Genomic DNA, 57,671 nt, shown 5'->3' on the forward strand with positions numbered 1-57,671 from the left:
GCAAAGCATCTTTTAGTGCTGAAGGTTCTGGATACAAATCAGGATCAGAATACAAAGACATCGTCGTTTCGGTCCCTGTATTCGCGGTCATAATAATAATAGTGTTTTTAAAATCTATATCGCGACCTTCACCATCTTTAATTGAGCCTTTATCGAATACCTGATAAAAAATATCTTGAACTCCAGGGTGCGCTTTTTCCATTTCATCCAAGAGAATCACACTATAAGGTTTGCGTCTGACGGCTTCAGTAAGTACGCCACCTTCGCCATACCCAACATAACCTGGAGGCGAGCCTAATAATAAGGAAACTTTGTGCTCTTCTTTAAACTCGGACATATTGATAGTTGTGACATTCTCTTCACTGCCGTACACTTTCTCTGCAATAGCTAAAGCAGATTCAGTTTTACCCACTCCACTTGGTCCCGTGAGAAGAAATACACCATTTGGTCGTGTCTCATCCGTGAGCTGTGCACTGGCAGTTTTTATCACTTCAGACATGACTTCCAAAGCGTGATCCTGTCCGACAACTCGTTTACACAAACTCTCTTTCAAACTCAGTACAGCTTGGATTTCATCATCCTGAAGTTTGCCCAGTGGTATCCCGGTCCAATCTGAAATTACTTCTGCAATAAGCGCTTCATTGACATGCGAAAATACTAATGGCTGCGAGTTAGCGGAGAGGCTACTTTCGAGCTCTTGTAACTTATCCCTAGCAGTCTCAGAACCCTCCTTGATTATTTGAGCTCTAAGTGACTTAGCTTCACTTACCCACTCTTTTTCTTTCTCCCACAGCATCTCTAGTTCAACTATTTCACTAGATAGAACATCAATCTCTTTTCTGACCTCTTGCAACTGCATATCAAGAGGTGCACCTAGCTGACTTTCTTGGCTTAGGTGCTCATACTCAGCTTGCTTGGCTTTTAGTTTATTCCTTTTCGCATCTAGACCTCCCGGTGTAGACGATTGACTTAACGCGACTCGCGAGCAGGCTGTGTCTAAAACAGACACAGCCTTATCTGGCAGTTGTCGGCCATTAATGTATCGAGCTGAGAGTTGAACGGCAGCATTGAGAGCCTGGCTAGTGATGTGGACGTCATGGTGTTGTGCCATTACGTCAAGTAAACCACGTAACATCTCGATCGCTAGCTCCGGCGCTGGCTCGTCGACCTTCACTACTTGAAAGCGTCTGGTAAGAGCCGCGTCTTTTTCAAAATACTTTTTATATTCTGCCCAAGTTGTTGCTGCGATCGTTCTGAGTTCACCTCTAGCTAACGCTGGCTTTAGAATATTCGCTGCATCACCTTGTCCTGCTTGTCCCCCACCACCAATCAGACCATGTGCTTCATCGATAAACAAAATAATGGGTTGTGGTGCGTCGTTAACTTCTTTCACAAGGTTTTTAAGTCTGTTTTCAAACTCACCTTTCATGCCAGCACCAGCTTGCAATAACGCCAGATCCAAAGACTTAATCGCTACATTTTGTAGAGCAGGAGGTACATCGCCCTCAATAATCTTTTGCGCCAAGCCTTCAACAACGGCTGTTTTTCCAACGCCAGCTTCACCAGTTAGAATCGGGTTGTTTTGTCGACGTCTTAATAAGATGTCGATCATTAAGCGGATTTCATTGTCTCTACCAATAACCGGATCTATCTTACCTTCCCTAGCCTGCTCAGTAAGATCTGTTGTAAATTGATTCAGCGCAGAGTTCGCGTTTGATTTCCCTAGATCATTCAATCCTGATTGACGCGTATTACTTTCTTTAAAGTTCAATAACCGAGATGGTTCTATCTTGTTTAGCTCAGGGCTAATCGAACCAGCCATGTTGACTAACGTATCATCGGACAAGTAGGCAAATAAAAGATGAATGCAATTCAACTGCTCCTGATTGAATTCAATCGTTGCCGATAGCAAAGCATTTTGCATCACAGTCACTGTGTGAGCTGAAAGACCTGGGACCGATTGACATCCCGTTTTGTATTTTTCAAGTATCTTTTGAAGATCAGTTTCAACCTTGATTTTATCGACATCAAATTCGTCGAAAACTTCCGAGTAAATATCGGCAGTGTGTTGAATAATCGTCATTAACCAGTGAGACATTTCAATACTGTGATGGGTTCGAGAGCTTGCCATCGCAGCTGCTTGTTCAAGTGTTTCCTTAGCCTGAGGAGACAATCTTTCGACCAACGCTGAAAGTGAGAGTGAAGCCATTATGTTTCCTTTAAATAGTAATTGTTATGGTTCGATCTTTTGTGCGTTTATGTTTTTTAAGTACAGAACCAACACCTAACTGACCATGTTTTTTTGATAAACAAACTTGAGGTAATAAACTATGTTTGGTGGTGAGCTGCCATTTCACTTGCTTATGCTTACCAATAAATTCATAAGCCGCACGTTTAATAATTTCTACATTTGGATGGTTAGGCAGTAATTTACTAACCAGATCTTTGTGCTTTGGCAGAAACTCGATCGTTGTTCCTGCGTTTATATTCCAAGCTTTCGAGCCTAAGGATGCTCCGGAACCAAGTTGAGCAAACTGCCCTTCTGGCATAGTTCGAGATGAAAGACGTGTTTGCTCTTCTTTTGCAAGATGTAGCCACTGCCCTTGAAACTCATGAATCTTTACTTGGCATCCAGATAAACATTCAAGAACACTTTTTAGTCCAGCTTTACTTCTCGTCGGTGAAGCAAAAACACCACCATAGTGCAGGGACAAAGAACTACCCTGCCCAGTTAATGCCGATTTACAATCTTCTAAAGGTGAACGTAATCCCTGTGCATGAGCACGAGACTGAACGGTCAATTGACTCAGTTGCCAGCATCGATAGTAAAGAGACAGTAAACGATGGTTAAAAATATCGTAGAAGTCCACCATTGCTGTATCGCCTTCTTTTTGACGATGCAAAGCTAACTCGCTGTAGTGCTGAGGAAGCACCCCCTGCTCACCCGTTAGGCTTATCAGATTAGTTTCTAGTGCTAGCTTGTGGCTATCAATATGTTTCAGATCGCAAAGCTGCGCATTTTCAAAACCTAACGATGGGTTGACCTTTAGGTTTAGTTTTTCATGCTTAGGTAGAGCATCTGTCCCTATTTGTGCCTCGGCTTGCAAGATCTCGTGTTCGATAAGGTGAATTGCTTCAAACAACGGATGTTGCTTTAGATCTCGATAAAATTGCTCCGCGATCATAGCAACACCTTATCGCCAGTTAATGCAGGCCATAAGTGGAAGGGTTTTCCCGTTGACTTAAGTCTTATTTCTAGCTGCGTAAAAATGTTAATTTCAGCATATTGTGCAAAGTAAACGGATAAAACACTACCTAGGAGGAAGATTTGCTCTTTAGGTAAAATTTGATCAGAAACCGTCAAAATGATTTTTATACCGTGCGCAAAACCAACTTTACCTTTCTGACTTACTCTGCCGGTAGTCGGCTCGAACTCTAACTTCGCTAAAGCATCAATTACCGCTTTCGTTTCTGCGGTCCCAGAAAATGCATAGAGATTCAGAGTTTGCTTCAAAGTTGTTAATCCATCTTCTTCGGTAAAGTGGTTTAAAGTTAGAAGCTTAGTTAACTGCCATCGTGTACTTTCATCCATTTCTGGCCGGAGGGTTTCTGATATAGAAACTAAACAACGAACTGACTCGAAGTTGTCATTTACTTCCGGCAAAGAGACTTTCGGAAGACCGCCTCCAAATGGAAGCTTCTGCGCTAAATTACGATTGCAGCACTCCGCTTCAACGTACATTAACCAGTTTTCTCGGCTCTCTGGACTGAACAATTGATGCCTTTTATCAACAAAAGAAATGTAAGTTTCCCTGCCCGGCTCATCGTATCCACCAGCCCAGTTTTTATCCTCACGTCTCATCAACCAATAAATTTCACTGGCGTTCATATAATGCGTGTGCTCACCAGCGTGATAACATGGCAGGTTGTGATACGTTTTGTTCCAGTTTCTCAATGTTACGTCAGAAATAGAGACAACCTCGTTACTCTCGGCTTCCTGGTATTGCGGTGATAAGTGGTAATCGTACTCGGTTGGTAGAATACGCTTGGGCTCCATAACACTTTTAAATAAGTTGACGACTGGCACACAACCAACCATCAAGCTCTCTTCATCCACTTGCTTAGGAAGCCAATCATCATTGGTATCAAAGTAAAAATACAGTTCAGCTTGCTCTCCAAGAGCTAGCTCTGATAATCCAAGTTCAGTGATATCAAAGAACATGAACTTCTCAGGAAAGTGCAGATACTCAACAAGTAATCTTGCTCCCGAAAAGCTTCTCTTACTGTATGGAACAACCTTCTCATCTTCTGAAAATCCCACTTCAATAAGATGCCTTTTCGTTAAAGCACGAACTTCTTTGCCACCAGCAACGACAGATAAACCAATTAGATTTTGAAATAGCATTTGGTAAAGTTTAAACGTCAACTGAGAGTGCCCGTTTAAATAAAAGCGCAACCGTTCTAATCCCATGTCACTCAGAGATGTCTCTTCATCTTGGGCGGTGAGCTGGATTTTCAAAACTGAATGAGCATGGCTTTCCCATTGGGAGCCCACCGATTTAAGCGGTGCGTTTTTGAAAGCGCCAGAGGTCACATCAACAGGGTACATTCTGACCGGATAACAGGTTCTAAACTCGCATTCGTGGTATCCAGGAGCACCGATAACGACTCGCTCACCTTCTTCTACGTCAAAAAAAGAGGAAGTGGAGCTAGAGCAGTTCATCTTAATGACGGACATTGATGGAATTGGTGCGTGAAAATCCGGATATAACTGCCCCATCAAAGATTCAGTGAACTGAGGATAACTATTGTCTAAACTTTGTCTAATCCTTGCCGTTAGAAATGCACAGCCTTCTAGCAATCTTTCTACATGTGGATCGTCAACCTGCTCCTCACTGATACGGAGCCTCGCAGCGATCTTAGGATACTGCTCCCCAAACTCTTGTCCTTTGTGACGTAAATAAGCTAACTCGCGATTATAGTATTTGAGAAACTCTTCACTCATTTCGCTCTACTCAGTTTCATACCTAAATTTACCGGCTCTACTTCAGAATTGAATCGCACTTCATGAATGCTGTTATCAATTAAGCAAGTGGCGCTGATTTGTAACCTCAACACCCTATCAATAGCGTTTTTCTCGTCCGAAATCTGGACATAAGGATTCCTTAACCTCGGCTCGAACTCTTTAATTGCATCATGAACAATGTCACAGAGCTGATTCTGCCCCTCTTGGCTGCTATAAGGCATCGAGGAAAAATCTGGCAGACCATAATTCAATATTGAATAGCGAACCTCTAAAAGGTCATCAGGAATGTTTTTCCATCCGATACGACTATTTAACATAGACTCCAGATCTCTAAGCAAGCTGTTCAACATCTGTTGTTGGCTCGTAGGGAAATCTTTTTCATCTCTAGTTGAAGGATCACTATCCATCAATTTGTCCAGCAGAGAAACGGTTAAAGACATGTTCTTGTTACGCTATTTGTTTCGATTCTAACAATGTAGTCAAGTCACAGATTGGGAGGGCTGAATCACCAACTAGCCAACATTTTTGGCCTAAACCCACGAAGGATTCTTGCTCACCAAGCTGCTTCCAATCCGTTTCTCGACCTAGCTTTTGTGCGTCAGTTTCTGAGTCAACATAGGTCAATGGCATATGACCTTCTCCTTCGCCAAGTCCGTCAATATCAAACTCTACAGGTCGCCAAATACTTTCTAATAAAGAGGTAGGTGCTTTTATTTCTAGCGCTTGAATGCTAGAAATTGGAACAAGAAAATAGTTACCCGCGGTGGAAAACAGTTCAATGTAACCACCTAAACGATCATCAATATCCCTAGCATCTTCATAGTTTGTACCGTTTATGTTAAAGCCTTTAATAGTACGATGCGCTTCAATGCTATGCGCTAGGTGTGACGCTTCTGCATAGTCTTGATTTTTGAGAGCGAGGTTAAAGCGAACAAGCTCTTTAGTTAATTCCTCGTCACCTAATACCTTGGCACTAGCCGCACCGTCGATAAAATCTTTTCTAGCCTGGGCCGCTTTCACTAAATGTCGCAACTGACTTGCACCAGGTAGATACTCAGGAAACAATTTGATCGATTGCATAAGTTGCTCATCCGCACGCTCGAAGTCTCCATCAATGCAAAGCAGCTCAATGAACGAGCTTCTCAAGCTTGCATCTTTAGGCGCCGCTTTAATTTCATCAATTAATAGCTCTAGAGCTTGTTGCAATTGGCCTTGGGACAAAGCATTTTTCCATTGGGTCATTGTTATTTCCTTACACCAAGTGCTCTGGTGATAATTCAGTAATTAATTTAATGCTAGATACCATTTGATCGAGCTGGAAGTGCGGTCGCAAATGGATAACAGAGTAATAGTGTCCTGGAGTTTCTCTTTTCTCTCGAACCGTAATTTTCGCTTCATTTAAGGGGTACTTCGCCCTAAGTTCATCAGATGCTTCATCCGACGCGGTAGTGTACTGATGCAACCATCGTTGAAAGTCCCGCTCTAGGCTTTCTGCATCTTGATACCCACCAATCTTGTCACGCCCCATAACCTTGAGATAATGTGCGACTCGCGACACACACAACGTGTATTGCAACATCGACGTGAGCTTTGCATTCGTTGAAATGTGTTTTTCTACATATTGCTTAGGCTTGTAGAGAGATACATTCGAGGTCATCCCTACCATATCGGTTTCAGGTACAGGAGAAATAGAAATGAAACCGCATTCAGACAACTCTTGTTCTTTTCTCTCAGAGATCTTTAAGTTTAAAGGACATCTTTCACGGTCATTCTTGCCATTAACACGCATTTTGTTCCTAGTAGGAGCGACGATAATACCCTGACTATAATCCCCTTGCTTAATGCCTCGCATGTGCGTAAACCACCCATGCTCCTGAAACGCTCTAATTGATACGGCCGCAAAACAATACGCGCTACTCCCCCATAGCAAATCGCGATTAGAGTCGTAGACATGCTCTTGAAAGTCGAACTGATCGTTGCGCGAACCATCACTTTTATATGGCTGACGGAATAAAACATTCGGCGCAGTCAGGCCAATAAATTTGGTATCATCGTTGTCTCTCAAACTGCGCCATTTTGCGTAATCTGCCTGTTCAAATTGGGCCGCAATATCTCTTATCGCAGAGAGCTGTGAAAAACTGTCAACACCAAACATCTCCGGCGATGCTGACATAATGAACGGGCTGAATGCTGCCGCTGCAGACTGAGAGATCTTGCTGAGCACAGACAGATCTCTATCAAAATAATTTTTACTCGCATCACAACGAAGTTGATAATCGCCAACTACCACGCCAAAGGGTTCTCCCCCGGCCATGCCATATTCATTTTGATAGAGCAGCTTAAATAGTGCTGATTGGTCAAACTCGATGGCTTTTAGTGCATCTTTACTGACTTCATTCCATGTTGCCGCCAACACCTTGACTTTGACGGAGTCCGATGAGCGAGTGTCGACCTGTTCGCATAAATACCTCACGCCGATCCAACCTCTTTCGAGTTGTTGAAACTCAGGATGATGTATTATTTCGTTTAATTGAGATTCTAATAGCTCATCAATTCGGTTTATCGTGTTCATCACACTATGACGAAAACTGTCCAAATCTCTTGAACGCGTACCTTCTAGCCAAATTCGAGCTGACTCTACAAGATCAGAAGATTCATTGAATCGAGTCAACCACGGGCTATCAAGCTCAGCATAGCCTCCTGTGCTGAATTCATGCTTTAGCTTGCTGGGATCGCGAAAGTTAAGTGACACTGCTATTTCCATCTAGAACATAACGATTTGGTATGGCTGGCCTTACGACCAGCCAATTCATTTCTTATCCACCCGACTGAGGGATCTTTGCAACAAGTCGCAAAGATGTCGTCAATTCTTCCATTTGCAGCCAAGGCTTAAGCCATGCTACAGCATTGTAAGAACCTGGTGCGCCAGGGATTTCCTTAACCTGGACACGAGCATCTGCTAGAGGGTATTTCGCTCGGATCTCTTGACCACCACCCTCTGAAGCATTTACATAGCCTAGAATCCAGCGGTTCAACCAAGACTCAACGTCTTCTGCTTCCATAAAGCTACCGATTTTATCTCGAGCCATTACCTTCAAATAATGCGCAAAACGAGATGTCGCCATCATGTAAGGTAGACGTGCTGAAATCGCCGCATTAGCCGTTGCTTCTGGAGATTCGTGGTTCGCCGGTTTTTGACAGGTTTGCGCACCAAAGAACACCGCATAGTTGGTGTTTTTGTAGTGACAAAGCGGTAAGAAACCAAGTTTACCCAGCTCTGCCTCACGTCGGTCGGTAATACCAATCTCTGTTGGACACTTCATATCAGGATCGCCATCATCACTCATGAAGAAATGTGTTGGCAAATTATCCACTCGACCACCACCTTCTGCACCACGGATAGCTGTACAGAATCCATATTTTGAGAAGGCGTCTGTTAACTTAACACCAAGAACATACGAAGAGTTCATCCAACAGTAGTCATTATGCTCAGCATTGACAGCAATACCTGACACTGGATCTACTTCGAACTCTTCAAATCCAAATTCCTCAACTGGAGCAGTGGCTTGTCCGTATGGCAAACGAGCCAGAACTTTCGGCATAGTCAGGCTAACAAAACGTGAATCAGCACTCTCACGGAACGAACGCCATTGAGCGTATTCTAGCGACTCAAAGACCTTGTCTAGATCGCGTGGTTTTGACAGTTCAGTCCACTCATCAAAGCCAAATAGTGCTGGTGAGGCCGCGGACAAGAATGGGGAGAAGCCTGAAGCGGCTACATTTGACATTAGGCGCAGCGACTCAATATCCTCTGGGTGGTTGGTAAACTCATAGTCACCAATTAATGCACCATAAGGTTCACCACCTGCACTGCCAAACTCAGACTCGTAAACTTTCTTAAAGATCTGGCTTTGGTCAAATTCAACCGCTTTACTCAAGTCTTTATGTAACTCTTTCTTGGTCATACTCATCATGCGAATTTTCAGAGTAGAGCTCGTCTCTGAGTTCATCACTAGATAATTTAAACCACGCCAAGAACCTTCAAGTTTCTGTAATTCAGGATGATGCATTACTTCAGACAACTGATCAGAAATCTGTTTATCAAGTAAATTAATCGCTTCACGAAAAGTTACCGTTAGGTTTTTGTTCCAAGTAACCGTCCCTTTCATCGCTTCTTCAGTGAGCGTTTTAATTAGCTCTTCAGCACGAGAGGCTTCTGTCTGCTTAGTTGCACCAATAGCTTGATCTAAAAATGAAGTTGTTTGTTCATTAACAGTTGGATCTAACTGCTTTTCAGCTTCAGTCGTCATTATTCCGCTCCTTCAGTACTGTCTGACTTCGCTTTCTTGCCAAGATCTAACTCGCCCGCAAGTTTTGCCAGATTGTCTGTGTTGTTCAAAACATCCTCTAAGATGTTTTCAAGCTCTTCAGAACGGTCAACTTTTGTCATCAAATCACGCAGTTTATTACGCGTTTCCATCAGTTGGCGCAGTGGATCAACTTGATTTACGATCGCAGCGGGCTCAAAGTCTTGCATTGATTTAAAGTTCAAATCCACCTCAAACTGTGAATCGTCGTTCGCAAGCTTGTTCGCAACTTTGAACTTAACCGATGGGTTCATCTTTTTGAGCACATCATCGAAGTTGTCTCGATCGATCTGAATAAAACGGCGGTCTTTCAATGGCTTCAACGCTTCAGTGTTTTGACCAGCGAAGTCACCCATTACACCTACAACAAAAGGTAGCTCTTTCTTAAGAGTTGTACCTTCAGTTTCAACATCATAGGTAATGTGGACACGAGGCTTCCGTACTCGTGACAGTTTCGAGTGGATACTCGTCATACCATTCTCCCTTTATTAATTTTCATTTTGTTCTGCTATGCCAACCAAACGGAAGTAGCTTTTCTTTGCATCTCCGTCGGAGATAAGTTCCGCCAGTAACTCCGGCAGAGGCATTCCACACCAACGAATGATCTGTTCGATGGAGTAAGAAACTGGTGAGTGAGGCTCACTCTCTCTGAAGAAATCAGCCACTTGCTGCAATTGTCTAATCGCCTGCTCTCGTGATTTCATGTTTGTCGCTAATAGTGCATCAGAACTTTGTGAACTCACTTGTTGTTCCGAAGAAGTAGATTCATCCACCTCCTCCAGTTCTTCAAACACAGCTTGTGGTTGATTAAAACGCTCTCCAAGGAGATGCTTTAATGCCGAGTGTATTGATTCAAGCCTTTTTGATATATAAGAGCTAGGAGTAACATCACCTACCGCTTCATCTAATCGCTGACTGAATTCATTAAATGACTCTGTGGCGAACTCCAGATCAGCGATTAGCTCACGATAAAAGGAATCAGAGGTAGATTTAACTGTAGTTGTAATATCAGATAGCTCTGTAGCGCCAAGATCGACTCGATTTCGGCGCTTATCTTCATCTAAACGCTCCAACTCAATAGCTTGCTGATATTCCCAGTAGGCATACGCTTGCTCAACGCCTACGTCAGTAAGCGGGATACAAGCAATAGGGAAAATAAGTGTTCCTTCGCTATCGATACCATTGAGGCCAGTAATCGCCGATATTCTTGTTTCAATGCCATCCTCATCAGGCATTGGATAGAGATCATCCCAAAACTTCTCGATGAACTCGGTTGCGAGTTTGTACCCAACGCCCATACCACGAAAACCATGCAATCGAGTTAGGGCTTCTATAAGCCAAGCAACAAATTCTAAATCTTTAGACTGATTCGTAAGTATCTCTGGTACTTCTTCTGTAAATACCCGCCATAAGTTACTGTGGGTATAAATATTTTCTTCTTCTATAAGTGCATTGCGCTCTGCATTTCGCGCAGCCATACGCTGATCTTTTAATCGGTAATAAGCAGACTGTGGCGATACATCTTCTCTAGGGTCAACACCTGTGGGATTCTCTTGAGATATAGGAGTCAACGCTTGTTCATACCAATCGAACATCTCACTATTCATAAGACCTCCCTCTAAGAAAAACGGGGATCGTCGCGTCTTCTCTCGTTACTGCTTCCAATTCCGTCTGCGCTTGGCGAACTTTGACTAACGCACAAGTAACGTTATCACTTGCACCTCTCACTAACGCCGAATGCATGAGTGCTAATCCTGCTTGATTTACTGAGTCCGCATACAATGTCCGGTGAATTTCATCACTCGTTAATTCTTTAGAAAGCCCATCACTACACAGAAGAAATTGGTCTCCATCAGCCAACTGCCCTGAAACTTGATCAATAGTGATACTCTCATCTACCCCAACAGCTCTGGTAATAACATTTGCGAGAGGATGTGACTCAGCATCTTCAAATGCCAATAACCCTTGATCGACTAAATCCATAACTTGACTATGATCGCGTGTTTTTTGAGAAAAATGACCATTTCTAAGCTGGTAAATTCGGCTATCACCGACCCAAAGACAGTGGTAATACCCGTCCTGGATAAACAACAAAACGAGAGTTGTTCCCATCGTTTTACCGTCTAAGTGATTTTGTGCGTATTGATAAATTTCCAAATTCGCGGCTTGAACCACACTCCGGATATCATCGATATTGGTATTTGGGACATCCTGCATATGGCGCGCGATTCTATCCACTAGCATCTGGCTTGCGATGTCGCCAGCACTATGCCCCCCCATTCCATCGGCTACAACCCAAATATGCTGCTCTGTCATATCTAAAAGAGCATCCTCGTTATAAGGACGTACTTTTCCTGCGTGCGATTTAGCAAAGGTAAAATAGTTCCAATTCATTCTTCTATCCTACCAATTCCACTTTTTCCAACCGCCATCAAGCATGGCAGAAAATTGACCAATAGAAGGGAAACCGCTGGTCATAAACATACATGGTTCAACTAGAGTCGAGCCTTCAGTCCACCAAAAGCATGGCTTACTCAATTTTTCTTTAATGAGGTAATTCAAAAGTGCGCTTTGATCTACTCCACCTTGGTCATGAAAAATCGTAGATATTTGGCTTTGATAACGAAACTTAAGAGGCCGCACTTCACTTTTTACATTCGCCACTAAATCGTTTTTTTCTTGCATGCTCTTATGCCAAACATCAAATACAAAGTCGTCCTCAAGTACTGCTAGGGCAAGAGATGCACTGTCCTCGGTCCAAGCTTTGTCCCCCCAATATTGCGCAGCTTCACCTTTTACGGCACGAGCTATAGTAAAGAAAAAGTATCTACCGCATGCATCTACACTAGGAATCATGCTACCAATGTATGTCGAGTCTTCTAAGTAATTAACATCCAGAGCAAAGTGCCACACAGGCGCGGTTAAAAAGTGTTCATTCCAACTTTCACCCAATTGTTCTCTGCTGACTGCAATAACAGCCTGCTGCCAGTCATGCCAGCGCTCTGAAAAATCTTGTGATAAGCCATCTTTCACAAAGTCTCCTTTTGCAGGCATTTTACCGATATAACCCCAGGCTGATGTTACAAGGTTCGTGGACATCTGAACCTCTCCATTTCATTTGACCAAAACGGATTAATGGCACTAGACGGAATAAGCTCTAGTTGCACCTTATTTCCCTTTAAATCAATCATAACTATGTTGTCTTTACGTGATTCTGGTCTTGCTTTAAGTGATTGATCCAAAAGCTTGAATATGCCCCACTCACCTTCATAGGTATGAGCAATTTCGCGTTTAGATTCTGGTGGTGTGAACACTATTCGAGTCTGGTCTTGACCCGCAGGCCAGCTCAAGGATTTAGCTCGTGCTGGTCCATGCTTATAAACCAAATCTTGCTTACCTAGCTCTAGAACAAACCGAGTAATGTGCTGATCCAGATACACTGGTTTCATACCGAACTCTACGCGCAATGAATTATCAGATTCAAAGAAAGACTGCCTGATACGCTTCGCTCTTTGAAAGACCATCAGCGTTTCTGGACGAACTCCAATTTCCTTTTCTAATCGCCAACGACTTTTCGACGTATCGACAAACGGTTCAAGATACTCTTGGAAGAATGAGTCAAGCGTACCTCCATAACCAAAGAAACGTTTGAAGTCCTTCAGCCTTACTTCTCTGCTCGCATTTGGCTCGAATGGGTATCTACCCGCAATCGTCCGCTGATAAGGGCGCACCACTTGCGTAACCCAAAGCTGATTTAGATGATCTTTCGACCCGCTCTCCGCAAACTTAACTGACTCTTGAGAAAGTTCACCTAGCCATTGATTAAATGGCCTAGGCAAAAGTTCTTTAGCGCGAGCAAAGGAAGCAGCCACATCTTGTGTAACGGTCCCATCTAAAATACTTTTGTAAGCAATTTTCTGATTATTACCTGAGCTTGATAAATCGCTTAAATACGAGCGCAAGTTAACCATAGCTTGTTGAATATCATCAAAGTCTTGTTCGCCGAGACGTAAGATCTCAGAAAAATGAGATTCGACTTCTTTACCTGGCAGTGCAACATTGAAACCATTTTCTTCAGGCAAGTACATGTCTAGTCTATCTGCCGTATTCGAAAATTTAACTTTGGCAACCTTACCTGCGACTTCAGAAGTGGCCTTCTGATTTTCTGACAATGATACTTTCGACAAACCAACTTCTTTTTGGATTGCCCTCAACAACGATTCGATTGGCCTTTCAACTCCAGATAGAACTCTAGCTTGTTCTGTTGCAAGCTCTAGGCTCGGAGCCTGCTTAAGTTGAATATCTTCGATCAGAGTTTTCCATTCATTCACATAATCTTGATAGTATCGAGATTGGACTCCTTGAATAGCGCTATCTTGATCAATTTCACGAGCCTTAAGATCGTCACCATAAACCCAGTTCTCTTCCATTAGGCTTTTTACTGTACGGTTGATCTGAATCTGAAAAATGCTATGAAAGCCATTGTACGTATAAAAGCCCGAAATGCCTTGTGATAACGGCTTTCCACTCGCTCGTTCAAACTGCTCAAGCCCTTTAGGCCCCAAGACATCAGTCAAACGAAATGAAGGAACATGACTCTTCGAAAATTGTATCTTCATTCGCTGATAAGCACGTTCTGGTAGAGACATTTGTGTCAAAACCTCGCGAGCATTAGTCACGGCAGCAGTATTATAAGAAAAGCCTTGTCCATTATTCTCTAATAAATTTTGAGTGTGCTGTAACAGACCTTTTCTTAAGTCTATATTTAGTTCACCCGGATATTGACGTTCAAAATAGAAGTTAAACCAAGCCAACACTTCATCTTGTTGGTATTTGTCTGGATTAAACAACATCAAATAAGTTTTCAACGTTTCATACAAATACTCTCGATGCTGTTGATTACTTTCCATTTCCGTCACCAAGCTATCAAGAAGCAAGGGAGCGTAATATTGGGTCAACGCATCAGAATATGCATTGTTTGCCGCCTGTGAGACTTTATCTCCTTGATAGAGACCAAACCTTTTTACGGAATCAGCATCGCCGTAGTTGCTTTGCTTTCCTAGAGGAAGCGTCATCAATCGGTCTAATGTCTCTACGGCTGAGATAATATCCGCCTCAAAATCTAGGCTCTCAGCACCAATCATTGCTTCAATATGGCCGGCTTGCTCATTGGTATCGACAATCAACTGAGAATTCCACTTGTAGCTCATAAGCCAAAGTGCAGACGCACCTAGCAGTAGAGAAGCACAGCCAATGTAAACACCTCGGCGCATCCATCCTGACTGCTTTTGATAGTGACGATTAACCGTTCCTAACAGTTGTTCCTTGAAAATAACCTTATCAAACAAGTTCTTCACGAAATAACTATGAGACCCTGTTGGGCTCTTTGCTAGAGCGAGGCGATTTAGTCCAAGTCCATTGGTCGATTCATTCATTAACTTATCGACTGGTAAGCCTTCTTGGACCGAGCTCAACATAAACACACCACGAATCAAGGCTGGCTCTTCAAAACTATTTTGTGCAAATATTTCCGCTAAAAATTCATCAAGGTTAGCTTGCAATACCCTTAGCTGTTTAGGAAACTCAAAAATAAGTGCTCGCTTCTCTAAATCATCTTCAGTTTCAAGGATTCTCAGCATTCGCGCATCAAGGCGCTCCAACATGCCATGAAATTCTTTATTGAATAAAGAAATAACCCCTCTTTCATCAGCCACTTCACGCGGAAACATGAAACCGAACAATTCCTCACGCTCTTCCTTACTTAGATCAGAGAAGAACTCATTGAAACCCGCAACTAAATCCATTTTGGTCAGTAGTACGTAAATAGGAAATTGCATCCCTAACTGATTCTTCAGTTCTTGAAGGCGCGACTTGATAGCTCGAGCATGAAGGCTTCGCTCGGTTCTTGTCTGCGACATCACACTGGCTAAACTGATCGTGACAATTGCACCATTAATTGGCCTTTGCGTTCTATATTTTTTCAACAACCCTAAGAAGCCGTGCCATGCTTTAGAGTCGACTTTTTCTTGACTGTCTTGTGTCGTGTATCGACCGGCCGTATCAATCAGAACGGCTTTATTTGCAAACCACCAATCACAATGACGAGTTCCACCGACACCAGCAATAGAGTCAGAACCAAGGCTATCCGCTAACGGAAACTCTAGCCCTGACTGCTTTAACACTGTTGTTTTCCCTGTCCCTGGAGGGCCGATCAACACATACCAAGGCAAGTCATATAAGCTTCGCTTTCCTTTATGTGTTTTCGTTACTACTTTGACAGCTTGCTCAATACGCTCGCGCATTAAGTCAATTTCACTCGCCGCTTCTTTATCTGATTGACTATCAACCTCAAGTAACGTTTGAATACTTTCGTCTTCTTTAACTTTTTGCTTGTGCTGCTTAGTCACGTTGAATAAAGCCCAGACAAACACCAGCACCAAAATCGTGACGAGTCGTTGGAAGTCGCTCTTTAGTGGCTCATATCCCGCTATCGTGATAAGTGGACCAACAACCCAAATAAAAATTGAACAAGCAGCGACACCGATAAGACCGAGAAACCACCTTTGAGTAAATATTCTGCCAATTTCTTTAATACGCATCTCTATCTACCTGTTATTAATTCGCGACAAGGAGGTCGATTTCAATTCGACGGTTAATAGCTCGGTTTTCGTCACTATTGTTTTCAACCAATGGTCTTGCATCACCCAGCCCTTCTGGTATGACTCGACCTTCTAGTGCGCTATTCGAGATAAGTTGTTCAGACATAGCAGTAGCTCGAGCTAATGATAGATGCCAGTTCGAAGGATATTTACTCGTGAAAATTGGCCTATCATCGGTATGACCTGTCACAATGATCTTGCCTTGGGTCGACTCCAACGTTCTAGCGAGTTTAGAAATTACGGGTTGGATATACGCAACAACATCAGCACTACCTGATTCAAATAGATCTTGCGACTTTAACGAAATTCTTACCCTGTCTTGCAACGGCTCGACGTTAATTAGCCCCTTCCCGATCTCAGTTGCCAGATACATAGAGATCCTTTCTGCAATTGGCGCTGATTTTGATTCTGACGTTGTATCTTGATTAAGCTGTTGCGGTTGAACCAAATTGACTAATTGAGAAAAGGTGCGGTTGGAAGCCTTGTTTAGCTCATAGCTAAAATACATAAATATACAAACCAATAATGCAGCCGTTACGGAGCACACAACCCAGAGAGGAGCTCTGTCGGAAGCCTTAGAGCCATTCAAAATGTGTTGTTCGATACTATTGCTTAGCTCTTGAGGTATCCCTCTTCCGTAAGACTTAAGAATAGCGATAATCTGCCTTCTCAGTTTTCGGTGAGACTCCAGTCCGTTTTTTTCCAAACGATATTGGCCGAGAAACCCAAGCGATAGGCACACGTACATCAATTCAAGCAAATCTAAATTTGTATCTGGTTGCGCCATGCACTTATCAAGGTACTTAAAGAACGCTTCCCCACCCTGGCTGCTGGCATAGAAAGAACTAAGCAATGAGTCATGGCTCCAAAATGAATGCCCCCCCCAATTAGTATTGAGCACCGCTTCATCTAACGAGCAACACAAACAGTAACGAGCCGTATCAATAGTGTCCAAATCAACGTCGTGGTGGCGTAGTCGGTTCTCATAATCTCTAAGTTTTTGTGCCAACGTCTCTTTTAGAAACAACGGGTCAGAATGAGTCGCTGTCGCTCGAATTTGACCAATAATGGATAAAAGACCATTCGCTTCTGCCAATAAAGGGTTGTTCCCATAAGCAACCACTGAATCGTTATTCACCAATTCAGGACTTTTTGAGATAACTACCGTATTATCTGCTGACTTTTCTGATTGTGGTTTCGGTGCGGGCGCTCTTCCACCCGGTGTTGGTTTTACGATCGTTTGTTCCATACTGAGCACACCTATTGACTAATACTCCACAGCTCAAGGTCAGCATTCGGAAAATGCCCCGATAAATGCAGCGCAATACCACCACTGTCTTTCAGCCTCATCCAAAACGGGCCTTTCTTGACTACTTCGAAGTAGACATAACCCGTTTGGTAAGGGATCTGCCTCGGTACTACACTCAATGGCGCTACGTTTATGCCATTAATCTGATTGTTGATCAGATCACGAATCTGCTCCGCTGGTCCAAACTTGAGCTGCGCCGGGACTAAACGTCTGATTTCATCTGTTGTCGTATCAGCTTTGACCGCAAGCACAAACTGGCATGATTCAAGTAAACGCTTATCTGGAAGTGGCGTCACTTGAATTCCATATTGTCGTGGCTCCAAAGGAAGTTTGCTTGCTGTTTGATCAAGGACAACGCTCAGATATTGACTCAGAACTTGATTCAATTCGCTATAAACACTTGATACATCTAAGTGATCGTATGTAAGTAAGCTTGGCATCCTCTTGGTTTTGTCAGAAAACGTAGCTAATTCACCAATATAACCTTTCAGGGTCGTAGCTAATTCCAATGGATGTAGCCTGTCTAGGTCACTAAAGTGCTTTAACATCGCCTCATACCTGTTCAACATTTGTAGCATGATGAAATCAACAGCAGATGCAGATGCGGCTTTGCCCTTAATCAATCGCTGCGCAATAACGTCGGCACGCATCTTTGTCATCGCAATAACGTTACGCAAGTAAGCCGACATAACTTTGTCGCTAAGTAAATTGATAAGCGGTGGAACATACGAATCGTCTAGTATTACTTCGCCTTCTGCCGTTACCTCTTTTATTTTCAAAATCGGTAACTCAACATAACCCGCTAATTTGTCATTGCTGGCTTTCAGTTCCAGGTTTAGGGCTGCGACTTGAATCGTTTCTTCATCCTGCCCAGTGAGATTATCTATAACGTCAACGTCTTTAAGTACATAACGAGAAACGATCGCCTCACTTACATCAGAAACATTTTTACCTTTGATATTTGAAAGGGGAAGAGTGATTTTTACTAACGTATTTTCTACGTCTTTATCAATAAATAAAGGCACAACCGAATCGCTGGCTGTTAAGGTATTAACCAGAGTCATATCTGGCAAAACTGCCTCAAAGTGATCTAATTCAATCAGACCATCTTTTAATGCATGTTCTTTTACTCGACATTTCCAAACCCCCCAATTATAAGCCCCACCAAACTGATGTAAGCCTTTGAATTCTTGAGAGGTTGCGCGTTCATGTTGTTGAAAGTGCTGGGGACGTAAAAACATCCCTTCGCACCAAGCCGTCTTGGAGTATTGCGTCATTTATAATTAGCCAACTAAACGTTATTTTACGACCAAAGACAGATCTTCTAACAGAATTTGATAGGTGTTGTAACCGGTCTTATCCACTTCAATGACTTGTCGCCAATTTGAATTTTCAATATCTCGAAACGCTGCGACAATGCCTAAGTATTCAGTCTTTGGAGACATACTTGCCTGATATGTTTCTTTCTGACCTGGAGTTAATGATATTTCATATTTATTCACTAAATCAGGGCCTAAGACTTTTTCACTTTCTTCATAAATTGAAAAAAAATCCTGACTTTCAAAAAGGGTATTTGATGTTAATTCAAAAACATACACGACTACAGGGGATGGCCTACCATTGGAGTCAGGGTTAATATTGTGATTTGCTGTTATTTCTAAATCTGAATATGGGTCAACAACTAAATTGGCTGCTGAGCATCCAAATAAAACCATTGAAATTAATAACAAAATGTACTGATAAACTCTTTTCATCACCCTATTTCCTAGCTTTTATTTTTTAATGCTAACTCATAGTGTTTAGCGAAATCTTCTAAATAAAATGGAGATTCTTTATTGATAATGTCATCGGATAGCTTTTCATGAATATCCTCAAACCGCTTCCAACTTTGAGCATATTTTCTTGCTGGAATAACCTTATTAATAACCGTGTCTTTAGCTAAAGCTTCTGAGTATATCGACGTAGGCTCAACAAGCGACATAACACTTGAAACCGTACCCTCAACACCTTTCATTAACGCTTGTTCATGATTTTCTATATCACTAAACGCTTCTTTAATGGCTGCACTTGGTTTTAGGAAACTTGCAGTTTGACGGTTATATAAGTTATGAATTGCATCTTCTAAATTCGCAGAGAACTTCAGAGGATTATTTTCTGACTTCCGAAACGCAGTATGACTAAGTCGATTTGTTTGTTTAAATACCGCTCGATTGTGCAGCGTTTCCATTAAACCAACTAACATCAAAGAAAATGATTCCCCCAGTTGTTCAAACCATTGCTCTCTGTTATCGCTGGGAATCATCGTTGGATCAATACCCGCTCCTTTAATGAACGCCGCAAGCTCGCTCCCTTTACTATCAAATTTGGGAGTTGATTGACGTTCTAGCTGTCGTGGGGTTTCCGGTACAGGTGTAGGATCTAAACTCTGTTTTTCTGGTTTGGGGATATCAATAAAATCATCGACTAAGCCAATATCTAGTTGAAAGTCCGAAGGAACACTCTCATTCAAAAGCTCACTGGCACTAAGGCCGAGGTCTACAAACTCTGCTTCAGATGAACTCGAGAATGCTTCAGGTTCTGAACTGGAACGAAAGTTACTTTCCTGATTATTGAATGCCTCAGTGCTAGTTTGAATACTTACTGAAATTTGGTAATCCCCTAAACTAACCGTATCGTCGTCACTTAGTGCAATCTCATGTCCTTGGCCCACAGGTGTCACAGCGTTATTAACAAACGTGCCATTAGTTGATAAGTCTTTTATCAAGTATTTATCACCAAACTTGATGAGCTCTCCGTGAGTTCCGGATACTACTCTTTCAGGGTCTGGCAGTGTCCAATCACATTGCTCAGACCGACCAAACGTAACTTTGGCATGCTCATCACTTGATTCAAACACAAACTCACTCTCAATCTCTGGAGTAAATTTGTGAAAACTTGTTATGGTTAAAACCAACTTCATGTAAACCTCGCCAAAGACCTGCTAAATATTATTTTTAATTTTATTATTAGTCACTTTCTTATTAACAGTAAGATTAATAAAAACCTTAAACCTGCCATTGAAAATCATGCACGGAATAATGAATCATTTTTTTATCAAAGCAATCACCTATTGTTCAACAATTTTAATTATCCAACCAAGTTCAAATTTTTGACACTTAGACTTTCATCAATAAAAAAACGAATGTTAGTTTGGCCGCGAAATTCTAACATAATGACTTTTCATTGAGCAGAAAGGTATATATTCCCCCATCATTTATACGGAGTTCTTGTGATGGAAGACAGCAATAAAAACAATTCTATAAATAATAAAGATAGCGGAGACAAAACTAAAATTGTAAAGACTCAAAAACGAGACAATGCAATTCAATCAAATAAAGTTGCTAGCAATGAAGGCTCCGTTCAAAATAAAAATGAAACAAATACAAAACTGTCTCAAAAAGAAAACACTCCGTTAGTTAATAAGAAAATAAACAATAAAAATAACACATCAAATAATGACAAATATGTTATTAATGAGAATTTAATAGGCACAACTGTCAAAAATCGATATGAAATCGAGTCGGTTCTTGGCCATGGCGGACTTTGTGATGTTTATTTGGCAAAAGATAAGATATTAGAATCTTCAGGTTCAGAAGCCCCTTACGTAGCATTAAAGATTTTACAAAAAGAGTTTGCATCTCAACCAGAGACTGCACGCATGTTGATACGTGAAGCTCAACAAACACAAAGATTAAGCCACCCTAATATTATTAGGGTTTTTGATTTTGGTGTTGATGGCGAAATATATTTCTTAGTGATGGAATATATTAACGGGGAAACATTAGAGAATTTAATACAACGATCTAGGCCGCATGGGCTGAAGTTTAATGCAACTTTATCGATTCTAAATCAGGTACTTGACGCGCTGTCTTACGCCCATTCACTTGGTGTCGTGCATGCCGATTTAAAGCCCGCTAACGTCATTTTAACGTCTGAAGGTAATGTTAAATTACTCGACTTTGGTGTATCTAAAACTCATCAATTAAAGCAAGATCAATACGCAGCTAAACGTAAATCCGAAAATGTGGAGACTCTTGGCTATACTCCAAACTACGCATCGCTCAACTTGTTGTCGGGTAAAGAACCAAACTTAAGCGACGATATGTTTGCGCTATTTTGTATTGCTTACGAGTTATTGAGTTGCAAGCATCCTTATTCAAGAACTCCTGTTAATGAAGCTCTCAAAAAGAAAATGAAGGTCTCGAAACCTGCTAATATGCCAGCATCTAAGTGGCCTATCTTTGCACGCGTGTTTTCAACTGGCATCATCCCCAAAGACCTTACCCCAGAGCAGTTAAAACAAAAGTTGAACATGCGATATTGGCCTATCGTTAGTGGTGTAGCTGCAAGCGTACTATTGGTTACCGGAATCGTATTTGGCTATCAACAACAACAAGAAACCATCTCTGATTTAGAAATAGCTATTAACAAGCAAAATGATCAGATTAATGGGCAGGAATGGTTGCTCGATACACCGCCAGAAAAAAGCTTGTCACTGATTAATAGTGAGAAAAACTTACACCCGGTGATTAAAGCTGGCTTACTACGTCAGCACAAGAGCTACCTTCTAAGTGAGTTTGAATCTGAAATTGATCAGGTTCTGAATTCTGATGCTAACAACTATCCAAATTATGATGAAATCGAGTCTGTACTAAACAAAGCAAAGGCCTACTACCCTGACTCACATAAAATTGAAGTTCTGGCGTTAGATATTCAATCAAGCAAGCACTCCACATTGCTTTCGATAGCCAGACAAATCAATAGCCAACTGGAAAAGTCTCGATACAGTAAAGAAGAGGACAGTAAGTCCATCTATGAACTGAAAGATGAGTTAAATCAAATTCATCAGGATTACCCATTTACACCAAGCTCATTATCTAGCGATGTTTTTGGTAAACACCTAACTGAAGCACTCAAAAATAAAGATGCTGCAGCACTTGTTGCGCTAATTAAGGTTGGGAATACTTTCTTCTCAAACGTTGAAGAGCATCAAAACAACTTAAAAATAAGCAACGCGATGAAAGATGCAGTTCTCGAAATGAAACTGTATGAGACCGCGCTAGACTCTAACGATCCTCTACCATTTCCGGACGAGGCTGCTCGAATTTTGTTCCAAGAGGAATTTGAAAACTTCTATTACCGCCTAGAAAAGGCAAGAACAACAACTCACCTCGATAACTTAGTGAAAGATGTTGATCAGTTTTCGAAGAACTTTCCTATCGGTTTTCAAGATATTAACGATTTGAGATTCAAAACTGCAGATAAATACCTGCGCTTCTCCGACATACTGCTCAATAAGAGAAGGACCACAAGCGCAAGGCGCGCAATGAAGAAAGCGAACGAGTTAATGAAGCAGGTAGAACAGGACTCCAAGCAAAGTTAATTGTACAAAAGGGGCTCAAGGCCCCTTTTTTGCGTCAAGCTACTTGCCATTATGCAACTAGGTTGCTAGCTTGTATTTGTACTCGATTAGGAGAGTTAACCTTGACTGAAGGAATAGTCAAAGTTGGCGAGCGCTTGGCTTACTTGTTTGATGATTGCTTTAAACTAGGTAGACAAGATTGTTCCCAACCCAGCATTTTATTTGGAACCCACTATCACGTAACTTGTGTTGCCACGACACGAGTGCAAAATGCTTTGCACAAAAGATTAGATCATAGACACTTGTATATAAGTCAAAGTGTACCGAACAATAACTTTGTTTTTATGAGTCTAGCTCAAGTGATAAGCACACTGTTCAGCGCTCAACTCTCCCCCACTTCAACGTTCCTATCCGATACATTTTTCTACCTCGCGGTTAGTCAGAGGTAAACATGATTAATTTTGATGTTCTCAATAAATACATGGATAACGACGTAGATCTTATCGTCACCGTTTTTTCCACATACTTAGAAGACCACGCCAATGACATACAGCGTATCAATGAGTTGTACGCAAACAAATGTTGGCCGGAACTCTACTTATTGGCTCACAGTCTAAAGGGCATTCTAGAAAGCTTTGGTGAAGAAACCGCTGTCATTGTTTTCACAAAAATAGAAGCAGAAACAAGAAACGATAACGAGCCAGATAGCTCAGATATAGCTATAGTTACTAAAGAGCTAGCTGCCATTAATCAACAAATCTTTGCTTACTTGAAGAATATGCAATAAAACAAATTAAGGCTTAACTGGGGGAAATATGGCAATGAACAATAGCAATTTCAAGGAGCTGATTGAGTCTCTCAAAGACTTAACGCCAACTCAAAAGAGGTACTTGCTTAGTCGTACAAAGATGGCGTTAGATGATGAGAGCAATATGCTAAACATCAGTGATATACTGACACCAGAAGAGTTGGAAGCATTATTGTCGCCTGCACCAACCACAAATACAAAATAACAATAATATACAACGTAACCGTCAGATTAACGCTAGGGACCAGGTGGGGTGAATAGATCTTGCTTGGTTGTTAGTTTTTCTCCGTTCTTCTTCACTAAAACAAACGTGTTTTTTCCAATCTCTTTTTCTAACTTGAACTGGTCAGATAATTGAGCGACTAACATCAGTCCACGACCTGAAGCAGACCAACTATCATCATCCATTAAGTTAGGAGCCTCAATCTGTTTATTTTTATGTTGGTTGAATGTCATTTCATTGATTGACGCTCCGTAGTCAGAAACCCTAAGTTCAATGAAATCTGACATTTGGTCACATCTAATCCTACACTCCACGTCTATCGGCTTGCCTTCAATTTCACTGTAAGAATGGATGTAAGCATTGTTCATAAGCTCAACAACACAAAGCTCCAACGACTGAGCCGTACTTAACGATACCTGATTATCCATTAAAAACTTAGCAACCTCTTTGCTCGCACTTCGAGAGCGAGCAAGGGATCCACCGTAAGTTCTTTTAAACTCGCTCTGGAACATTCTTTTCCTTTATCCCTAGGCTATCAGCCTCGCCACCTTACTTGTAAAAGACTCGCATCATCATCAAACTCATCTTTGTTCTGCCAAGATTGTACTTGTTCAAAGACACATCTAGCCTGCACTTCTGCTTCTAATTGCGAAGTACAAACAGCTTTTATACTTGATGCCAACCTTTGTACTGAAAACATCGCCTCGCCTCGCCTCGCTTCTATCAAACCATCCGAATAAAGCCATACTACATCCCCCTCACTCAGAATAATTTGATTACCAACGTACTCCATCGGCTGCAAAGCGCCAATCATGAAGTTGTCTTCACCCGCCAGCTCTGTAGTTTCGGTGCTCGCTCGCCAAACAAGGAATTTAGGATGACCAGCAGTACAATAGCGAAGTTGTCCTGATTCTGTATTAAGAATGGCATAAACCATAGTGAAATAAAGCTGACTGTTTCTAGTTTGCTGATACCGTCGGTTTAGCCGATCAATAACGGCTGCTGGTTCACTGATACAGTAGTCGCCATCTCTTAGCTCCATGGTTATCGAATCAGGTCCCAGATTTTGAGATAACGTCTGTTGGATAGAAAAAGCCATCAAAGCAGATGAAACACCATGACCTGAAACATCGAAAACATAAAATGCGACATGTTGTTCATCAAGCTCAAAATACCCCAACATGTCACCACCAATCTGGGAGCACGGTTTGTAGGCGTAACTAAATTGCATGTTCTGGATAGACGACTCCGCTGGGAGTAGTTGCTCCATCAGGTGACTAGCAGACTGTAAATCTTGATGGATCATTCGATAGGCTGCATCTAACTCTTTATTTCTCTCAACGAGTTTGTTGTGCAGTTCTAAAGTACGAAACCCCGCACGGATTCTGGCCTGAAGCTCCTCTACAGACGTTTTCTTATCCACAAAGTCATCTGCGCCAGCATCGATGCCTTTCACGATTGAGCTTTGGTCATTTCTAGAGGACAATAAAACAAAGAAAATGTAACGTTCACTAACTTGCGATTTTAATTGCCGACACAGCTCAATACCATTAATGCCAGGCATCATTAAGTCACTAAGTACAAACTGAATATCTTTGCGATAAGTCAGCACTTCAAGTGCGGATTGTCCGTCTTCAACAGCAATAACTTCATATCCCTGCTTTTCTAATGCACTGCTGATATAAAGTAGTACTGTTTTACTGTCATCGACCAAAAGAATGGATTTCATTCGCCTCCTTAAGACGGTAGTCGGGCACGCTAACGTAGAACACTAGTCACTGATTGCTCATTTCTAAAACGACTATAATCTTCAGCTAATAACTGGTGTTGATATCGAGTGTAAGACAGCGCCTCATTGGAGATTAATATCTGATGTTCTTTCTCTATTAACTGACTTTGCAGTTTTTCAATCTGTTCATTCTGCTGTGTGTTATTGAGGTACAGCGCGACGAGACCAAAGACCGAAACCATTAAAAGAGCAATAAGAACATTATTGATAGTTTTAACTTGAATACGCATGACCTCTCCTTGTCTATTAATAGACTTCCCACTATGAAAAGAACGTCTACAGACTAAGAGCGCTAGGCTCTAAAACGCATTGAAGCCCATTGAGGTTGTTTTTCCAATTATAGGCGATAGGAGACAAAATAAGAAAAAAGCTGAAGAATTTGAATATCCTTGTGAATTCGAAAGGCAATAGCAGCGAGCAATGATCTACTCGCTGCTGGTACATCAACTTAGAAATGCAGGCCGAGCTGAAACTTGCTCATACCAACGCGCAATGTTTGGTGCAGTAGTAAACACATCGATTTCTAGGCCTTTAATTGCAAAACCAATCAAAATAAAGCCTGTAATATCGACGATAGTAAAATGGTCAGCGGCAATGAACTCGCTTTCACCAAGTCGCTTATCTAACAACGGTAAAAACTCTTGCACGCGTTGCTTGGACTCTTCGCCCCACTCTTTAACACAACGCTCTCTATCTTCATAGATAGCTGTGATGTTTCTAAATGCTTGAAAAGCAGCATACAGACCTTGAAACTCCACCACGCGATGCCACATTTCCACTTGCGCGCGCTCAAGTTGGTTTGCCCCAAACAGAGCTAAATTATTTTCAAACGCTTCATCCAGATAACGACAAATTGCGACGCTCTCACAAATCGTCGTGCCATCTTCAAGCTCAAGCAATGGCACTTTTCCATTGACGCTTTTTTGCTTGAAATCTTCCGCTAGATTTTCGCCGTCACGCACATTTAAAGCGATGCGTTCAACATCGCCACCAATTTCCTTTAAAAAAATGCTAACTCGCTTACAACTTGGAGTTATCGCGGTTTCGTAGAGCTTCATTTTATATCCTTTCTTCTTTTTCTAACCGATTGGTTAGGATATACTGTAGCCAGTTTATAAACGATCAGTCAAGAACTTCATTTCCCAAAAGTTGTTCAATAAGTTTAGGAGTGGTTTGAGAAAAACCGCTCAGGTAGGTACGCATATGGCAAGAAAAGCCAACTTCGATCGAGAAGAAAAACTATTAGTCGCTATGGACGTTTTTTGGCGCAAAGGTTTCGCTAATACATCCATTTCTGATCTCACCGACGAGTTGAACATCAACCGCTTCAGTCTTTACAACACCTATGGTGACAAGCAACAGCTTTACTACGAAGCGCTCGATACTTACTTGAAAAAGGTCTCGCTACCGTCATTGAATGATTTGGAAAAAGACAACGCGTCTCTACCAGAGTTAGAATCGTTCCTTAAATCTTTTGCTGAGCTGCAGCGCAAACGCAACTGTGGGTGTTTTATTCAAAATGCGTTGATTGAGCATGCAGGTGAAGACGATGACGTACTGCGCAAAGGGCATTTTTTGTTTGACCATCTTATCGACATCATTGCGGATTCACTAACCAATGCGCAAAAAGAAACCTTAGTGCCGAAAACGCTGAAACCAGAAGAGCTCGCTCGTTTCGTTCTCAACAACATGCAAGGTATGCGCGTACTTGGCAAAGCCAAACGTTATGCAGACTTGGATACGGCGCTTTCCTGCTTGCTGGTTTTAATTAGGAAGTAATATGTCGATTGAAGTGATAGCAGTTCGTCTTACCAAAGGCATGGACTTAAAGCTGAGCCTAGCGAAATTGGTCGAGAAGCACGGTATCAAAGCAGGCTCGATTGCCTCATGCGTTGGCTGTGTCTCTCACCTCAATCTTCGTTTGGCAGGTGCAGAGTGTACGTTAACCAAACAAGAGCCATTTGAAATCGTCTCTGTGATGGGAACACTGACGCCTGAACATCAGCACGTTCATATCTCGGTGTCTGATCGTGATGGACGAGTCTGGGGCGGGCATTTAATGGAAGGCACGGTTATAGACACCACCGCAGAATTGATCATCCATTCTTATCCAGAACTTGAGTTTACCAGAGCGATGGACGACTCGACTGGCTATACCGAACTCCAAGTGAATCCGTCCAAATAGCAAAAAGCTCCAGAGCCATACTGTGCTGTCTCTGGAGCTTTATTCGCTTGTCTCTTACGCTAAGAATTTACTCATATCGATCAAGCTAATTTCGAGGATCATTCTTCGACTAAATAACAAACCTGATTATCGTCGACCGTTACTCGCCACGTTTTTAGACAGTGCGCTTCGTCTTCCAAACACTGCCCACTCTTTAAGCTGAAATGCTGTTTGTACAGTGGTGACGCAACACACATCTCACCATCGATATCACCGACAATCCCTCGACTCATCACATAAGCCTTACCAATTGGGTCCCAATCTTGAACGGCGTAAACACCGCTATCAGGAATGTAGAATAACGCGACATGCTCGCCTTCAATTAACACAGTGGCACCGATGAACGGCATTAGGTCATCAAGCTGACACAGTTTCACTTTGGTTAAAGCTGCCATTTACACCTCCTGTTTCACCGGAATACGCTGACCGCGCACACGTTGGTACGGTAAGACTTTGCTGCCCGACGTGCTGTTCAAGAAAGGACGGAAGCGTTGCAATTTCTGAGGATTATCCAGCGTACTCTTCCACTCACATTGATAGGTATCTACGACGCGCGCCATTTGTTCATCCAAAGAATCACATAGATTCAGAGAGTCATCCAAAATCACTTGTTTAAGGTAATCTAGGCCCCCTTCCATGTTCTCCATCCACACCGACGTACGCTGCAAGCGATCAGCAGTGCTGACGTAGAACATCAAGACTCGGTCAATCATGGTGATCAACTCTGATTTGGATAAGTCGGATGCAAACAAATCAGCGTGTCTTGGTCTCATGCCGCCATTACCACAAACGTATAGATTCCAGCCGTTTTCGGTGGCGATCACCCCAATGTCTTTACTTTGCGCTTCTGCACACTCACGAGTACAGCCCGATACGGCAAACTTAAGCTTATGGGGCGCTCGCAATCCTTTGTAGCGGTTCTCTAACTCAATGGCTAATCCGACCGAGTCATCAACACCATAGCGACACCAAGTAGAACCCACGCAAGATTTCACGGTGCGCACCGATTTGCCGTAGGCGTGCCCTGTTTCAAAACCAGCATCAATTAAGGTTTGCCAGATTTCTGGGAGTTGCTCTAACTGCGCACCAAATAAATCCACGCGCTGACCGCCAGTGATTTTGGTGTACAGATCGTATTGCTGAGCGACTTCACCAAGTACGATGAGTTTGTCTGGTGTAATTTCGCCCCCCGGAACACGAGGTACAATCGAGTAAGAGCCGTCTTTTTGCAGGTTTGCCATAAAGGCATCGTTAGAATCTTGTAGAGATTGATGCTGTGGCTCCATGATGTGTTCATTCCACAAAGAAGCAAACACTGATGCTGCTGTCGGCTTACAGATATCACACCCATGCCCTTTACCATGCAGTGCGATTAAGGTGTCGAAGTCTTTGATCTGTTCCACTTGGCAAATATGGAACATCTCTTGCCGACTCAGCTCAAAGTGCTCACAAAGGTGGTTGTTAACCTCTACCCCCATGGCTGCCAATTGAGTATCCAATACCGATTTGACCATATTGCTACAGCCACCACAGCCAGTACCTGCTTTGGTGTTGGCTTTAAGATCCGTCAGGTTGGTGGTGCCAGCTTGTATCTCGGCAACTAAGTCGCCTTTTGTGACGTTGTGACAAGAACAGATGATGGCGCTGTCTGGCATCTCTCCGTCCAGCATTCCGGTATCAAACAGCAGGTTCGCCGCGTGGTCTGGCAGAACCGTTTTGTTCAAATAACACTGTAAGAGCGCATCGTAATCGCTGTTGTCACCGACGAGAATCGCACCAAGCAATTGGGTGCCGCTCGCATCAACCACCAGCTTTTTGTAGATGCCTGCAACCGCATCTTGCAAGACCATTTCTTGTGCGCCTTCGGTCTGCATTTGTGTATCGCCAATAGACGCCACATCCACCCCAAGCAGCTTAAGTTTGGTGCTCATGTCTGCACCTTTAAAACCTTCGCTTGGCATACCAGTCAAGACATCGGCAGTAGTTCTCGCCATGGTGTAACCGGGTGCGACCAAACCAAAGATCTTCTGCTCCCAAAGAGCACATTCGCCAATCGCATAAATATTCTCATCGCTGGTTTGGCATTGATTGTTAATCACAATGCCGCCTCGCTCGCCGACTTCTAGCTCAGCCATTCTTGCCAACTCATCTTGAGGGCGAATGCCTGCGGAAAAGACAATCACATCTACTTCGAGAGGATCTTTGTCTTTAAACACCATACGATGTTTAGCCGTTTCACCATCGCAGATTCGCTCCGTACCCGTCGAGGTATGTACGGTTAACCCTAGCGCTTCAATCTTCTCTTTTAGCACTAAGCCGGCACCATCATCTAACTGCACGGGCATCAGACGTGGCGCAAATTCAATAACGTGAGTTTCTAACCCCAATAGTTTGAGTGCGTTTGCCGCTTCTAAACCCAACAAGCCACCGCCAATCACTGCGCCCGTTCTTGCGCCTTCACATGCCTTTTTGATTTGTGAAAGATCATCAAGCGTGCGGTAGACAAACACGTTATCGCGGTCTTTACCTTCAATTGGCGGCACAAATGGGTACGAACCGGTCGCGAGCACGAGTTGGTCGTAACCCAGCACATCTTCACCATCAAGCAGAATGCGCTTTTGCTCTCTGTCGATGCCTGTTACTTGGCTGCCAAGTACGAGTTGGATGCCATGCATGTCGTACCATTCTTGGTTACTCAGCATCAAATCATCATGAGACTTACCCGCAAACAAAGAGGACAACTGTACACGGTCATACGCGATAAAGCGCTCTGCACCAATCACGGTAACTCGGTGCTCCAAATGCGCGTTTTTCTGCACTAATTGCTCGACGAGGTGTTGCCCGACCATACCGTTGCCTACCACAACGATGTGGCTCAATGCGTTCTTTACTGGAATCGTTAAAGGACTGTTCATCGCTGCCTCCTTATGCCGTTTGCGCTGCGGTTTTAGGTTTGTCTTCTTTCGAAGCAGGAATCTCGACTTTGGATTGCTTCTCGTAAAGGAACTTCAACACCGCTTGTCGACACTTTTGATACTGCGCATCATCCGCCAGTGCTACACGCTCGCGAGGGCGAGGTAGATTCACTTCTAACACTTCACCAATGGTTGCCGCCGGCCCGTTAGTCATCATCACGATTTTGTCGGATAGCAGCACCGCTTCATCCACGTCGTGGGTAATCATGATGACGGTATTGTTTAACTCGGCTTGGATCTTCATCAGTGCATCCTGTAGATGTGCACGTGTTAACGCATCCAACGCGCCAAATGGTTCATCCATCAGCAAAACCTTTGGTTGAAGTGCCAGTGCTCTCGCAATACCGACTCGCTGCTTCATACCACCTGAGATTTCATCCGGCTTTTTGTGCGCGGCATGCTGCATTTGAATCAACTCCAAATAGTGGTTAACTTGCTCCTGAATCCACACTTTGCCCTTTTTTCCGGCGATTTGTTTTACTGCGAGCTCAACGTTTTGATACACAGTGAGCCAAGGCAATAATGAATGGTTTTGGAACACAACTGCGCGGTCAGGTCCCGGTCCAGCTACTTCTCGTCCATCGACGATCACGCCGCCGTCTGTTGGCATGTGCAGCCCTGCGACTAAGTTCAATACCGTTGATTTACCGCAGCCAGAGTGACCAATTAGGGATACAAACTCACCTTTATTGATTTGTAAATCGACGTTCTTAAGCGCGATGAACTCGCCATCTGGCGTTGGGAATCGCATCCCTAAACGCGTTAGATCTAATAATGCTTTTTCCATGATCGTTTCCCTTATCTCAACGCTTGTTGTTTATTCCAAGACAGCCACTTTTGAAGTTGCAGCATGCCTCTATCGAGCATCAAACCGATAAAACCAATGGTGATGACTGCCACCATGATGCGCCCCAATGATGCTGAACTGCCGTTCTGGAACTCATCCCAAACGAACTTGCCTAACCCTGGGTTCTGCGCGAGCATCTCTGCCGCAATCAATACCATCCAAGCGATACCTAAAGAGAGACGTAAACCTGTGAAGATCATTGGAATGGCAGAAGGTAAAACGATGGTGCGAATGTGCTGCCACCATGAAAGTTGGAGCACTTTACTCACGTTGATTAAGTCTTTATCAACGCTCGTCACACCCACAGCGGTGTTAATCAGCGTCGGCCACAAGCTACACAGCGCCACTGTGATCAGAGAGTTAATGAACGACTTAGCAAACATCGGGTCATCACTCACATAAGTGGCACTCACGACCATAGTGACGATAGGCAGCCAAGCCAAAGGTGATACGGGCTTGAGCAATTGAATGATTGGGTTGAACGCTTGATACAGCCCTTGATTAAGACCAAGCACGATGCCAAGCGGAATTGCGATGACAGTCGCCAGTAAAAAGCCCGCGGTTACAGTCACTAGGCTTGTTATGATTTGATCGAAGAACGTCGGTTTACCTGTGTAGGGACGAATCTTCACTTCCGCGTCCGGATTCTTGGCTAACTTCGCAGCATTGCGCTTTTCCTGACGCTCGATAAACGCTTGTTCCTTTTCTCGCTCTTGCCAATGGTCATCGACAAGGTTGCTGAACTGCTGAAAAGTTTGCACTGGCCCCGGTAGCGTACCTAATGAAGTTTGTACTTCTCTCGCTGCTAAGTGCCACATTGCCAAAAAGATCAGCAAACCAATGACGGGCAAAAGCACCAGCCGACTTCGGTTCACTACCTGCTTAGCAGGAAAAAGGGAAATGACATTACTAGACATACTCACTCCTAAGAAATTTACATCCTTGTTGCCACAAGCGAATTCCCTCGCCTGTGGCGTTTATCGTTATGGTTAAACCTTGTCTTTTCCTTTAAGCCCGATAGAGAACTTCTCCAGATATTTATTTGGCTCACGACCGTCATAAACGATGTTGTCGATAAAGTGTGTTTGTGGCGCACGGAAACCATCTTCAGCACTAAAATCTGGGAAGTCTTTTTTGCTCAACACACCATCTTCAATTAGTGCTTGAGCCGCTTGTTGGTAGATATCTGGACGGTAAACCTCTTTTGCCACATCCATGTACCAATCATCGGATTTCTCGCTTGAGATCTGCCCCCATCGACGCATTTGGGTCAGGTACCAAATCGCATCGCTGTAATACGGATACGTGGCGTTATGACGGAAGAACACGTTGAAATCTGGCACGTCTCGTTTGTCGCCTTCCTCGTATTCAAACGTGCCGGTCATTGAGTTGGCGATAACTTCGGCATCGGCTCCAACGTATTCGCTTTTTGATAGCATCTTCACTGCTTCTTGGCGGTTGGCATTGTCATTTTCATCCAACCAATGTGCCGCTCGAAGCAAGGCTTTCACTACGCGAATGTGTGTGTTTGGATACTTCTCAGCCCAAGCTTTGGAAACACCAAACACTTTCTCTGGGTTGTTCTTCCAGATCTCGTAATCGGTCACGACTGGTGTGCCAATGCCTTTGAATACGGCTTGTTGGTTCCATGGTTCGCCTACGCAGTACCCTTTGATCGTGCCCGCTTCCATTGTTGCTGGCATTTGTGGTGGCGGTGTAACACTCAAAAGAACGTCAGCGTCCAACTGGCCACTGTTATCGCCTGAGTCTGGTGCGTAAAAGCCTGGATGAATCCCGCCTGCCGCTAACCAGTAACGCAACTCATAGTTGTGTGTCGATACAGGGAACACCATGCCCATGTTGAACGGTTTGCCTTTATCCAGATAGCTGTCGACCACAGGCTTAAGTGCATCCGCTTTGATTGGGTGAACTGGTTTGCCATCTGGTTGCTTTGGAATGTACTGCTTCATCTGCTCCCAAGTGTCATTGGAAACCGTAATTGCGTTGCCGTTCAAATCCATACTGAACGCGGTAATCACTTCTGCTTTTGTGCCGACACCAATCGTTGCGCCCAATGGCTGACCAGCAAGCATGTGCGCGCCAGCAAGCTCACCATCGATGACTCGGTCTAAAAGCACCTTCCAGTTTGCTTGCGCTTCTAAAGTGACGTACAAGCCTTCGTCTTCAAAAAAGCCTTTCTCATAAGCAACCGCCAGCGGTGCCATATCGGTTAACTTAATAAAACCAAACTTCAGGTCTTCAATTTCTGGCTCACCCAACTCTGCCTTTACGCTGACCGTGGTGAATACCGATAACGAAATTGCTGACACTTTCAGCATCGAACTCCATTTCATTGGTTTGCTCCCATAAAAAAAGCGCCACTACTCCGAAGAGCAGTAGCGCCGTTGCTAAGTCTACAATTACCGCCGTTGATAATTGAGATAAGCGATTCAACAATAAACCCAATTCTACTAATCCAATTACTGTGCCAACTTATTTTTTACAGTAAATACAATAAATTAGTTGATTCTACCGTTTCTAGTTCCCTGTTATTGCTTGCTGATAGTGCAACACGCACCACGTTAGAAAACGTACTCTAACCCCAAAGTGGTAGAGCAACTAATCAAGCACCTCCAAAGTAGTTATCAAATTCTTGGCAACTTGTGCGAGCGTTTGGCTCGATTGCATGGCTGAATTTCTAAGTGCTTTATAAGCCTGTTCTTCATCAACGCTGTGCATCTTCATCAGCAGACCTTTGGCTTTTTCCACCAGCTTGCGCTCTTCAATCTTATGGGTCAGCGATTCAATTTCCGATTGCATACTTTCGAATTTCGCTCTCACTAGTGTCGCATGTTCAATCCAAGGCTGAAGCGCAAACTCACTATCGTGCGGCATGAGCACATAGTCCATTTTTTCTTATAACCGATTGATATCATTAGATGATAACTGCTTTAAGACGATAAGAAGTGGTGCCGATTTTCTGCGGCAGAAATCGACGATCAAACGCAGTTCCGCGGTTGGTTGCTGCCATCCAACCACAACGCTTGCCGACGGTTCTCGTTGCATTAACGTTTCTAGTTGTGCCAATTGGCAGCCGATGATGTTGTCGTAATCTTTGCTCAATAAGCCGGACAATCGAGCCTGCTCTTGGAGGCTATCACAGCATACTATGATGGGTGTTTTTGACGTTGATTGAGTCATGCACATTCCTTGTTTATATCTCACTCACTAAGAGAGACATAACAAGGAATGTGCCAATTAAAGTTGAAGCGTTTTAACTAGAGGCGAGATGTTCTTTGAAGAAACCTAGTGTGCGTTCCCACGCGAGCGCCGCTTCTTCTGGTGCGTAGCGAGCCGTTGAGTCGTTATGGAAGCCATGGTTGACGTTTTCATACATTAACGCCTGATATTGCGCATCGTTCGCGATCAATTGCTGCTCATAGGCAGGCCATGTGTCGTTGACGCGCTTATCGAGCCCTGCGAAGTGAATCATCAACGGCCCTTTGACCTGCTTTTGAATCTCTTGCGCCGCCGGTGTTCCGTAGAAAGGCACACCTGCATCCAGCTCTTCTGGCATTACCGCTGCAAGCATATTAACGATGTATCCACCGAAACAGAACCCAACAGCGCCTAATTTACCGTTCCCACCCTCGTAGTGTTTAATGAAATTAGCAGCAGCAATAAAATCTTGTTCGATCTTGGCTCTGTCCATCTCTTTCTGCATGGCGCGACCTTCATCGTCGTTCCCCGGATAGCCACCGAGTGGATAAAGCGCGTCAGGAGCGAAAGCAATAAAGCCGTCTTTCGCGAGTCGTCTGGCGACATCTTTGATGTATGGGTTTAGGCCTCGATTTTCATGAATCACCAACACTGTCGGCGATTTTAAGGTCTTCTTTTGTGGCACAACCAAATAGCCGCGACCTTCCCCATGTCCATTAGGCGAAGCAAAGGTTTCATAGGTTGCTTTGATCTCAGGATCATTAAAAGAAACTTGCTCTGCGAGTGCATAATTTGGAGTCAGAGCATCAACCAGGGCCGTCATACTAAAACCTAAAACAGCGAGGCCACCAAGACGGTTGAGAAACTCTCGACGAGAGATTTTGCCATGTGCGTATTCGTCATACCAATCGAAAGCTTCTTGTGGAATGGGATGTGACGCCTTGTTGTTAGAATTTGAGTGCTTTAGAACCATTATCCTTGTCCTCATTTCTTATCGAAAAGTAAACTCATCAGGCCTCACTGATGTTTGCCCCAATCAGCTGTGAGACACTTCAAGTGATAAATACATCACTGACAAGCTTACACAAACAATAGATAAAGGATTCCGATCCAACAACGTTTCGCGGTTAGCTCGTCACAGGATTAACTGCCACAACAATAGTTTTCCCAATAAGTAAACGCATGTTCAAAGGCCTGTTCCCTATCGTGCACTTGAGCAAAGAGTACAACTGTCATCGTTGCCAAAACCGTATTCGCCATTTGGTTCATGTCATCTTCTGACGTCCCAAACGGACAGTTCGTAGGCATTGGCACCTCAGACAGCATTTGCTCCGTCCAGTAGTGCGATGTCACGCCGCTTGTTTGGCTTAACCATACCGTTTGGCTTACTTTCGGGTTGTATTCTGATTCGCCCGATTGCCCTTTGAATGACACAACGGCGTGAGCGGTTTGACCGATTTCATATTCGACTTCTGCATGAAGTTGTTGGAAACCAGGATGGAAGCTACCACGAATACCAACCGTTGCTTGCCCCGGATTCAATGTTCGAACCACGGTATTAATCGGCGTTCTAAGCCCATAACGATTCTTCCAACCGATCATGGTTTCTGCTTGAGGAGCAAATGCACTGAGCGGTAGATACACGATGTTTTGTGTTTCTAACACACGCTTTGCGTCTTCTGCTGATTCCGCTTTCGTAATAGCAAATTTGCCGAGGTAATCTTCGGCGTGTAAACGTCCAGATTGACGGTCGTGATAGCCATGCATCAGCACTTTATGACCATTATCGGCAAGGATCTTCGCTGCCAACAGGTGCCAAGGCTGACCTGCCGCTTCACGTTTGCCTGCGTAACATGGCCAGTCGATGTCTGCACCAATAGCAGGCATGCGGGATTGGAATGCTTTTACAAAGCCAGCGATTTCTTGTTGAGTCTCGTTTTGTACGCGGATCAGCATCAGCAGCATTGCCATTTGATCATCATCGCACTCTCCGTTTAGGTATTCATCCATAACTCGAAACGCTTGATCAAAGTTCAGTGGTTTTCTACCACGTTCGCCACGACCGACTGTTCTGATACATTCCAAAATGCTGCTCATATTCCCTCGTATTCCGTCACTGACTGTACGGTTTCTATTAGTTGTTCGCGCAGTTTGACAACTTCTCCCATCACAATCAATGCTGGGCTGATGCCTTTAAGTGTAATCGATAACTCATTGAGCTGATTGAGTTGGGTCACATGAACTTGCTGCTGAGGGCTGCAACCATGAGTGATGACCGCAACAGGGAAATCTTGGTTCAAACCAGCGCCGACTAAACCGATTTGTATGTCTGCCGATTTTTCTAATCCCATGTAGAACACCAATGTTTGTCCGCTTTGCATCAGTTGGCTCCACGCTTCAAATGCGCCTGTTACCACTTGCCCTGTAACAAAGGTAACGCTGCGAGCAACGCCACGATGAGTCAGCGGAATCAAGCTGTTTGCTGAACATCCAATCGCAGCAGTAATACCGGGGATGACTTCGTAAGCGATAGAGTGTTTGACGAGTGCTAATGCTTCTTCGCCTCCACGACCAAATACAAAAGGATCTCCCCCTTTTAAGCGCACAACTCGCTTTCCTTGTAGAGCGAGCGACACCAACAAATTACAGATTTCTTCCTGACCAATACTAGGTTGTCCGCATCGTTTGCCCACGTAAATCCAATCGGCTTGTGGCGAAGCCAACTCCAAAATATCTTTGTTAACCAAACGGTCGTATAGCAATACCTCTGCCGATATAATCGCTTTCACTGCCTTCACGGTTAACAAGTCTGGATCGTGCGGTCCTGCTCCGACAATCGAGACAAAACCTTTGTGGTTCGCATCTAGATCTGCGGAGTGATTTTCTAGAAGTTGGTTCAGTTTGCTTGCTTGGTCATGCTTAGAAAAGCGAGACGAGCGTTCTTGATTCTGACTCGCTTGTCCTTTCTTAAACCAAGACTTTTGATAAGGCGCTTCCATGTGCTTATCCTCTTTATGATTTACTTTATTTGCATCGCCAGACTTTGCTGGCTCGCTTGCTGTTTGCCCTTTTGATGCTGATGGCTGTCGACCATTTGTTTGATTTGAGAGACGCATGAGCCACAGTTGGTACCGCATTTGAGTTTGTTTTGAAGTTGGGTCAGTGAAGTGCAGTCTTGTTTCTCCATCGCGTCATGTATTTGTTTATCGGTGACACGGAAACAACTACAAACCAGTTTGGCGCTGCTTTGCGATTGAGTGATGGTAAGCAGTTGCGATAACTCTATCGGCTTGCCAATCAAGTGCGTAAAGTTGGTGTAATCGGTTTGAATCGGTTCACTAGACACCACCAAAACAGAACGAATGATACGAACGTCTCCAACAAGATCGTAATCCACTGCTAGCCAACCTTGGGCAATATCAATCGTGATCCTGCGGCTCTTTTCCGTTCGACAAAAACTCTGCTTTTTTGGTCGTTTATCGTGTGCGAAGCGCCAGATGCCCAAATTACTTTCTGCTTGAAATGCGCTGTAGAGAAACTTGCCGGAATCAAACTGTGTCCCGATGAACATACCGTAGGTTTTTACCGCTGCGTCTTGCACTTCAACATAAGACGACTTAAACGCAGGTTGCCCAGAAATAGGGTCTTTTGCGCTGTTTATTATCGCGTTAACACTGCTTTCACCGCCATATCGGCCCGCCCAGTGCATTGACATAAACAGCTCCTGAAACCCCAAACCTTCATCAATGGCAACTTTGGCATAAATACCGGTGTTTGAAGTAGGCTGGAACAGCTTGATGAGCTGTCCGGCTTTTAAGCGATTTTGAGTGGCGGAGAGTGTGTTCATGTACACGGTTGGCTCTAACTCAGAGGCGGCAAGGTGTGCGATATGCCCTGTACGCGTCATGGTATGCCATTGGTCGCGTTGTCTGCCCGTATTGAGCCACCAGCCTTTTGTTCTCTCTAAGCGTTGAGGCAATTCACTGGTCACGACAAAACGCGCTTTACCATCTGGGTGCGAATAGATTCCTTCAGCAAAAGGGCGCTCTCCTCCCCATTGTGTCGGCACCCACTCCTCGTATTCTTGCTCGGTTAAGTTCGCGTATTGTGATAGGTCGAGCTTCAATGGCGAATCAGTATTCATGCCTGTCATCGCCGCATATTCCCTGAATACCGCCCGCTCAGAAGTAAACGCAAAGCCATTTTGTGTCTTTTCCAATGTACACAGAGCTTGTCCGACTTGGCTTATCGCCCACCAATCTGGTTTTGCTTCACCAGGAGGCGTTTGAAACTGACGCTGCCTTGAAAGTCGACGTTCAGAGTTGGTTACCATACCTTGTTTCTCACCCCAACCAGCGGCCGGCAGCAACAGATCCGCGTAATGCGCTACATCCGAATCCGCTGTAATATCAGACACAATCACAAAAGGACAAGCCTCTAACGCGCGCTTAACCATCTGATTATCAGGCAAAGAAACCACGGGATTGGTTGCCATGATCCACAGAACTTTAATCTCCCCACGTTCTACCGCCTCAAACAGTTCAACGGCTTTTAAACCGGGCTGAGTGGCAATTTCTGGTGAATCCCAAAACGCCTGCACTTGCTTGATAGAATCTGCGTCAAAAGCGCGATGAACCGCTAGTTGGTTTGCCAAACCACCGACTTCTCGCCCACCCATCGCATTCGGCTGACCTGTAATAGAAAACGGCCCACAACCTGACTTGGCAATTTTACCTGACGCCAAATGTGCATTAATAATGGCATTGCCTTTATCAACACCATTTTCGGCTTGGTTAACCCCTTGGCAAAACAGCGTGATTGCGCTTGGGCTTTGTGCAAACCATTGGAAGAAGGTGGTCAGCTTTTCTTCTGAAATGCCAATGGAAGACGTTAGATTAGTGACATCGTAACGAAAATCAGTAGCTTCTTCTGCAAGCGCAGCAAACCCTTCGGTATGGGAATTTATATATTCAGAATCAATACATTGCTGCTCGATAAGAAACTTGAGAAGCCCATTAAAAAGTGACACATCCCCATCGTTTTTAATCGGTAGATGCAAATCCGCTTGCTGCGCTGTGACCGTTTCACGCGGGTCAATGACCACCAGCTTGAGGTTAGGATTGTTTTCTCTCGCTTGTTGAATACGTCGAAATAGAACAGGGTGCGTCCAAGCGGTATTGGCACCACAAATGATCAATAGCTCAGTCTTATCAATGTCATCGTAATTGACGGGAACGACATCTTCACCAAATGCTCGTACATGAGCCGCAACCGCCGAAGACATACACAAACGGGAGTTAGTATCGATGTTTGCGCTGCCAACATAGCCTTTCATGAGTTTGTTGGCGACGTAATAGTCTTCCGTCAACAACTGACCAGAAACATACATCGCGACAGAATCAGGTCCAAACTCCGCTTTTGCTTGATGGATCTCTTGTGCAATTAAGTCTGTGACCGACTGCCATGACACTTCTTTTTCCCTTAGCTTGGGGTAGAGCAATCTTGAAGGCATTTGTAAGCTTTCTGCTAATGCGACACCCTTTACACACAGTGAACCGGAATTGGCCGGATGAAGCGCATCTCCAATAATCTTGTTATTGCTGATTTCAATTCCGCAGCCTACTCCGCAATACGGACAAGTTGTCTTTCTACACCCTTGTGACATAACGCCTCCTGCGCGACTAATCCTAAATTACAGGCAAAAAAAAGCCTCTCCCGAATCGAGAGAGGCAGCAATGCCTTTAACGCTGTTAGTACATTTTCAAAAGTAATACCCTATCCCGCTCTCGCCTGCTATAGAGAGCGGTGCATCGAGTTAACGATGAACATTTATATCAAAGCAAACGAGGTGCCAAGATTGAAAATCTTTAATTTACAAAACGTTAGAACGTAAAAAACTATTGCAAAGTAATACCGCGCACTGATTGAGTGCAAGTTTCGTTCATTATCGTGCAGGGTTACTTTACTAATTCCATGACCAATCTAGACTCTTCGTCACCGAAATAATGCGCTTCTTCTTTTAATACTTTGAAGCCAAGGGAGAGGTACAAAGACAATGCAGGCTGATTATTCGGATCGACCGTCAACTTCACACTTGAGCCCAACTTCAACGGCGCGATGGCACTTTCAATCAGAGAACGCGCAATACCCTTACCACGATGTTGAGTATCGACAGCCAGTGACATGATCCAATATTGCTGCGCATTTGTGCTTGTCGTCAGCAAAATATACCCTGCGACTTGCTCCCCCTCTTTCGCCACTAGTAAGCTTTCCCCCCAACAATCAAAAGCTTGTCGAAAGAAAAATTGAGGATAGGCATGTTCTCCAAATAAAGTATTTTCAAGCGTATACACAGCCAATAAGTCGTCTTTATGTGCAGACAGAATGTCCATTCAATAATTCCTCCTTTAACATTTGTGGCGGCAGTATATACCTAAAACTCATCTAAATGCAGGACTCATAGACCTGACACTTGCTAACTCTCCAATATGCACCATGGCACATTAAGTAAGAGCACGCTTCTTTAGCATATACATCCATGATTAAGTTTTAACCACGAAATCAAAAACCACCCATTAGTAAAAATTTGAAATATAACACCAATTTATTGCTTAAATTTTAGATTAAAACTCTAGTTTTTAAAAAAATTCATAGTTTGATAAGTTACAACCACCCCTTATATTCAGCATGATTCACCACACTTCCGATGTGATAACAAACACCAAAACCTATACCATTCTCCGCATTATTATTTTTATAAAAGCGAGTTTTAAGTGAAAGAATCTCGAAATGCGTTAAATTCCAGTGAATTAAACACAACAACATCTTGGTCAAAACACGATACACATTGGGTCCTTAGTCTGTTTGGAACAGCCGTTGGTGCAGGCATTCTATTTCTGCCGATCAACCTTGGTATTGGCGGCTTTTGGCCGTTAGTCGCAATGGCTGTGCTTGCTTTCCCAATGACTTATCTTGCCCACCGTGGTTTAGCTCGCTTTGTACTGTCTTCCAAGATCAAAAATGCAGACTTTACTGATGTAGTGGAAGAGCACTTTGGCGCAAAAGCGGGTCGCTCTATTTCACTGCTGTATTTTCTTTCGATCTTCCCGATCCTGTTAATTTACGGCGTCGGTATTACCAATACCGTAGACAGTTTTATGGTTAACCAAGCTGATATGGCTTCTTTGCCTCGCCCTCTACTTTCAGGTGTACTAGTGTTTGCATTAATTGCCATTATGATGGCGGGCGAAAAAGTCATGCTACGGGCTTTTGCCATTATGGTTTACCCATTAGTGGCTATTCTTGCCTTTCTTTCATTTTACTTGATACCAAACTGGACCATGCCAATCATGGACGCCCCTGAAGCGTCTGCTTTTGCTAGCACTATGTGGTTAGCGGTTCCTGTGGTTATTTTCTCGTTTAGTCACGCAGCTGCGATTTCAAGCTTTGCAAATGTGCAACGTCGCCATTATGGCGATCAAGCGGATGCGAAATCCGAAGTAATTCTTCGACGCACTAGCATCATGTTAATTGCGTTTGTGCTTATTTTTGTCTTTTCGTGTGTATTAGCGCTGTCACCAGAGCAATTGGCTCAAGCTAAAGAACAAAACGTGTCGGTGCTGTCTTATTTAGCCAATGCAACAGACAACCCATTTATCGCAACGCTTGGTCCTTTGGTGGCTTTTGTTGCTATCACTTCCTCTTTTCTTGGGCACTTTTTAGGTGCACGCGAAAGCTTAAATGGTTTAATTACCAAACACTCTAAACTGTCTGAAAAGCGGGTTGATCGTATCAGCGTTGCAGTACTTTTCTTTTCAATCTGGGCAGCAGCGATCATGAACCCAAGCATTCTTGGTATGATGGAAGCGTTGTCAGGGCCTGTTATCGCGATGATCTTATTTATTATGCCAATGTTAGCGGTATACAAAATCGATGCATTGAAACAATATCGTGGAAATGGCTCAACTTACTTTGTTTTAACTGCGGGCATTGTAGCGGTAAGTGCATTGATTTTTAGCTTCTTCAGCTAAAAAGTAGTTATTAGGTTGGATTTTCAGGGGAATACCTTATACGAGATTAAGGTGATTCCCTGAATTTTCTTACTCTTAAGCGGGTAACCATCGTTACCATTGACTCTTAAATAAGAGCAAAAACGCCCGCAATCATAAGTACTGAAGCGATACAAGTGCGGCCAATAATACCGAAGTGTGAAGGTTGAATCATTTCATTATGCATAGTTAATCTCCTGTTTATTATAAAAGCCATTTTTTATTGGCTTAATAACACTATGTCTAATATCGAGTTTTTTAACAACCCATACAAACATTAAATATTTATGACAGAAAGATAATTTTTTAGCGAACCAGCCATCTTTCGAGATGCGAATCGCACCGACTAAATGATGAAACTTACACCACTAACAATGTTCGACACACTAGATTCGTCGCACTGTTTATCTTGTCGTTAAATCAATCTTTCCACTTTTGAACAGATTTATCATTATAAATCATAATATTAGCCTCACCTTTCGCGAAACTTTCTTCACAAGCCGTTTGTAACTCGGAATCCATCCGCACTTAGCCAATAAGAAGTGATAGACTTACCTAGTATTAGGGTTAAACGAGATCACATTTTATTAATAAGCTCATGCACTTTCCGATTAAAACGCTAACTTGCGCGCTGTTCTCAGTACTTGGATTCTTCTTCCATCCAACCCATGTACTTGCCAACACAGAAAAACAGAGCTATCTGGAAGAACACATTTCTCCTCAAAGCAGCTCCATGCTCAATCTCTATTTTCGTTCAATGGGTAAGCCGCGCTCAATTGAAGAAGATGAATTAGTTGCGCCACAGAATGCGTCAGCGGAATCTCTTGCGCTTTATTACTTTGCGCGCCTATACCTAAAGCGCTACGAAGGCGTTCCGCTGCCCAAAGATATGCCTGATTTAATTGAGTTTGGGAAAGCGCATCATTTACCGTGGGTAGTCGCTGAAGCACAGCTTAATAAAGCGGTAACCATGATTGAACTAGACGATAATTGGAATGCAGAACTTGTACTCCATGACATCATCGCTGAAGCCCGCGATCTCGGCTACTTAGCGCTAGAAGGAAGAGCATATCGCTGGCTAGGGAACTTAGAGGTTTCACGGAATCAACTACGTAGCGGACTCAAGTATTACCGAACCGCCTATGAGTTGTTAGAGAGAACCGTGTTTGAAATGCAAGTTGCCATGACGCTGAATAACATCGGTACCGTCTATATCGATGCATCCGATTGGGCTCGCGCCAGTAGCTACCTTACGCAAGCACTCGATACCTATTTAAACAGCAAATATCAATATGACAACAGCCTTTTCATTGGGGTTATCTACGCAAACTTAAGTATTGTTCACTTAAGCAGTGGAGATAGCGAAAAGGCAGAATACTATTTTAATGAAGCAATCCGACTCTCAATGCAAACGGGGTCAGACGTCATCAAACATTATTCATTATCCAGCTTCTCACAAATGTTAAGTTCGATAGGGAAAATTGATGAAGCGTTGATGGTTGCACAGCGTTGCGTAGCTCTCCCTATCACGGGAAACGTAGAGGCGAAGAAAATGCCTTGTTATGAAGCATATGCAGAAGCATACCTCGCAGATGAACAATACGATAAAGCTATTTCGACAGCTATCAACGTACTTGAGCAAACTAAATCAACCGATGAGCTAGAAATACGACAGCGCATTGATATGCTGTCGGTCCTAGTAAACGCGAATCAAACCCTTAATAATTTTGAAGCGGCTTTTCGTTACTTAACTCAATTAAGAGAGCTAGAAGCTGAATTTTCTCATCATATTCACGGCGAAGAGATGATTAACATTAAGTTTGACCTCGAAGCTAAGTTAGCTCAAAAAGAACTCAAGCTACTAGAAACGAAAAATGCGTTGCAAGCCTCAGAGCTGCGCTCACAACGCTATAGAGAAATGTTCTACTTTATCGCTATCGCAGCGATTGGTGTCGTTGGCTTTCGTTACGTACTGCGCGTTAGGCGTATTAATAAAGCACTCACTCAAGAAAATACTACCGATCCATTAACTCAATTGCACAACCGTCGCTACCTTCCCATTTGGCTGGATAAAATGGCTCGTAGAAGCCCAGATAGAACGTTTGCCTTAGCCGTATTAGATATCGATCATTTTAAAACGTTTAACGATGAATATGGGCATGATATTGGCGACAAGATGTTAATTCATATTGCCAGGTTATTTAATGAATCGACTCGCTCTGGAGACCTACTCATCCGTTGGGGTGGAGAGGAGTTTGTCTTATTATTTGAAGTAAACAGAACTGAAGATTGCGCTAAATTCTTGGATCGATTGAGATATATCGTGGAAAACACGCCACTAGTGGTTGACTCTAAGTCATTAAACGCGACAATTTCTCTCGGGGCTGTCGACAGACTGTCCGTAAAAACTATTCAACAAGAATGGGATCAATGGTTTTTCTTCGCAGATCAAGCTTTGTATGACGCAAAGCAAGCAGGAAGAAATCGCTTCGTTATTCACCCGACGTCATAAGAGCAAAATGAAAAAAATCCTAACCATCGCTATTTTTGCGCCTGCACTTCTCACTGCGTGTAGTAACCATCAAGCCTCTCAACTGGGAATGCGCAGCAGCAGTGTTAACGTATATGCCCAGAAAATGAGTAACACTCAGTTGTGCGAGACCCTCTACTACAACCGTGCAACCAACCAAACCAAAGTTGCGATTGGCGCTGAGTTTAACCGACGTGGTTTAAACAAGAAGTGGTGTGATAGTGAGTTCAATAAGCTATACATCAAAAAGTGGATTGATAACGTGTTACCCAAAGAAAAGGCCAAACCGAAGAAACCAATGGCGACAATTCAACCAGCTTCAACTAAATAATCCTTCCTCTCAAAGCAGACAGTACGACCATATTTTCTGCTTTTTACTTTTCATGCATGCGCTATTCGACATTAAAAAACCCTATAATTTCAGTGAATTAACACTGACTCATGTTGTTCGTCGAACTTTTGACGTAAACAAGTTGTAAATGGTTTTCGTCCTTATTCTTTGTCGTTAGCTTTGTTTATTCCTGTTAGAGGAATATGAAACAGGAGCTAAAAAATTCCAAACAAAGACATGAGGTCAAAAATGGAAATACGCATTAACCGCCTATTTGCTGCTATGTTGGCAGTAGGCATTGCACCTGCCGTCTCGGCGTTTGATCCACTCTATTCTGAACAATGGCACTTAGACAACACAGGGCAAACTGCTTTTGCAGCTAACCCAGCTGTTGCTGGGAACGACCTAAACACCAAGCTCACTCAAGCAATGGGTATTGCGGGTATTGGTGTAAAAGTCGCGGTCATTGATTCTGGAGTGCAGATCGATCACCCAGATCTTGCAGGTAATATAGTTACAGGTAGCAGAAACTTCGTCGAAGACTCTTCTTTCCCATTAAGTTATCCGGTTGATACCAATGGTCACGGCACTGCTGTCGCCGGTTTGATCAGCGCAGTCGGCAACAATGGTGAAGGTGGACGCGGTGTTGCTTCTCACTCTTCTCTTATTGGTTTTAACTGGTTAGCCAACCAGACATTAGAAGGCTGGCTAATCTCTCACGGCATGGACCCAGCCACACGCGATGTTCGTGTATTTAACCAAAGCTATGGTTTCAGCCCGATCAACCCAATAACTTTTGATGAAAGCGATCCTCAACTTAAACTTGAAATGGACGTGATAAAAAATGTCAGCGAGAGTAACTCATGGGGACGCGGTGCTGTATTTGTTAAGTCAGCCGGCAATGGTTATCGCTATTTCAATGCGGGAAGATTCTTCGTATTACCAAGTAACTTCTTTGCTGGTGGAGACAACCAAGGCTTGCCGATGCACAACTCCGCTCAGTCTTATGACAACGCCAACTATTTTAATTTAATCACCAGTGCACTACGTGCGGATGGCACGCGAGCGAGTTACTCATCGGTGGGGTCTAACGTGTGGGTTGCCGCACCAGCAGGTGAATATGGGCAAGACTTCCCTGCCATGGTCACCACCGATTTGATGGGTTGTGAAGAAGGGCAAAATACCAGCGACGGACTTGGTATCAATGGCTTACACGGCGGAACGGAGCTAGACCCGAACTGTAACTATACCAGTACAATGAACGGAACCTCGTCTGCTGCGCCAAACACGTCCGGTGCCATCGCGGCAATCATGTCCACGAATCATGCACTTTCTGCTCGTGATGTACGTGCTTTGCTAGCAGAGACAGCAAAAGTAACGGATAAAACGCATCCAGGCGTACAACTTGAATTTACTAACCACAAAGGTGAACAGGTTAGCTACGAGGCCATTTCTCCTTGGCAGAAAAACGCTGCAGGCGTAGATTTCCATACTTTTTATGGCTTCGGCGCTGTCGATTTGGATGAAGCAATGCAACGTGCTCGCATGACGAATCGTGTTTTACCGCCTCAAGTTATTACGCCTTGGGTTAATAATGCTAAAGAAGTCAGTGTACCCGATGCGAGTCTGGCTGGCGGTTCATCAAGTATCGCTATTGCCGATGAGCTGAAGGTAGAATCCGTTCAAGTGAAATTGACATTAGACCACTCTCGCCTGCCCGACTTAGCTATCGAGCTCGTTTCGCCATCAGGGACTCGTTCAGTTTTGCAAACACCACGTAATGGTCTTGTTGGTCAATCTCTTGACCCAACAATTACTGGCTACAAAGACCAATTAATGTTGTCTAACCAGTTCTATGGCGAAGATGCAAAAGGCGAATGGACATTACGAGCAATCGATACGAATGGCGACGAAGTCTTTTCTTACATTGCATATTTTAACTCTTCAACCATCTATGACGTTCCGATGGCAAACAACGCTCAGCCAGGTGTTATTAAGAACTGGTCGATGCGCATCTTTGGACACTAAGGAGTCAATTACATGAAATACATATCATTTTCTATGCTGGCTCTTTCTATGATGACGGCTAGCGCATACGCTGAGCAACAACTCTCTCAACAACTCGCACCTGAACTGTTTGTGCCTTCAGAAGCGGTTGAGATTAATGGCCAAGATTATCGCAAGGTGCAAACGGGTACAGCTAGGAGCCTATCCGAAGAAGTAAAACTTCAAGCCGGTGATGAAGTGTTTAAGAATGCGTTTAGCAATGTATCCAAGGCCACTGGACTGGTTTACATCACGGTAAACAACCCTAACGAAGCGAAATCGGTCGCCAAAGAGCTAAAGCTGGAAGTTGTCTTCGCAGAGGGAGAGTCTGCGGTGTTAAAAGCATCTCAAGATCAAGACCTACTGAGCATTAGCGACTATCTAAACGCAGACAGCCGGGTAAAAGCGTCTAAAATTGAACTAAACAGCGGTAAGTACCGTGCACAATAATTCTCTAGCAAGAGAAGTTGGCTGATAAAACCATGCCTCGGCAATTGCTGAGGCATTTTTATAGGTGGGTATAGAAACCCTCTTTTTCTTTTGTAGATTACTACGGAACTAGCATGATATTTAGGAGAGCGTGTCCGGCAGCGCCTGTCATTTCTTAAATAAAATAACTTCGGTTCTTAGTCTATCCTGCGTGGTTTCTTGCGGGTTATCTAAGTAGCGCTCAATCCCTAATGGGCTGGTTTTGGCTTTCATACCACTCTGACGAACCAAGTTCATCGCTAAAGCCCATGCATTTCCCAAAAACTGATATTCCCCACGGTGCTCGACGACGAATGTTTCACTCTCAGGTATGGTACCGGAAACCGCTCCCTCTGGCGCAGTTACTGCGTTCTCAAGTGGCAAGCAAGTGATAAACTCAAACGTGTCTTTCTGCATATCCATCGACTGGTAATAACAAAATAACTCACCGTTCACAGATAAGCCCTTGTCATCAACTATCTGCTTTAACTTGTGAACTTGTTCTTCTATTACCGGACCTAATTCTGGAATGCTGGCCTCGCCTTTAATTCCGATGTAATGAACCTGAGGCAGGGTTCGATTACCAATTTCAACCAAGTCTGAGAGCACTTGCCCGGTTTCAAGTTTGCTTTTGAGCATGCGTAGCCCACGTTGATAATCCATCTCTATCATCGATTTCAACTTACTTTTCAAAAAGAACAGATACCAAGGAACGCGTGATTGCATTTGCCATTCGACTAAACAACCATCTTGTGACGGCGTCACTATTAGAGTCACCTTTCCGTGACTCTTGATTGGGCGAAAGAAATGAAGCTCCATATCTAACCGATGTTCTTGAGTGCTTTCAAGTACGATGGCACCAGTCCCAATACGCTGACCATTCCATTGGTAACCGGCTCCAACGTGACCTTGATTATCGCTGAATGTCAGCTCGCAGCTCGGTTCAAGAATGATCCAAGGTGACCAATCAGGCCAGTTATTAAAATCCTTGAGATAGCCAATAATCTCGCTTTGATTCTTATTAATTTCAATACTTCTGCTGACCTGATAAGAAAGCATAACGGTTCCTCAAGTTTCCGCGTCACTAACTTCAGTCTAATTCAAATTCCAGTTTTTTCTTGTTTGACTGTGGGTTAGACGCACAAAGCTAGGAACGGAATTCCACTTTCGCACTAAATCGAACACCATCATCGTCCAGTATTAACGCCCATCCCATCCGTTCACATATGCGTTGTACGATAACAAGCCCACAACCGTAGCCGGCGTTGTACGTCTCGTTACCATCGTGACGATTCAGGATCTTAAGAGCATGACCATCCAACTCAATTTCAATATCCCCTACACTATAGCTAAAGGCGTTTTTAATCAGATTGTTGATAACAATGGTCACAAAACTCTCTGGAGCCGTCACTACACCACTATGTTGTTCGTGCAAAGCGTAATTCGAATCTTGCTTGGCAAATAAAGGAGCTAGCTCTTCCAACTGTTTTTGTAAACAAGTGAGAAGCTGATGCTCTCCGTAATGCTGAGGCTCTATTTTCTCTTTACCGAGCAAGAGAAACGCTTCTGTTAGTACGCGCATGTCTTCACAAGCTGACTGCATTCTCGCGATGGCTTTTTGCGCGACTCGAGGTTGTTCTGGAATACGCGTTAGAATGTCTGTTGAGCCTTTGATCACCATGATTGGCGTTCTCAACTCATGCGATGCAAAACGACTAAATTCTTGTTCTCGTTTGAAATAGCCCGCGATATCGTTTTTATTATCCAGCAAAGTTTGCTCTATCTGGCGTGTCTCGCTGAACTTTGTTTCAACTTGGAAAGCGGGTTGATCCGGTGACATTTGGCTGATTTTGTCTTCGATTTGCGCTAGTGGTCGAGACAATATTCGCACCATATAAATACCATACCCGACCATAACAAATGAAAATAAGCCACCGAGCAGTAGCGTAAACTGATGCAGCGAGCTTTCGTATTCGTCGAGGTAATCATCGGAGTCATCTTGAAACACAATGTACATAAGCCCCTTCCCTGAGGGGTGTTTCAATACGACAAAGTGTTTGTCTTCTTCACCAAGCAGATATTCGTAAAAACCGGGCGAAGTAAAAGAGAGCAACCAATCCGGTGTCGGTGCTTCACTCCAATATGAGTTGAACTCCAATACGTTTGGCAATGGCGCATCCCAGCCCTGTTTCTCGAAATTCTCACTATAAAGCGCAGCTTCAGTATCAAGCCAGTGATGTAAACTCAGCACTTCAAGTTTGTTTTCTGCCACATAAATCAGCGACCAAAAAAGAGTAAACATCACAAGCGTCATCACCCCAAAACCCCAACGGATCTTGCGATAAATACTTGGATATTCGTTATGCTTTAAGTCGGTAACCTTGTCCATGAATAGTCTCTAATCGTGATTCTTCAAAACCTTTGTCTAACGCGGTTCTTAAACCATAAATATGGCTACGAAGTGCATCACTTCCGGGTGGTTCGTCTCCCCACACACTATCGATCACTTCTGTGCGCGAAACCGATGCTGGAGCACGTTGGAGAAGTAACTTTAAAATCTTGGTTTGAATTCGGCTCAGCTTAATTTCTTTGTCTTTTCTCGTCACTTTGCCTGTGCGCGCATCTAAACAAATGTCCGCAAACTTGAGCGTTCCAATATCTTGCCTTGGACCGCGATTAGCCAAAGCATGAACACGCAAACTAAGCTCTTCCATCGCAAATGGCTTCATTAAATAGTCATCGCCTCCCGCTTTAAATGCCGCGATTTTGTCATCTAACGTATCTTTTGCGGTTAGGAAGAGGATTGGCGTTCCACAGAGCTGATCTTGTCGAAGTTTCTGTACCGTACTAATGCCATCGAGCTTAGGCATCATGATATCCATGATGATTACATCGTAATGATTACCCTCGATTAACTTCAGTGCGGCCTCACCATGATACGCACAATCGATAATCATGCCTTCAAGCTCAAGATAGTCCGCAATCGTCTCCGAGACATTGTGGTTGTCATCTACAATTAAAATTTTCATAAAAATCACATTTCTTCACGATCTCTTCACGATATGCCCAATAAGATACAGGCAATTTCCTAAACTAGCTCGTAAATTGAGGTTAATACAATGAAAAAACTCGCTCTTATTTCTGTAGTAGGTTTGGCATTGTCTGGTTGTGGTGGTTCAGGTGGTGGCAGCAATAGCGATAGCACACCAACTCAACCAGTAGTGAAACCAAGTGTAGCAATTGGCTCTGTTGAAGCGGTCAACGCTGAAGAAAACACGTTAACCGTCAATGGATATACATACCATGTGTCTGGGGTGGTTTATGGCGATACATCAATGCAATTGGCCGATGTAGAACCAAAAATGATGGTTCAAGTAGGAACAGATGTTCGTAAAGCGTCTGACGATGGCTTCTTAGTAACACTTGAGCCAACCATTACCGGACGTGTTACAGCAATTGATTATGTGAAGAAAACATTTACGGTAAACGGCGTAGATCTGCAGTTTGACGGTTTAAGTGATGATATAGAGATCAACGACTGGGTGATGGTGTCATCCTTGCCGACTGCTGATGCGGGTTATCGAGTGTTGTCTGTGGTCGAAATCGACGTAGATAACGATTACCCAACTCTTGGAAGCTACTACGAACTGGAAGGTCGCATTACTAGTATCGATGAAAATGCTGGCACGTTTAAGCTTGGTACAAATATAACCGTATCTTACGACAACATTAGCCAACTTAGCATCGGCCAATGGGTGGAAGTAGAAGGTGAAATGCAAAACGGCATCTTCATGGCAAATGAGGTAGAAGTTGAAGGCTACGACGTCATAAGCAATGACAGCGATGTGGAAGGCATCGTGACTTGGGTTGCAAATGATTACAGTGAGTTTTCATTAAACTACCGAGGTGCATTCTTCATCGATAACGCAACACGATTTGAAGATGGCAGCAAAGCGAACCTAAAACAAGGCCAAGAAGTGGAAGTAACGTCTGTCATGAAAAATGGCAAACGCATCGCTACCGTTATTGAGTTTGAGCAACCAGACTTTGACGATAACAACCAATGGCAAGGTAAAGAATTTGAATGTGAAGGATACGTATCAAACTACGATGCTGAAGCAAGAACATTTGACATCGAGCGTTGCGAAAACGACGCAGATCAATTGCTAAACAACACTACCGTTGTGATTGATGCACAAACACGCTTCCAAGGCATCGAAGAACTTAACCTAAATGGTGCTCGTGTCGAAGTCGATGGTGTAATCATCAACGACCAAAATATTGCCCGTGAAGTGGAGTTGGACGTTTACGACAACTGATCCCTTCTACGCTAAAGAAAAAGTGTCACTTCGGTGGCACTTTTTTGTTTTTCTATTTTTAAATCCTCTCTCTTCTTTTGGCTCACTTTAGTAGCGAAACCTTACAGTAAAAAAAGAGCGCCGATTGACGCTCTTTCCGATCTCTAATTGATAACCAATTATGCGGCCTCTGTCTGACCTATCCAATGATAATGGTGGTTGGCTTTTTTACCCACTAAACCGAGCTCTGCCAATTCCTCAAACACCTTGTCTACCTCTTCCGCAGATAACCTAAATTGTTTGGCAACGGCTTTTTTTGTGCACGTAATTTGATGCGTTTTAAGTGCATCGCTCACTTGCTCTAACAAAGTTTTCGGTTCCTTTGGTTCTTCTGGCTCCGGCGTTACTGGTATTTCTTGCTCTTCTTCCTCTTTAATATGAGGAAGATACCCCGCTGGCTCTGGATCGATATCGCGAACCGTTTTCAGTATCATGCCCTCATTTCGGCGATAGAAATGTCTGAACCGTTGCTCTTCACCAATCAGGCCGACAAAAAATGCAGCAAAGAAATCCAACAGAATCGAAAGAAATACAACCAAGCCAAGCTGAGCTTGCTGAGAGGTGGTACCAAATGCGTTGGCCAGGCTATCAATCAAACCAATAACTGAGCCTTGCGTGACCGGTGGTAAGCTATCACGTTCCATAGCCAAGCGTTGCTGCTCTTCGCGTAAGGTTTTGTTTTGCTCCTGAATGCGAGTTACACCGGTCGCGATACGCTCCATCTCGATGTATTTCTGCGCTGCCATATTGTTGAGTTCAATCTGTTTATCGATTGCCGCAATCTGGCGATTAAACGCTTCCACTTTCGCCTTCTCTACCGAAATATGACTTTGTGCGCTGTTTGTTGCACTGTTAATGCCACCAATACTACCGCCAATGGAGATCGCAGCTAAGACTAAATAAAACACGAGAGCGGTGGCCGCCCCTGTATAGTTGCGATGGGCTCGGCGCTCACCGTATTCATACCAAGCGTAGAACTTACCCGCTTCAAAAATAATCGCTAAACCACCAAATAAGGTTTGCATCATCGGGTTTTCGTCGATCGACAAAAACAGCAATAGAGAAAAAATAGTCGATGCTAAAATCGCAGCACCAGTGAATGCGTATACACTCACCATGGCAAATCGACCTTTAGGGTATCGATATCCAATCTGTTGTTCGTATTTCATTTGAGAAATTTCTTAAGATTAATCGCCCCTCCGACTAAGTAGGACGGACGTTCTGGCATGTACAAAGGAGCGCAGAATACCGTATCCTTTATTAAATTACTGTCATAATTCCGTTAATGGAAAACAAGTGAAGATTCGGTGTGCATTTTGAATCGATATCAGCCAAATCTAGCACGTAAAAACACCACCGCGACACCAACTAACCGATGCTTCAGTGACATATAAGAGAGATTAATTCAGTATCTTCAAAAGCGACTAGGCAAGACAGACAAGCTGAATTAGAAGTTATGAATGCCAGCCGAATCAAGACATGCCATCTGCCGTAACACGTTGCTTTAAATCGTAAAGAGCCAAGCTATTAAAGCGTTAAAAATAGGCAATAAAACAAATAATGCACACTTGCATCACCTTTTAGTAAACTGATAATTACATTGTTTGGTTAATTTGTTAGTATCCCGCGCCGAAGAAGATAAGCACTCAATTGTATGGAAAACACTCTAATACAGCATAAACACCATCGCTTGCACGCTATTGCGGTTATTATCGCGGTGTTGTTTCAGTTGTATTTAGCGTCCACAGCGACTCTTAACCCAACACAAGTTCACAACACAACCTGGCTTAACAAAGTTCAAAGTGAAAAGGTCTTACTGTGTACCGCAGATGGTTTCAAATGGGTGGATATCAGTACGCTGATTGAAGCTAACGCTCAACCTTCTTCTACGCTCATTCAAGATCTTAATTTACATGAAGGCTTTCAGTTTGAATGTCCACTTCTTCAAGCGGTTCAATTCTTTCTTTTGGTTGCGATTGGGCTATACCTGACTACCATCCATTGGCTACGCCGAGTCAAGAAAGTTCTGACGCCTTACCGATTTTCAAAATGCGATAAGCTCGTTTACAAACACATCGCTCCTAAGCACTCTCCGCCGAGTGTTTTTCCTGCCTAACAGGCATCTAATCATTAACAACTTTATTCAAGAATAACGATGACTCTGTTTGTTGTCCATTCAGAGAAGCTATTCATTCAAAAGGAAAAACACATGCTTAAATCATTTAAAACCGCCGCTATCGCGCTTATTGCTGTCATCGCTAGCCCACTGAGTTTAGCGCACGATTATGAAGCAGGAAAAATTCATATCGACCATCCATGGAGCCGCGAAGCGCCACCAAACGCACCTGTTATCGGTGGTTTTTTTCAATTAACCAACCACGGTGACAGTGAAGATGCATTGATCGCAGCAGAAAGCCCAATCGCAGGACATGTCGAAATTCACACACACAAGAAAGAAGATGGTGTGATGAAAATGATTAAGATTGACGAAGTGCGCGTTCCCGCCAATGACTCAGTGTTGTTCAAGCCAGGCAGCTTCCATTTAATGATTTTCAATCCAACACAAGCGCTCAAAGAAGGTGACCGCTTCCCTATGACGTTAACATTCAAAAACGCGGGTAAGGTGGAAGTAGAAATGGCGGTTGAAAAACAAGGACACATGGAAAAACACATGCACCATTAATGACGTAAACAAAAATGCCCGCTGATTTAGCGGGCATTTTTATTTCAGCTTAGTAGAAATCATTATTCCGATAGATCATAACCCGATTCTTCAGAAGAATAGCAGCGAGTAGCGCTTAGCGAGACGAAGTCATATACATAACAGCATGCTCGGACAATAAATCTGAATCACGCTCGTCCCTCGCGGTTCAGAATGACATTGAAAGATTTAAGAACCCCCAAAAGGTTCCCTACTCACATGAAACTCAATCTCTCAGCGAAGTCTTCCAACCATCATTTGATAAGCCTAAGCGAAGTCATAAATTTGGTAACAATGCCCATAGCGCAATTAGTTTTCTTTCTACTTGAAACAGACCTCAGCCCAACGAGCTAGGCCAGCAGTTACCGAGCCAAAATAATTTCCACTGACGACCGGAATATTTGGCAGTACGGTTTGCACCGCATCGCGCAAAATTGGCGAGCGTGCCGAACCACCAGTCATAAAGATAGCATCGGGTTTCACCCCAGCTTGCTCTACCGCTTCTGTCACCAACGCCGTCATTTTATTCTTCGGCGACTGAATCGCTTCGATCATTTCGTCTCGTTGCACATCGACTTCAATCAGTTCTGACAGTAAGTTGATGCCAGTTCGGTAAGAAGCTTGTTCTGAAAGCGCCACTTTCGCTTCTTCGGCACGGCGAACAATGTTGTAGCCTAAAGACTCATGATACACCTCTAGCAAACGAGCAAGCTTTTCTGGCTCTTGAGCCTGCTTTTGAAGCAACTTCAACGCGGATAGGTTCTCTCGCGAATAGAAATCACTCTGCGCTTCTACATTGTTGATTGCTATCGGGTTCCAGAATTGGGTGGTCGGCATCACAATACCTGACTCCATTTTGCTTTCCATGCCAAACGGGAACATGAGCTGCTTAAATGCTAACGCGATATCAAGATCATTCCCGCCGACGCGCTGGCCACTATGAGCTAACAAGCTTGCGGTCCTATCCGCTTTGCCACGCCAAGACGGCCCCATTTGAATCAACGAGCAGTCCGTTGTACCACCGCCAATATCGACCACTAGAATGGTTTTGTCTTCGCTGAGTGTCGCTTCATACTCTAGGCCCGCCGCGACAGGCTCAAACTGAAACTCCACATTTTGGAAGCCCGCACGTTTCGCTGCCCGCAACAAAATACGTTCAGCCTGAATGTTAGCCGTTTCACCGCCACGCCCATGGAAGTTAATTGGCCGGCCGATAACAGCATCGGTAATACTTTGCTGCGCATCGTTTTCGGCTTGCGACTTAATATTGTCCATCATCGCGCAGACAAGATCTTCGAAGAAAGCCAATTGCACGTCACGCAAACCAGAAGCGCCAAGAAAAGACTTCGGCGACTTTACGTAATAGATATCACGAGGATCTTCCAAATAAAGATTAAGCGCCGCCTGACCAAATGCAATGTCGTCAGATTCGAGATCAATACTTTCTTCTCTGTTTAAATTGATTGCCCGGCGTAAAACCTGCTCACCAACTTGATCTAATGGTTTAATATCTCGATGGCGAAATAAGTGCTCGGATACCGATTCACGAGTCGGTGCAGCAAGGGTGGAAGGAATAAATGGACTGCTCCCTTCTAGGTTAAGCATTACTGGCTCACCCGATTCCATTTTTGCCACTGAACAGTTTGCAGTGCCATAGTCAAAGCCGATAAACATAGTTCCTCCCACTAATAAGGGCCTGTAGACCGTTAAAAAGCCGGCAATGCTAACTTAATGGCATAGGAATTACTATCCTAAAATCGTGTGTAATTTAACGTGGCAAGTCTATCTAAGGTTTATTGCTCTCTTTTTTCATAGATGGCAAAACAACCGCAACCAATAACGCTAATAATAAGAATACAGGAGTAAGCGTTAACCCGTGCCAGATCGAATAACCGTCATGGAACAACCAGAAAATACCAACAGTCAAGAGATACGCAAAGTAACTGCAAAACACTAAGCTAATCGCAACAAAGCGAGTTCGATTGATAATAAGAATCCGCACTAGATACTGACTAAGAATACCAGAACAGTGCATGGCAAGCTGCCAATTGATGATAAAGAAAGCAAGCGCAATAAACCCTGCAACCACTAGTGAATCGTGAGTATTTAAAATAAAGTAGCTACCAAATCGGCTTATGATGATCGGGTAATCCCCTTCATATACTGTTGACCAAGATATCGCATTTGCTGCTGCAATATAATTCGCAAAATAAGCGATGGCGTAAAAAGTCGTTTGAGAACTGAACGGCTGAAATACATCCGTACAATATCCTCGCCATTCTTCTTTGTTGGCTGTAGGTCCAACCCAGTTACGTTTTTGATGAGCGACGCGCTCGGCGAAT

General features: G+C 43.6%; 49 protein-coding genes and 1 pseudogene (2 of these 50 cut by a window edge). 13 read left to right on the forward strand and 37 right to left on the reverse strand.

Annotated features, from left to right (window positions below; all coding sequences use genetic code 11):
- The 16 genes in view from tssH to tagH are tightly spaced (at most 52 nt apart) and all read right to left on the reverse strand, a layout consistent with a single transcriptional unit that may run on beyond the window.
- On the reverse strand, positions 1-2,209 hold the 5' portion of the coding sequence (tssH, locus tag FKN16_RS09455; protein WP_170902548.1) for a type VI secretion system ATPase TssH. The gene continues 359 nt to the left of window position 1, outside the view; only the first 2,209 of its 2,568 coding nucleotides appear in the window; it begins with the start codon at positions 2,207-2,209; its stop codon lies beyond the left edge, outside the window.
- Positions 2,210-2,219: 10 nt separating this feature from the next.
- Complete coding sequence (gene tssG, locus FKN16_RS09460; RefSeq protein WP_170902549.1) at positions 2,220-3,185, reverse strand: type VI secretion system baseplate subunit TssG; 966 nt, start codon at positions 3,183-3,185, stop codon at positions 2,220-2,222.
- The gene (tssF, locus tag FKN16_RS09465; RefSeq protein WP_170902550.1) at positions 3,182-5,005 is read right to left on the reverse strand and encodes a type VI secretion system baseplate subunit TssF; all 1,824 of its coding nucleotides are present in this window, start codon (positions 5,003-5,005) and stop codon (positions 3,182-3,184) included. The genes tssG and tssF overlap by 4 nt, the downstream gene beginning before the upstream one ends.
- A complete protein-coding gene (gene tssE / locus FKN16_RS09470) occupies positions 5,002-5,466 on the reverse strand; it encodes a type VI secretion system baseplate subunit TssE (RefSeq protein ID WP_012842186.1) in 465 nt (154 codons plus the stop codon). Before tssE ends, tssF begins: the two co-directional genes overlap by 4 nt.
- A gap of 7 nt (positions 5,467-5,473) precedes the next feature.
- The gene (locus FKN16_RS09475; RefSeq protein ID WP_170902551.1) at positions 5,474-6,268 is read right to left on the reverse strand and encodes a type VI secretion system accessory protein TagJ; all 795 of its coding nucleotides are present in this window, start codon (positions 6,266-6,268) and stop codon (positions 5,474-5,476) included.
- A 10-nt stretch (positions 6,269-6,278) separates the two neighbouring features.
- Entirely contained in the window at positions 6,279-7,790 is a 1,512-nt protein-coding gene (gene tssC / locus FKN16_RS09480; protein WP_170902552.1) for a type VI secretion system contractile sheath large subunit, read from the reverse strand.
- Between the two features lie 52 nt (positions 7,791-7,842).
- Complete coding sequence (gene tssC, locus FKN16_RS09485; RefSeq protein WP_005396386.1) at positions 7,843-9,336, reverse strand: type VI secretion system contractile sheath large subunit; 1,494 nt, start codon at positions 9,334-9,336, stop codon at positions 7,843-7,845.
- Positions 9,336-9,866 (reverse strand): type VI secretion system contractile sheath small subunit, encoded by a 531-nt coding sequence (gene tssB / locus FKN16_RS09490; protein ID WP_005396385.1) that lies wholly within the window; start codon positions 9,864-9,866, stop codon positions 9,336-9,338. Before tssB ends, tssC (FKN16_RS09485) begins: the two co-directional genes overlap by 1 nt.
- Positions 9,867-9,881: 15 nt before the next feature.
- Positions 9,882-11,000 carry a type VI secretion system protein TssA gene (tssA, locus tag FKN16_RS09495; RefSeq protein ID WP_170902553.1) on the reverse strand — a complete coding sequence of 373 codons (1,119 nt, stop codon included), beginning with the start codon at positions 10,998-11,000 and terminating at the stop codon, positions 9,882-9,884.
- A complete protein-coding gene (locus FKN16_RS09500) occupies positions 10,993-11,787 on the reverse strand; it encodes a protein phosphatase 2C domain-containing protein (protein ID WP_104972678.1) in 795 nt (264 codons plus the stop codon). Before FKN16_RS09500 ends, tssA begins: the two co-directional genes overlap by 8 nt.
- A 9-nt stretch (positions 11,788-11,796) precedes the next feature.
- Positions 11,797-12,492, reverse strand: a complete 696-nt coding sequence (gene tagF, locus FKN16_RS09505) for a type VI secretion system-associated protein TagF (protein ID WP_170902554.1) — start codon at positions 12,490-12,492, stop codon at positions 11,797-11,799.
- Positions 12,474-15,992, reverse strand: a complete 3,519-nt coding sequence (gene tssM, locus FKN16_RS09510) for a type VI secretion system membrane subunit TssM (protein ID WP_170902555.1) — start codon at positions 15,990-15,992, stop codon at positions 12,474-12,476. The genes tagF and tssM overlap by 19 nt, the downstream gene beginning before the upstream one ends.
- 16 nt (positions 15,993-16,008) lie before the next feature.
- A complete protein-coding gene (gene tssL, locus FKN16_RS09515; protein WP_046875354.1) occupies positions 16,009-17,301 on the reverse strand; it encodes a type VI secretion system protein TssL, long form in 1,293 nt (430 codons plus the stop codon).
- Positions 17,302-17,312: 11 nt separating this feature from the next.
- Positions 17,313-18,638, reverse strand: a complete 1,326-nt coding sequence (gene tssK, locus FKN16_RS09520) for a type VI secretion system baseplate subunit TssK (RefSeq protein WP_104972680.1) — start codon at positions 18,636-18,638, stop codon at positions 17,313-17,315.
- Between the two features lie 21 nt (positions 18,639-18,659).
- Complete coding sequence (tssJ, locus tag FKN16_RS09525) at positions 18,660-19,115, reverse strand: type VI secretion system lipoprotein TssJ (RefSeq protein ID WP_005395676.1); 456 nt, start codon at positions 19,113-19,115, stop codon at positions 18,660-18,662.
- 11 nt (positions 19,116-19,126) lie between these two features.
- Positions 19,127-20,320, reverse strand: coding sequence for a type VI secretion system-associated FHA domain protein TagH (gene tagH / locus FKN16_RS09530; protein ID WP_170902556.1), 1,194 nt, complete (start codon positions 20,318-20,320; stop codon positions 19,127-19,129).
- Positions 20,321-20,632: 312 nt separating this feature from the next.
- Between tagH and FKN16_RS09535 the strand changes: the two genes are divergently transcribed.
- From FKN16_RS09535 to FKN16_RS09545, 3 genes are all read left to right on the forward strand, one after another.
- Positions 20,633-22,783 carry a serine/threonine-protein kinase gene (locus FKN16_RS09535; RefSeq protein WP_170902557.1) on the forward strand — a complete coding sequence of 717 codons (2,151 nt, stop codon included), beginning with the start codon at positions 20,633-20,635 and terminating at the stop codon, positions 22,781-22,783.
- 430 nt (positions 22,784-23,213) lie between these two features.
- On the forward strand, positions 23,214-23,549 hold the full coding sequence (locus FKN16_RS09540) for an Hpt domain-containing protein (protein ID WP_170902558.1): 336 nt from the start codon (positions 23,214-23,216) through the stop codon (positions 23,547-23,549).
- A gap of 34 nt (positions 23,550-23,583) precedes the next feature.
- Positions 23,584-23,775 carry a hypothetical protein gene (locus tag FKN16_RS09545; RefSeq protein ID WP_012842175.1) on the forward strand — a complete coding sequence of 64 codons (192 nt, stop codon included), beginning with the start codon at positions 23,584-23,586 and terminating at the stop codon, positions 23,773-23,775.
- A 32-nt stretch (positions 23,776-23,807) separates the two neighbouring features.
- Here the strand turns inward: FKN16_RS09545 and FKN16_RS09550 are convergent, their stop codons facing one another.
- The 4 genes from FKN16_RS09550 to FKN16_RS09565 form a co-directional block, all read right to left on the reverse strand.
- Positions 23,808-24,305 carry an ATP-binding protein gene (locus tag FKN16_RS09550; RefSeq protein ID WP_170902559.1) on the reverse strand — a complete coding sequence of 166 codons (498 nt, stop codon included), beginning with the start codon at positions 24,303-24,305 and terminating at the stop codon, positions 23,808-23,810.
- A gap of 23 nt (positions 24,306-24,328) precedes the next feature.
- Positions 24,329-25,522: a SpoIIE family protein phosphatase gene (locus tag FKN16_RS09555; RefSeq protein WP_047009248.1), complete on the reverse strand. Its 1,194-nt coding sequence runs from the start codon at positions 25,520-25,522 to the stop codon at positions 24,329-24,331.
- A gap of 29 nt (positions 25,523-25,551) precedes the next feature.
- Positions 25,552-25,812 (reverse strand): hypothetical protein, encoded by a 261-nt coding sequence (locus FKN16_RS09560; RefSeq protein WP_005395662.1) that lies wholly within the window; start codon positions 25,810-25,812, stop codon positions 25,552-25,554.
- Positions 25,813-26,025: 213 nt separating this feature from the next.
- Positions 26,026-26,640, reverse strand: a complete 615-nt coding sequence (locus FKN16_RS09565; protein WP_047009249.1) for a glutathione S-transferase — start codon at positions 26,638-26,640, stop codon at positions 26,026-26,028.
- A 145-nt stretch (positions 26,641-26,785) separates the two neighbouring features.
- Here FKN16_RS09565 and FKN16_RS09570 point away from each other — a divergent pair, with 145 nt between their 5' ends.
- Together FKN16_RS09570 and FKN16_RS09575 are read left to right on the forward strand one after the other, a co-directional pair.
- The gene (locus FKN16_RS09570) at positions 26,786-27,361 is read left to right on the forward strand and encodes a TetR/AcrR family transcriptional regulator (protein WP_170902690.1); all 576 of its coding nucleotides are present in this window, start codon (positions 26,786-26,788) and stop codon (positions 27,359-27,361) included.
- 1 nt (position 27,362) lies between these two features.
- Positions 27,363-27,767, forward strand: a complete 405-nt coding sequence (locus FKN16_RS09575; protein WP_170902560.1) for a PPC domain-containing DNA-binding protein — start codon at positions 27,363-27,365, stop codon at positions 27,765-27,767.
- A gap of 98 nt (positions 27,768-27,865) precedes the next feature.
- Here the strand turns inward: FKN16_RS09575 and nirD are convergent, their stop codons facing one another.
- The 11 genes and pseudogenes from nirD to FKN16_RS09630 form a co-directional block, all read right to left on the reverse strand.
- Positions 27,866-28,201 carry a nitrite reductase small subunit NirD gene (nirD, locus tag FKN16_RS09580; protein ID WP_045587811.1) on the reverse strand — a complete coding sequence of 112 codons (336 nt, stop codon included), beginning with the start codon at positions 28,199-28,201 and terminating at the stop codon, positions 27,866-27,868.
- The gene (nirB, locus tag FKN16_RS09585) at positions 28,202-30,721 is read right to left on the reverse strand and encodes a nitrite reductase large subunit NirB (RefSeq protein ID WP_170902561.1); all 2,520 of its coding nucleotides are present in this window, start codon (positions 30,719-30,721) and stop codon (positions 28,202-28,204) included.
- 10 nt (positions 30,722-30,731) lie between these two features.
- The gene (locus FKN16_RS09590) at positions 30,732-31,568 is read right to left on the reverse strand and encodes an ABC transporter ATP-binding protein (RefSeq protein ID WP_045461721.1); all 837 of its coding nucleotides are present in this window, start codon (positions 31,566-31,568) and stop codon (positions 30,732-30,734) included.
- An 11-nt stretch (positions 31,569-31,579) separates the two neighbouring features.
- On the reverse strand, positions 31,580-32,545 hold the full coding sequence (locus tag FKN16_RS09595; protein ID WP_005375889.1) for an ABC transporter permease: 966 nt from the start codon (positions 32,543-32,545) through the stop codon (positions 31,580-31,582).
- A gap of 72 nt (positions 32,546-32,617) precedes the next feature.
- A complete protein-coding gene (locus FKN16_RS09600) occupies positions 32,618-33,982 on the reverse strand; it encodes a CmpA/NrtA family ABC transporter substrate-binding protein (RefSeq protein WP_170902562.1) in 1,365 nt (454 codons plus the stop codon).
- Positions 33,983-34,247: 265 nt separating this feature from the next.
- A pseudogene (locus FKN16_RS09605) lies at positions 34,248-34,829 on the reverse strand (ANTAR domain-containing protein).
- Between the two features lie 73 nt (positions 34,830-34,902).
- Positions 34,903-35,820, reverse strand: coding sequence for a dienelactone hydrolase family protein (locus FKN16_RS09610; RefSeq protein WP_048625125.1), 918 nt, complete (start codon positions 35,818-35,820; stop codon positions 34,903-34,905).
- Positions 35,821-35,990: 170 nt separating this feature from the next.
- On the reverse strand, positions 35,991-36,944 hold the full coding sequence (locus FKN16_RS09615; protein ID WP_170902563.1) for a glycosyl transferase family protein: 954 nt from the start codon (positions 36,942-36,944) through the stop codon (positions 35,991-35,993).
- Complete coding sequence (cobA, locus tag FKN16_RS09620; protein WP_124008001.1) at positions 36,941-37,846, reverse strand: uroporphyrinogen-III C-methyltransferase; 906 nt, start codon at positions 37,844-37,846, stop codon at positions 36,941-36,943. Before cobA ends, FKN16_RS09615 begins: the two co-directional genes overlap by 4 nt.
- Before the next feature lie 20 nt (positions 37,847-37,866).
- A complete protein-coding gene (locus tag FKN16_RS09625) occupies positions 37,867-40,512 on the reverse strand; it encodes a nitrate reductase (protein WP_170902564.1) in 2,646 nt (881 codons plus the stop codon).
- Positions 40,513-40,804: 292 nt separating this feature from the next.
- Positions 40,805-41,239, reverse strand: a complete 435-nt coding sequence (locus FKN16_RS09630; protein WP_005395641.1) for an N-acetyltransferase — start codon at positions 41,237-41,239, stop codon at positions 40,805-40,807.
- 381 nt (positions 41,240-41,620) lie between these two features.
- On the opposite strand from FKN16_RS09630, the gene FKN16_RS09635 reads away from it, so the two are divergent.
- The 5 genes from FKN16_RS09635 to FKN16_RS09655 all read left to right on the forward strand — a co-directional run bounded on the left by FKN16_RS09635 (position 41,621) and on the right by FKN16_RS09655 (position 48,252).
- Complete coding sequence (locus FKN16_RS09635) at positions 41,621-42,877, forward strand: aromatic amino acid transport family protein (protein ID WP_012842510.1); 1,257 nt, start codon at positions 41,621-41,623, stop codon at positions 42,875-42,877.
- Between the two features lie 616 nt (positions 42,878-43,493).
- Positions 43,494-45,407, forward strand: coding sequence for a tetratricopeptide repeat-containing diguanylate cyclase (locus FKN16_RS09640; protein ID WP_170902565.1), 1,914 nt, complete (start codon positions 43,494-43,496; stop codon positions 45,405-45,407).
- A 7-nt stretch (positions 45,408-45,414) separates the two neighbouring features.
- Complete coding sequence (locus FKN16_RS09645; RefSeq protein ID WP_170902566.1) at positions 45,415-45,756, forward strand: hypothetical protein; 342 nt, start codon at positions 45,415-45,417, stop codon at positions 45,754-45,756.
- A gap of 249 nt (positions 45,757-46,005) precedes the next feature.
- The gene (locus FKN16_RS09650) at positions 46,006-47,784 is read left to right on the forward strand and encodes a S8 family peptidase (RefSeq protein ID WP_170902567.1); all 1,779 of its coding nucleotides are present in this window, start codon (positions 46,006-46,008) and stop codon (positions 47,782-47,784) included.
- Between the two features lie 12 nt (positions 47,785-47,796).
- Positions 47,797-48,252 (forward strand): hypothetical protein, encoded by a 456-nt coding sequence (locus FKN16_RS09655; protein WP_170902568.1) that lies wholly within the window; start codon positions 47,797-47,799, stop codon positions 48,250-48,252.
- A 147-nt stretch (positions 48,253-48,399) separates the two neighbouring features.
- Here FKN16_RS09655 and FKN16_RS09660 read toward each other — a convergent pair whose 3' ends face one another.
- From FKN16_RS09660 to FKN16_RS09670, 3 genes are all read right to left on the reverse strand, one after another.
- A complete protein-coding gene (locus FKN16_RS09660) occupies positions 48,400-49,329 on the reverse strand; it encodes an SRPBCC family protein (protein WP_170902569.1) in 930 nt (309 codons plus the stop codon).
- 88 nt (positions 49,330-49,417) lie between these two features.
- A complete protein-coding gene (locus tag FKN16_RS09665) occupies positions 49,418-50,659 on the reverse strand; it encodes a HAMP domain-containing sensor histidine kinase (RefSeq protein WP_170902570.1) in 1,242 nt (413 codons plus the stop codon).
- Positions 50,631-51,299, reverse strand: a complete 669-nt coding sequence (locus FKN16_RS09670; protein WP_170902571.1) for a response regulator transcription factor — start codon at positions 51,297-51,299, stop codon at positions 50,631-50,633. The genes FKN16_RS09665 and FKN16_RS09670 overlap by 29 nt, the downstream gene beginning before the upstream one ends.
- A 90-nt stretch (positions 51,300-51,389) precedes the next feature.
- Between FKN16_RS09670 and FKN16_RS09675 the strand changes: the two genes are divergently transcribed.
- Positions 51,390-52,589: a DUF5666 domain-containing protein gene (locus FKN16_RS09675; protein ID WP_164665697.1), complete on the forward strand. Its 1,200-nt coding sequence runs from the start codon at positions 51,390-51,392 to the stop codon at positions 52,587-52,589.
- Positions 52,590-52,747: 158 nt separating this feature from the next.
- Here the strand turns inward: FKN16_RS09675 and FKN16_RS09680 are convergent, their stop codons facing one another.
- A complete protein-coding gene (locus FKN16_RS09680) occupies positions 52,748-53,797 on the reverse strand; it encodes a Preprotein translocase subunit SecY (RefSeq protein WP_170902572.1) in 1,050 nt (349 codons plus the stop codon).
- Between the two features lie 485 nt (positions 53,798-54,282).
- On the opposite strand from FKN16_RS09680, the gene FKN16_RS09685 reads away from it, so the two are divergent.
- Both FKN16_RS09685 and FKN16_RS09690 read left to right on the forward strand, forming a co-directional pair.
- Positions 54,283-54,744, forward strand: coding sequence for a hypothetical protein (locus FKN16_RS09685; protein ID WP_170902573.1), 462 nt, complete (start codon positions 54,283-54,285; stop codon positions 54,742-54,744).
- A gap of 93 nt (positions 54,745-54,837) precedes the next feature.
- Positions 54,838-55,311: a copper chaperone PCu(A)C gene (locus FKN16_RS09690; RefSeq protein WP_005395626.1), complete on the forward strand. Its 474-nt coding sequence runs from the start codon at positions 54,838-54,840 to the stop codon at positions 55,309-55,311.
- 339 nt (positions 55,312-55,650) lie between these two features.
- Here FKN16_RS09690 and yegD read toward each other — a convergent pair whose 3' ends face one another.
- Together yegD and FKN16_RS09700 are read right to left on the reverse strand one after the other, a co-directional pair.
- Complete coding sequence (gene yegD / locus FKN16_RS09695; protein ID WP_006742470.1) at positions 55,651-57,003, reverse strand: molecular chaperone; 1,353 nt, start codon at positions 57,001-57,003, stop codon at positions 55,651-55,653.
- A 112-nt stretch (positions 57,004-57,115) separates the two neighbouring features.
- A protein-coding gene (locus FKN16_RS09700; protein WP_005395624.1) for a hypothetical protein crosses the window boundary here: on the reverse strand, positions 57,116-57,671 show its 3' portion. 68 nt of this gene lie beyond the right edge of the window; only the last 556 of its 624 coding nucleotides appear in the window; its start codon lies beyond the right edge, outside the window — the gene reads right to left on this strand; its stop codon occupies positions 57,116-57,118.

The sequence above is a fragment of the Vibrio sp. 11-4(1) genome (assembly GCF_013048625.1).
Taxonomy (GTDB): Bacteria; Pseudomonadota; Gammaproteobacteria; order Enterobacterales; family Vibrionaceae; genus Vibrio; species Vibrio diabolicus.

What these genes read in the sequence shown, in the direction of transcription:
- tssG (WP_170902549.1), bottom strand. Translation starts at nt 3,185, where the DNA reads ATGATCGCGGAGCAATTTTATCGAGATCTAAAGCAACATCCGTTGTTT.
- tssF (WP_170902550.1), bottom strand. Translation starts at nt 5,005, where the DNA reads ATGAGTGAAGAGTTTCTCAAATACTATAATCGCGAGTTAGCTTATTTA.
- tssE (WP_012842186.1), bottom strand. Translation starts at nt 5,466, where the DNA reads ATGTCTTTAACCGTTTCTCTGCTGGACAAATTGATGGATAGTGATCCT.
- FKN16_RS09475 (WP_170902551.1), bottom strand. Translation starts at nt 6,268, where the DNA reads ATGACCCAATGGAAAAATGCTTTGTCCCAAGGCCAATTGCAACAAGCT.
- tssC (WP_170902552.1), bottom strand. Translation starts at nt 7,790, where the DNA reads ATGGAAATAGCAGTGTCACTTAACTTTCGCGATCCCAGCAAGCTAAAG.
- tssC (WP_005396386.1), bottom strand. Translation starts at nt 9,336, where the DNA reads ATGACGACTGAAGCTGAAAAGCAGTTAGATCCAACTGTTAATGAACAA.
- tssB (WP_005396385.1), bottom strand. Translation starts at nt 9,866, where the DNA reads ATGACGAGTATCCACTCGAAACTGTCACGAGTACGGAAGCCTCGTGTC.
- tssA (WP_170902553.1), bottom strand. Translation starts at nt 11,000, where the DNA reads ATGAATAGTGAGATGTTCGATTGGTATGAACAAGCGTTGACTCCTATA.
- FKN16_RS09500 (WP_104972678.1), bottom strand. Translation starts at nt 11,787, where the DNA reads ATGAATTGGAACTATTTTACCTTTGCTAAATCGCACGCAGGAAAAGTA.
- tagF (WP_170902554.1), bottom strand. Translation starts at nt 12,492, where the DNA reads ATGTCCACGAACCTTGTAACATCAGCCTGGGGTTATATCGGTAAAATG.
- tssM (WP_170902555.1), bottom strand. Translation starts at nt 15,992, where the DNA reads ATGCGTATTAAAGAAATTGGCAGAATATTTACTCAAAGGTGGTTTCTC.
- tssL (WP_046875354.1), bottom strand. Translation starts at nt 17,301, where the DNA reads ATGGAACAAACGATCGTAAAACCAACACCGGGTGGAAGAGCGCCCGCA.
- tssK (WP_104972680.1), bottom strand. Translation starts at nt 18,638, where the DNA reads ATGACGCAATACTCCAAGACGGCTTGGTGCGAAGGGATGTTTTTACGT.
- tssJ (WP_005395676.1), bottom strand. Translation starts at nt 19,115, where the DNA reads ATGAAAAGAGTTTATCAGTACATTTTGTTATTAATTTCAATGGTTTTA.
- tagH (WP_170902556.1), bottom strand. Translation starts at nt 20,320, where the DNA reads ATGAAGTTGGTTTTAACCATAACAAGTTTTCACAAATTTACTCCAGAG.
- FKN16_RS09535 (WP_170902557.1), top strand. Translation starts at nt 20,633, where the DNA reads ATGGAAGACAGCAATAAAAACAATTCTATAAATAATAAAGATAGCGGA.
- FKN16_RS09540 (WP_170902558.1), top strand. Translation starts at nt 23,214, where the DNA reads ATGATTAATTTTGATGTTCTCAATAAATACATGGATAACGACGTAGAT.
- FKN16_RS09545 (WP_012842175.1), top strand. Translation starts at nt 23,584, where the DNA reads ATGAACAATAGCAATTTCAAGGAGCTGATTGAGTCTCTCAAAGACTTA.
- FKN16_RS09550 (WP_170902559.1), bottom strand. Translation starts at nt 24,305, where the DNA reads ATGTTCCAGAGCGAGTTTAAAAGAACTTACGGTGGATCCCTTGCTCGC.
- FKN16_RS09555 (WP_047009248.1), bottom strand. Translation starts at nt 25,522, where the DNA reads ATGAAATCCATTCTTTTGGTCGATGACAGTAAAACAGTACTACTTTAT.
- FKN16_RS09560 (WP_005395662.1), bottom strand. Translation starts at nt 25,812, where the DNA reads ATGCGTATTCAAGTTAAAACTATCAATAATGTTCTTATTGCTCTTTTA.
- FKN16_RS09565 (WP_047009249.1), bottom strand. Translation starts at nt 26,640, where the DNA reads ATGAAGCTCTACGAAACCGCGATAACTCCAAGTTGTAAGCGAGTTAGC.
- FKN16_RS09570 (WP_170902690.1), top strand. Translation starts at nt 26,786, where the DNA reads ATGGCAAGAAAAGCCAACTTCGATCGAGAAGAAAAACTATTAGTCGCT.
- FKN16_RS09575 (WP_170902560.1), top strand. Translation starts at nt 27,363, where the DNA reads ATGTCGATTGAAGTGATAGCAGTTCGTCTTACCAAAGGCATGGACTTA.
- nirD (WP_045587811.1), bottom strand. Translation starts at nt 28,201, where the DNA reads ATGGCAGCTTTAACCAAAGTGAAACTGTGTCAGCTTGATGACCTAATG.
- nirB (WP_170902561.1), bottom strand. Translation starts at nt 30,721, where the DNA reads ATGAACAGTCCTTTAACGATTCCAGTAAAGAACGCATTGAGCCACATC.
- FKN16_RS09590 (WP_045461721.1), bottom strand. Translation starts at nt 31,568, where the DNA reads ATGGAAAAAGCATTATTAGATCTAACGCGTTTAGGGATGCGATTCCCA.
- FKN16_RS09595 (WP_005375889.1), bottom strand. Translation starts at nt 32,545, where the DNA reads ATGTCTAGTAATGTCATTTCCCTTTTTCCTGCTAAGCAGGTAGTGAAC.
- FKN16_RS09600 (WP_170902562.1), bottom strand. Translation starts at nt 33,982, where the DNA reads ATGAAATGGAGTTCGATGCTGAAAGTGTCAGCAATTTCGTTATCGGTA.
- FKN16_RS09610 (WP_048625125.1), bottom strand. Translation starts at nt 35,820, where the DNA reads ATGGTTCTAAAGCACTCAAATTCTAACAACAAGGCGTCACATCCCATT.
- FKN16_RS09615 (WP_170902563.1), bottom strand. Translation starts at nt 36,944, where the DNA reads ATGAGCAGCATTTTGGAATGTATCAGAACAGTCGGTCGTGGCGAACGT.
- cobA (WP_124008001.1), bottom strand. Translation starts at nt 37,846, where the DNA reads ATGGAAGCGCCTTATCAAAAGTCTTGGTTTAAGAAAGGACAAGCGAGT.
- FKN16_RS09625 (WP_170902564.1), bottom strand. Translation starts at nt 40,512, where the DNA reads ATGTCACAAGGGTGTAGAAAGACAACTTGTCCGTATTGCGGAGTAGGC.
- FKN16_RS09630 (WP_005395641.1), bottom strand. Translation starts at nt 41,239, where the DNA reads ATGGACATTCTGTCTGCACATAAAGACGACTTATTGGCTGTGTATACG.
- FKN16_RS09640 (WP_170902565.1), top strand. Translation starts at nt 43,494, where the DNA reads ATGCACTTTCCGATTAAAACGCTAACTTGCGCGCTGTTCTCAGTACTT.
- FKN16_RS09645 (WP_170902566.1), top strand. Translation starts at nt 45,415, where the DNA reads ATGAAAAAAATCCTAACCATCGCTATTTTTGCGCCTGCACTTCTCACT.
- FKN16_RS09650 (WP_170902567.1), top strand. Translation starts at nt 46,006, where the DNA reads ATGGAAATACGCATTAACCGCCTATTTGCTGCTATGTTGGCAGTAGGC.
- FKN16_RS09655 (WP_170902568.1), top strand. Translation starts at nt 47,797, where the DNA reads ATGAAATACATATCATTTTCTATGCTGGCTCTTTCTATGATGACGGCT.
- FKN16_RS09660 (WP_170902569.1), bottom strand. Translation starts at nt 49,329, where the DNA reads ATGCTTTCTTATCAGGTCAGCAGAAGTATTGAAATTAATAAGAATCAA.
- FKN16_RS09665 (WP_170902570.1), bottom strand. Translation starts at nt 50,659, where the DNA reads ATGGACAAGGTTACCGACTTAAAGCATAACGAATATCCAAGTATTTAT.
- FKN16_RS09670 (WP_170902571.1), bottom strand. Translation starts at nt 51,299, where the DNA reads ATGAAAATTTTAATTGTAGATGACAACCACAATGTCTCGGAGACGATT.
- FKN16_RS09675 (WP_164665697.1), top strand. Translation starts at nt 51,390, where the DNA reads ATGAAAAAACTCGCTCTTATTTCTGTAGTAGGTTTGGCATTGTCTGGT.
- FKN16_RS09680 (WP_170902572.1), bottom strand. Translation starts at nt 53,797, where the DNA reads ATGAAATACGAACAACAGATTGGATATCGATACCCTAAAGGTCGATTT.
- FKN16_RS09685 (WP_170902573.1), top strand. Translation starts at nt 54,283, where the DNA reads ATGGAAAACACTCTAATACAGCATAAACACCATCGCTTGCACGCTATT.
- FKN16_RS09690 (WP_005395626.1), top strand. Translation starts at nt 54,838, where the DNA reads ATGCTTAAATCATTTAAAACCGCCGCTATCGCGCTTATTGCTGTCATC.
- yegD (WP_006742470.1), bottom strand. Translation starts at nt 57,003, where the DNA reads ATGTTTATCGGCTTTGACTATGGCACTGCAAACTGTTCAGTGGCAAAA.